At 39.9% G+C, this 57,671-nt stretch carries 59 protein-coding genes (2 of these 59 cut by a window edge); 23 read left to right on the plus strand and 36 right to left on the minus strand.

All coding sequences use genetic code 11. The annotated features are described in order from the left end of the window. Positions 1-282 carry the start of a GntR family transcriptional regulator gene (locus PBAT_RS08835; RefSeq protein ID WP_068648635.1) on the minus strand. Its footprint begins 342 nt before the window's first position, so 282 of the gene's 624 nt are visible here — the first part of the coding sequence; the start codon lies at positions 280-282; its stop codon lies off the left edge, out of view. A gap of 581 nt (positions 283-863) precedes the next feature. Here PBAT_RS08835 and PBAT_RS08840 point away from each other — a divergent pair. The 3 genes from PBAT_RS08840 to PBAT_RS08850 all read left to right on the plus strand — a co-directional run bounded on the left by PBAT_RS08840 (position 864) and on the right by PBAT_RS08850 (position 4,269). Continuing rightward, the gene (locus PBAT_RS08840; protein ID WP_068648637.1) at positions 864-2,210 is read left to right on the plus strand and encodes a lytic polysaccharide monooxygenase; all 1,347 of its coding nucleotides are present in this window, start codon (positions 864-866) and stop codon (positions 2,208-2,210) included. A gap of 386 nt (positions 2,211-2,596) precedes the next feature. After that, entirely contained in the window at positions 2,597-3,163 is a 567-nt protein-coding gene (locus PBAT_RS08845; protein WP_068648639.1) for a sigma-70 family RNA polymerase sigma factor, read from the plus strand. Then, on the plus strand, positions 3,160-4,269 hold the full coding sequence (locus PBAT_RS08850) for a DUF4179 domain-containing protein (protein ID WP_068648641.1): 1,110 nt from the start codon (positions 3,160-3,162) through the stop codon (positions 4,267-4,269). Before PBAT_RS08845 ends, PBAT_RS08850 begins: the two co-directional genes overlap by 4 nt. Before the next feature lie 48 nt (positions 4,270-4,317). On the opposite strand, the gene PBAT_RS08855 is transcribed toward PBAT_RS08850, so the two are convergent. The 10 genes from PBAT_RS08855 to lspA all read right to left on the minus strand — a co-directional run bounded on the left by PBAT_RS08855 (position 4,318) and on the right by lspA (position 10,429). Then, a complete protein-coding gene (locus tag PBAT_RS08855) occupies positions 4,318-4,764 on the minus strand; it encodes a DUF3888 domain-containing protein (protein WP_068648643.1) in 447 nt (148 codons plus the stop codon). Positions 4,765-4,850: 86 nt separating this feature from the next. Continuing rightward, positions 4,851-5,747, minus strand: a complete 897-nt coding sequence (locus PBAT_RS08860; protein ID WP_068648645.1) for a serine hydrolase domain-containing protein — start codon at positions 5,745-5,747, stop codon at positions 4,851-4,853. After that, complete coding sequence (locus PBAT_RS08865; RefSeq protein WP_157091309.1) at positions 5,728-5,934, minus strand: hypothetical protein; 207 nt, start codon at positions 5,932-5,934, stop codon at positions 5,728-5,730. Before PBAT_RS08865 ends, PBAT_RS08860 begins: the two co-directional genes overlap by 20 nt. A gap of 132 nt (positions 5,935-6,066) precedes the next feature. Next, the gene (locus tag PBAT_RS08870) at positions 6,067-6,834 is read right to left on the minus strand and encodes a hypothetical protein (protein WP_068648649.1); all 768 of its coding nucleotides are present in this window, start codon (positions 6,832-6,834) and stop codon (positions 6,067-6,069) included. Between the two features lie 133 nt (positions 6,835-6,967). Beyond that, complete coding sequence (locus PBAT_RS08875; protein WP_068648651.1) at positions 6,968-7,234, minus strand: hypothetical protein; 267 nt, start codon at positions 7,232-7,234, stop codon at positions 6,968-6,970. Between the two features lie 55 nt (positions 7,235-7,289). Continuing rightward, positions 7,290-7,703 carry a hypothetical protein gene (locus tag PBAT_RS08880; protein WP_068648653.1) on the minus strand — a complete coding sequence of 138 codons (414 nt, stop codon included), beginning with the start codon at positions 7,701-7,703 and terminating at the stop codon, positions 7,290-7,292. A gap of 286 nt (positions 7,704-7,989) precedes the next feature. Next, positions 7,990-8,154: a hypothetical protein gene (locus tag PBAT_RS25230; RefSeq protein WP_157091310.1), complete on the minus strand. Its 165-nt coding sequence runs from the start codon at positions 8,152-8,154 to the stop codon at positions 7,990-7,992. Between the two features lie 68 nt (positions 8,155-8,222). Next, positions 8,223-9,401 (minus strand): MFS transporter, encoded by a 1,179-nt coding sequence (locus PBAT_RS08885; RefSeq protein WP_068648656.1) that lies wholly within the window; start codon positions 9,399-9,401, stop codon positions 8,223-8,225. Positions 9,402-9,481: 80 nt separating this feature from the next. Next, entirely contained in the window at positions 9,482-9,793 is a 312-nt protein-coding gene (locus tag PBAT_RS08890) for an ArsR/SmtB family transcription factor (RefSeq protein ID WP_068649051.1), read from the minus strand. A gap of 147 nt (positions 9,794-9,940) precedes the next feature. After that, a complete protein-coding gene (gene lspA, locus PBAT_RS08895) occupies positions 9,941-10,429 on the minus strand; it encodes a signal peptidase II (protein ID WP_068648657.1) in 489 nt (162 codons plus the stop codon). A 300-nt stretch (positions 10,430-10,729) separates the two neighbouring features. Here lspA and PBAT_RS08900 point away from each other — a divergent pair, with 300 nt between their 5' ends. The 7 genes from PBAT_RS08900 to kwaB all read left to right on the plus strand — a co-directional run bounded on the left by PBAT_RS08900 (position 10,730) and on the right by kwaB (position 17,775). Continuing rightward, positions 10,730-11,038, plus strand: coding sequence for an ArsR/SmtB family transcription factor (locus PBAT_RS08900; RefSeq protein ID WP_068648659.1), 309 nt, complete (start codon positions 10,730-10,732; stop codon positions 11,036-11,038). Positions 11,039-11,050: 12 nt separating this feature from the next. After that, complete coding sequence (locus PBAT_RS08905) at positions 11,051-12,013, plus strand: cation diffusion facilitator family transporter (protein WP_068648661.1); 963 nt, start codon at positions 11,051-11,053, stop codon at positions 12,011-12,013. A gap of 691 nt (positions 12,014-12,704) precedes the next feature. Continuing rightward, positions 12,705-13,943 carry a saccharopine dehydrogenase family protein gene (locus PBAT_RS08910; protein ID WP_068648663.1) on the plus strand — a complete coding sequence of 413 codons (1,239 nt, stop codon included), beginning with the start codon at positions 12,705-12,707 and terminating at the stop codon, positions 13,941-13,943. Position 13,944: 1 nt separating this feature from the next. Continuing rightward, positions 13,945-15,072: a carboxynorspermidine decarboxylase gene (gene nspC, locus PBAT_RS08915; RefSeq protein ID WP_068648665.1), complete on the plus strand. Its 1,128-nt coding sequence runs from the start codon at positions 13,945-13,947 to the stop codon at positions 15,070-15,072. A gap of 809 nt (positions 15,073-15,881) precedes the next feature. Continuing rightward, positions 15,882-16,013, plus strand: coding sequence for a hypothetical protein (locus PBAT_RS08925; protein ID WP_246168263.1), 132 nt, complete (start codon positions 15,882-15,884; stop codon positions 16,011-16,013). 224 nt (positions 16,014-16,237) lie between these two features. Further along, positions 16,238-16,807: an anti-phage protein KwaA gene (kwaA, locus tag PBAT_RS08930; protein ID WP_068648672.1), complete on the plus strand. Its 570-nt coding sequence runs from the start codon at positions 16,238-16,240 to the stop codon at positions 16,805-16,807. Continuing rightward, positions 16,804-17,775, plus strand: a complete 972-nt coding sequence (gene kwaB, locus PBAT_RS08935; protein ID WP_068648674.1) for an anti-phage protein KwaB — start codon at positions 16,804-16,806, stop codon at positions 17,773-17,775. The genes kwaA and kwaB overlap by 4 nt, the downstream gene beginning before the upstream one ends. A gap of 612 nt (positions 17,776-18,387) precedes the next feature. Here kwaB and PBAT_RS08940 read toward each other — a convergent pair. Together PBAT_RS08940 and PBAT_RS08945 are read right to left on the minus strand one after the other, a co-directional pair. After that, entirely contained in the window at positions 18,388-19,785 is a 1,398-nt protein-coding gene (locus PBAT_RS08940; protein WP_084402934.1) for an AraC family transcriptional regulator, read from the minus strand. Further along, positions 19,786-20,469: a hypothetical protein gene (locus PBAT_RS08945; RefSeq protein WP_169810097.1), complete on the minus strand. Its 684-nt coding sequence runs from the start codon at positions 20,467-20,469 to the stop codon at positions 19,786-19,788. A 238-nt stretch (positions 20,470-20,707) separates the two neighbouring features. Between PBAT_RS08945 and PBAT_RS08950 the strand changes: the two genes are divergently transcribed. Next, positions 20,708-22,513: an LTA synthase family protein gene (locus PBAT_RS08950; protein WP_248912422.1), complete on the plus strand. Its 1,806-nt coding sequence runs from the start codon at positions 20,708-20,710 to the stop codon at positions 22,511-22,513. A 145-nt stretch (positions 22,514-22,658) separates the two neighbouring features. On the opposite strand, the gene fabF is transcribed toward PBAT_RS08950, so the two are convergent. Next, positions 22,659-23,894, minus strand: a complete 1,236-nt coding sequence (fabF, locus tag PBAT_RS08955; RefSeq protein ID WP_068648683.1) for a beta-ketoacyl-ACP synthase II — start codon at positions 23,892-23,894, stop codon at positions 22,659-22,661. Between the two features lie 94 nt (positions 23,895-23,988). Further along, complete coding sequence (locus PBAT_RS08960) at positions 23,989-25,002, minus strand: ketoacyl-ACP synthase III (RefSeq protein ID WP_068648685.1); 1,014 nt, start codon at positions 25,000-25,002, stop codon at positions 23,989-23,991. Positions 25,003-25,217: 215 nt separating this feature from the next. On the opposite strand from PBAT_RS08960, the gene PBAT_RS08965 reads away from it, so the two are divergent. From PBAT_RS08965 to PBAT_RS08975, 3 genes are read left to right on the plus strand one after another with little or no spacing between them, the layout of a single operon-like run. Then, the gene (locus PBAT_RS08965; protein ID WP_068648688.1) at positions 25,218-25,544 is read left to right on the plus strand and encodes a PadR family transcriptional regulator; all 327 of its coding nucleotides are present in this window, start codon (positions 25,218-25,220) and stop codon (positions 25,542-25,544) included. Further along, positions 25,545-25,955, plus strand: coding sequence for a permease prefix domain 1-containing protein (locus PBAT_RS08970; RefSeq protein ID WP_068648690.1), 411 nt, complete (start codon positions 25,545-25,547; stop codon positions 25,953-25,955). A gap of 15 nt (positions 25,956-25,970) precedes the next feature. Continuing rightward, positions 25,971-26,600 (plus strand): hypothetical protein, encoded by a 630-nt coding sequence (locus PBAT_RS08975; RefSeq protein ID WP_068648692.1) that lies wholly within the window; start codon positions 25,971-25,973, stop codon positions 26,598-26,600. Between the two features lie 182 nt (positions 26,601-26,782). On the opposite strand, the gene PBAT_RS08980 is transcribed toward PBAT_RS08975, so the two are convergent. Next, positions 26,783-27,340: a hypothetical protein gene (locus PBAT_RS08980; RefSeq protein ID WP_068648695.1), complete on the minus strand. Its 558-nt coding sequence runs from the start codon at positions 27,338-27,340 to the stop codon at positions 26,783-26,785. 193 nt (positions 27,341-27,533) lie between these two features. Further along, entirely contained in the window at positions 27,534-28,475 is a 942-nt protein-coding gene (locus tag PBAT_RS08985) for an ABC transporter substrate-binding protein (RefSeq protein ID WP_084402943.1), read from the minus strand. Between the two features lie 230 nt (positions 28,476-28,705). Here PBAT_RS08985 and PBAT_RS08990 point away from each other — a divergent pair, with 230 nt between their 5' ends. From PBAT_RS08990 to PBAT_RS09000, 3 genes are read left to right on the plus strand one after another with little or no spacing between them, the layout of a single operon-like run. Beyond that, on the plus strand, positions 28,706-29,692 hold the full coding sequence (locus PBAT_RS08990; RefSeq protein WP_068648699.1) for a FecCD family ABC transporter permease: 987 nt from the start codon (positions 28,706-28,708) through the stop codon (positions 29,690-29,692). Beyond that, positions 29,689-30,732, plus strand: a complete 1,044-nt coding sequence (locus tag PBAT_RS08995; RefSeq protein ID WP_068648701.1) for a FecCD family ABC transporter permease — start codon at positions 29,689-29,691, stop codon at positions 30,730-30,732. The genes PBAT_RS08990 and PBAT_RS08995 overlap by 4 nt, the downstream gene beginning before the upstream one ends. Before the next feature lie 20 nt (positions 30,733-30,752). Next, a complete protein-coding gene (locus tag PBAT_RS09000) occupies positions 30,753-31,544 on the plus strand; it encodes an ABC transporter ATP-binding protein (RefSeq protein WP_068648702.1) in 792 nt (263 codons plus the stop codon). A 61-nt stretch (positions 31,545-31,605) separates the two neighbouring features. On the opposite strand, the gene PBAT_RS09005 is transcribed toward PBAT_RS09000, so the two are convergent. Further along, a complete protein-coding gene (locus PBAT_RS09005; protein ID WP_068648704.1) occupies positions 31,606-31,836 on the minus strand; it encodes a hypothetical protein in 231 nt (76 codons plus the stop codon). A 55-nt stretch (positions 31,837-31,891) separates the two neighbouring features. Next, on the minus strand, positions 31,892-32,749 hold the full coding sequence (locus PBAT_RS09010; protein ID WP_068648706.1) for a prohibitin family protein: 858 nt from the start codon (positions 32,747-32,749) through the stop codon (positions 31,892-31,894). A 210-nt stretch (positions 32,750-32,959) separates the two neighbouring features. On the opposite strand from PBAT_RS09010, the gene PBAT_RS09015 reads away from it, so the two are divergent. Beyond that, entirely contained in the window at positions 32,960-34,057 is a 1,098-nt protein-coding gene (locus PBAT_RS09015; protein WP_068648708.1) for a WG repeat-containing protein, read from the plus strand. A gap of 74 nt (positions 34,058-34,131) precedes the next feature. Here the strand turns inward: PBAT_RS09015 and hpaB are convergent, their stop codons facing one another. Beyond that, complete coding sequence (gene hpaB, locus PBAT_RS09020) at positions 34,132-35,583, minus strand: 4-hydroxyphenylacetate 3-monooxygenase, oxygenase component (RefSeq protein ID WP_068648710.1); 1,452 nt, start codon at positions 35,581-35,583, stop codon at positions 34,132-34,134. Between the two features lie 189 nt (positions 35,584-35,772). On the opposite strand from hpaB, the gene PBAT_RS09025 reads away from it, so the two are divergent. The 4 genes from PBAT_RS09025 to PBAT_RS09040 all read left to right on the plus strand — a co-directional run bounded on the left by PBAT_RS09025 (position 35,773) and on the right by PBAT_RS09040 (position 39,421). Continuing rightward, a complete protein-coding gene (locus PBAT_RS09025; protein WP_068648712.1) occupies positions 35,773-36,624 on the plus strand; it encodes a GNAT family N-acetyltransferase in 852 nt (283 codons plus the stop codon). A 107-nt stretch (positions 36,625-36,731) separates the two neighbouring features. Then, on the plus strand, positions 36,732-37,595 hold the full coding sequence (locus PBAT_RS09030) for a class I SAM-dependent methyltransferase (RefSeq protein ID WP_068648714.1): 864 nt from the start codon (positions 36,732-36,734) through the stop codon (positions 37,593-37,595). Positions 37,596-37,599: 4 nt separating this feature from the next. Beyond that, positions 37,600-38,313, plus strand: a complete 714-nt coding sequence (locus PBAT_RS09035; protein ID WP_068648716.1) for an RluA family pseudouridine synthase — start codon at positions 37,600-37,602, stop codon at positions 38,311-38,313. A gap of 190 nt (positions 38,314-38,503) precedes the next feature. Then, positions 38,504-39,421 carry an aldo/keto reductase gene (locus PBAT_RS09040; protein WP_068649053.1) on the plus strand — a complete coding sequence of 306 codons (918 nt, stop codon included), beginning with the start codon at positions 38,504-38,506 and terminating at the stop codon, positions 39,419-39,421. Between the two features lie 96 nt (positions 39,422-39,517). Here PBAT_RS09040 and PBAT_RS09045 read toward each other — a convergent pair whose 3' ends face one another. The 3 genes from PBAT_RS09045 to PBAT_RS09055 form a co-directional block, all read right to left on the minus strand. Further along, complete coding sequence (locus tag PBAT_RS09045) at positions 39,518-40,339, minus strand: class I SAM-dependent methyltransferase (RefSeq protein WP_338045642.1); 822 nt, start codon at positions 40,337-40,339, stop codon at positions 39,518-39,520. 44 nt (positions 40,340-40,383) lie between these two features. Continuing rightward, positions 40,384-41,106: a hypothetical protein gene (locus PBAT_RS09050; RefSeq protein ID WP_068648718.1), complete on the minus strand. Its 723-nt coding sequence runs from the start codon at positions 41,104-41,106 to the stop codon at positions 40,384-40,386. A gap of 105 nt (positions 41,107-41,211) precedes the next feature. After that, positions 41,212-41,406 (minus strand): hypothetical protein, encoded by a 195-nt coding sequence (locus PBAT_RS09055; RefSeq protein WP_068648720.1) that lies wholly within the window; start codon positions 41,404-41,406, stop codon positions 41,212-41,214. Between the two features lie 356 nt (positions 41,407-41,762). On the opposite strand from PBAT_RS09055, the gene PBAT_RS09060 reads away from it, so the two are divergent. Then, positions 41,763-41,963: a hypothetical protein gene (locus PBAT_RS09060; protein WP_068648722.1), complete on the plus strand. Its 201-nt coding sequence runs from the start codon at positions 41,763-41,765 to the stop codon at positions 41,961-41,963. A 107-nt stretch (positions 41,964-42,070) separates the two neighbouring features. On the opposite strand, the gene PBAT_RS09065 is transcribed toward PBAT_RS09060, so the two are convergent. From PBAT_RS09065 to PBAT_RS09125, 13 genes are all read right to left on the minus strand, one after another. Continuing rightward, positions 42,071-43,291, minus strand: coding sequence for an MFS transporter (locus PBAT_RS09065; RefSeq protein WP_068648724.1), 1,221 nt, complete (start codon positions 43,289-43,291; stop codon positions 42,071-42,073). A gap of 72 nt (positions 43,292-43,363) precedes the next feature. After that, positions 43,364-43,783 carry a MarR family winged helix-turn-helix transcriptional regulator gene (locus PBAT_RS09070; protein WP_068648726.1) on the minus strand — a complete coding sequence of 140 codons (420 nt, stop codon included), beginning with the start codon at positions 43,781-43,783 and terminating at the stop codon, positions 43,364-43,366. 149 nt (positions 43,784-43,932) lie between these two features. Then, on the minus strand, positions 43,933-46,365 hold the full coding sequence (gene gyrA / locus PBAT_RS09075) for a DNA gyrase subunit A (RefSeq protein ID WP_068648728.1): 2,433 nt from the start codon (positions 46,363-46,365) through the stop codon (positions 43,933-43,935). An 11-nt stretch (positions 46,366-46,376) separates the two neighbouring features. Further along, the gene (gene parE, locus PBAT_RS09080; protein ID WP_068648730.1) at positions 46,377-48,359 is read right to left on the minus strand and encodes a DNA topoisomerase IV subunit B; all 1,983 of its coding nucleotides are present in this window, start codon (positions 48,357-48,359) and stop codon (positions 46,377-46,379) included. Positions 48,360-48,438: 79 nt separating this feature from the next. Next, a complete protein-coding gene (locus PBAT_RS09085; RefSeq protein WP_068648732.1) occupies positions 48,439-49,428 on the minus strand; it encodes an ABC transporter permease in 990 nt (329 codons plus the stop codon). Continuing rightward, entirely contained in the window at positions 49,421-50,392 is a 972-nt protein-coding gene (locus PBAT_RS09090) for an ABC transporter ATP-binding protein (RefSeq protein WP_246168265.1), read from the minus strand. Before PBAT_RS09090 ends, PBAT_RS09085 begins: the two co-directional genes overlap by 8 nt. 26 nt (positions 50,393-50,418) lie before the next feature. Beyond that, a complete protein-coding gene (locus PBAT_RS09095; protein ID WP_068648736.1) occupies positions 50,419-51,279 on the minus strand; it encodes a GDSL-type esterase/lipase family protein in 861 nt (286 codons plus the stop codon). 186 nt (positions 51,280-51,465) lie between these two features. Beyond that, positions 51,466-52,101, minus strand: a complete 636-nt coding sequence (locus PBAT_RS09100) for a CAP domain-containing protein (RefSeq protein ID WP_068648739.1) — start codon at positions 52,099-52,101, stop codon at positions 51,466-51,468. A gap of 265 nt (positions 52,102-52,366) precedes the next feature. Then, complete coding sequence (gene mglC / locus PBAT_RS09105) at positions 52,367-53,374, minus strand: galactose/methyl galactoside ABC transporter permease MglC (protein ID WP_068648741.1); 1,008 nt, start codon at positions 53,372-53,374, stop codon at positions 52,367-52,369. A 21-nt stretch (positions 53,375-53,395) separates the two neighbouring features. Next, on the minus strand, positions 53,396-54,907 hold the full coding sequence (locus PBAT_RS09110; RefSeq protein WP_068648743.1) for a sugar ABC transporter ATP-binding protein: 1,512 nt from the start codon (positions 54,905-54,907) through the stop codon (positions 53,396-53,398). Positions 54,908-55,035: 128 nt separating this feature from the next. Next, a complete protein-coding gene (locus PBAT_RS09115) occupies positions 55,036-56,052 on the minus strand; it encodes a galactose ABC transporter substrate-binding protein (RefSeq protein ID WP_068649058.1) in 1,017 nt (338 codons plus the stop codon). A 145-nt stretch (positions 56,053-56,197) separates the two neighbouring features. Beyond that, on the minus strand, positions 56,198-57,175 hold the full coding sequence (locus PBAT_RS09120) for a substrate-binding domain-containing protein (RefSeq protein ID WP_068648745.1): 978 nt from the start codon (positions 57,173-57,175) through the stop codon (positions 56,198-56,200). Next, positions 57,172-57,671, minus strand: the end of a protein-coding gene (locus tag PBAT_RS09125) for a sensor histidine kinase (protein ID WP_084402947.1). Its footprint extends 1,207 nt past the window's final position; the window shows 500 of its 1,707 coding nt (coding positions 1,208-1,707); the start codon falls outside the window, past its right edge — the gene reads right to left on this strand; its stop codon occupies positions 57,172-57,174. The genes PBAT_RS09120 and PBAT_RS09125 overlap by 4 nt, the downstream gene beginning before the upstream one ends.

A 57,671-nucleotide genomic window follows, 5' to 3' on the forward strand; every position in this document is an offset into this window, starting at 1 on the left:
ATCTTGCTTCAGTGAGTACACTGATTTCATATAATTATGTTTAGTGATATAGTCATGCGCGTGCACATCAGATGTAACGGTAATTCCTTTACCCTGAGATACAGATACAATATTCTCATCATTCAGAAGGGCTACGGCTTTCCTAATTGTCTCGGGCGACACATGATAATGACTCGCTAATAGAGAACGTCCTGAGATTGTAGTATTCACTGTAAACTCACCACTTACAATCCTATGAGCAATATCTAAAGCAATAGCTTTGTATCCAGCAATTTCTTGCATATATTCTCCTGCCTTTTATCTTTTCGTTTGCAATCTTCTGTATTATATCAATCTTCATAGATGTTTCAATACATAATAATTTTACAAGTATGTTGAATGATAAATAACATAGATCATTTCATCAAAAACGGCAAAGGAAGAGAGTTTTAACGAATAGTTCAAAAGTCATATTATGGGTATATTTTACTATTTTTATTAAATACTATTAAAAATGTCACACTTTTATCAATTCTTGTAGTATAATCACTCTTATATTACATTAGTTACCAAATATCAACATATTAGTTTATTAATATAATAAAATATTCTAATATTATATCACTTTCTTTCTTATTTTATCTACTCTTGTTGAAAGCGCTAACATCTTGTCTAATAGTGATCAAAAGTCATTTTGAACTACTGCACCATAACTTTCCATTTGTTATTTTCATCCTTTTTTTACAAATTAGTATATGACTCATATGAGTTTATATAAATGTCTTAAACCGAGAGGAGAAATCAGCTGAAACCTGTAGGCGATATTTAAAGAAGTGACGTTCTAATTCAGAAAGGTTTTCTCAAATTAAAGGAGGAATTATACAATGTCAACTATTCGTATTTCTAATTCAAGTATGACTAAGCTTCTATCTTATGCCGCTATCCTATTACTGGCTTCAATTTGTCTGATTCTCTTCCCAGGAAAATCTTCTGCACACGGCTATGTTGAAGGCCCTGCTAGCAGAGCAGCACTTTGTAAATCTGGGCTAAACACAGATTGTGGAGCGATTGTATACGAACCACAAAGTTTAGAAGCACCTAAAGGTTTCCCTGCTGCTGGACCTGCTGACGGAAAAATTGCAAGCGCTGCTGGAGCTTATCCTAAGCTTGATGAACAATCCGCTACGCGTTGGTCTAAAGTAAACATCTCTGCTGGAACTAATACATTCACTTGGAAATTGACTGCAAACCATGCTACTACAAGTTGGAAATACTACATTACCAAAGCGAACTGGAATCCTAACGCAGCTCTAACTCGTGACTCATTCGACCTTACTCCATTCTGTTCCGTTAATTATCCTGGAACACAACCACCATTCTCCTACTCTGACACATGTAATGTACCAGTACGTACTGGATATCAAGTGATCTTGGCTGTATGGGAAATAGCTGATACTCCAAATGCATTCTATAACGTTATTGATGTTAACTTCAGCGGTAGCACTTCTACGCCTGATACTCAAGCTCCATCCGTACCAGCGTCTCTTGCATCGACTGGTAAAACTAACACTACTGTTTCCTTAGCTTGGAATGCTTCCACGGACAACGTTGGTGTTACAGGTTACCAAGTATTTAACGGATCTTCCTTGGTTGCTACTGTACCAGGCACAAATTACGTGGTATCTGGTCTAACTGCAAATACTGCCTACACTTTTAGTGTCAAGGCAATTGATGCTGCAGGTAATGCGTCTAATGCTAGTAACGTTGTAAGCGTTACCACTAGTGCTCCTGTTGCTGACACACAAGCACCAACTGCACCTGGCACATTACATGTTATGGGAACACCTACATCCACTAGTCTTCAATTAATGTGGAATGCTTCAACTGACAATGTTGGTGTTACAGGTTACAAAATCTATAACGGAACGACGTTAGTTGCAACCGTATCTGGATCTACATTGGACTATATCGTAACAGGTCTTAGCGCAGGTACAGCATATACTTTCAACGTGTATGCAATCGATGCTGCGAACAACCAATCTACAGTTAGTACCGTCAATGCTACAACTGCAACAGCTTCTACTACAGCCCCAGCTTGGGCAGCAAATACAGCTTACACAACTGGAACATTAGTAACTTATAACGGTTCTGTGTATGAGTGTCGTCAACCTCATACATCCTTAGTCGGTTGGGAACCTACAAATGTAGCTGCTCTATGGTTGTTGAAGTAACATAAGTTACAGGGGAGTTACCGCTCCCCTGTTCATTTCAAATTTTCACTTTTGTAATAAGCCTCTGTTCTAATAATAAATACATATTCCTATAGTAAATCTCACCAGTTACCGGGTCATTCATAATCGATTGAAAATCTCCGTATCGCCTACCTCTCTCTCCTTAACAACTCTTAACTAAGATCGATTCCTTCAAGATAAGACCTTCTGAAATATGAAGCTAACAGAAATACCGTCGGAGTAATACTGGCGGTATTTTCCGTTGTTTGATTTAGTTAAAACATGTTATACCACAATATATTATTAAATTGTGAGAGAAAATCTAGTTCGATACGTTATATAAGGTGTAAAAGCGCTTTTACATAAAATATAAGGGGAATCCATACATGAAATGCAATGAATCAAATTTCATACGACGATTACAGCGACAAAAAGAAGATGCTTTGGAGTTTATCGTTGATACATACTTGCCCTTAATCAAATGTGTAACTTATAAAGTTCTCTCTCCCCTTAATAACCACGGTGTTATTGAGGAGTGTATTAATGATATCTTTCTTTCAATCTGGAACAATTCGAATAAGTTCAGTGGGGATATAACTGATTTCAGGAAATGGATTTGTGCCATTGCCAAATTCAAATCTATTGACTACTACAGAAAAGCTCGTAAAGAAATGGTGTTTCCTTCAGATTATATGGATATGAACGCGGTAAGATCAGCAGAAGATGAACTAATCATGCTTGAAGACAGAACGGAACTCATTGCGCTAATCAATCAACTAGAGCCTATGGATCGAGATATTTTCATCTTGAAGTATTTCCTAGGTTTAAATACGAATGAAATATCAACTAGGCTCGGTATCACCCCAGCCGCAATAGATAATCGCATTTATCGAGGAAAAAAGAAACTTAATAACAATGCTACTAACCTTATGTTGGGAGAGAGCGGAACATGAAAGATATATATGAATTATTAAATGATACAAACATAGACGACACTGAGTTTGAGGAAATCGAAGCTAATGAACTCGAAAAGGCTAACTTAAAAAGAACTTTAAAACAATCTATAAGTAAGAAGAAGTCTTTGAAGCGTTGGAAAAAAGATATTGCAGCCGCTTCAATTATAATCATTCTATCATTCACAACATTTGGAATAGCTTTCCCTACTTATGCTAGTAACCTTCCTGTCATAGGGGACATTTTCCGATATTTGAGTAAAGAAGATCCAGGTTCAAGTCTTTATGACAATTATCAGGAATACTCCAGCCAAATAAATATGACTGAAGAAAGTAATGGCATCAAGATCACAATTAAAGATGCGATTTATGATGGGAATACCGTATCGTTAACTTATTCGATTGAAAGCGAACGAGATCTAGGCTACAATTCCATGATTCGCAGTCCTTCGATTATAGGTTCTAATGGATCATCCGGAAGCTCTAAAATTTCAAGAGTAGATGCAAATCATTATGTAGGAATAGATCATACCACTGGCTACGACATGAAGGAACAAGAACAAGTAAAAATAAATTGGGATATAAACAGTATCCTTATTCAAGAAACGCTTGAAGAGGTCAAAGGGAATTGGAATTTTAATTTCACGTTAAAGGCCACAGAGAGCAAAGAACAATTAATCAACCATAGTACAGAACAAAATGGTGTAAAAGTAACTATAGTGAACATGTCCATTACCCCGATGTCCTTTGTCATTCATTATGACCAAGAAGTTTCCGAAATGGTAAGAACCAAATGGCATGCCGTTGATGTCTATTTAGATATCAAAGATGATTTAGGGAATAGTTACTCAGGTAAAGGTAATGGCGGAACAGGTACAGACGATTATAATATGAGCTGGAGTAAAACATTTCAGAAATTGGACTCGCAATCAACGAAACTTATAGTAACCCCACTCATCACTTTAAGAAGTTATACTTCTGAAAATCATGGGTCGGTACTAATGTCCAGAGATGGCGAATCAAAGAAAATTCCAATACCAAAGAAATCCGGTAAAGGGCAAGAAGGTTTTGCATTACCAGACATCATTATTGATTTGAAAAAATAACGTCATAAAATAAGAATGACTGCCTTTTTATTGGGGCAGTCATTCTTATTATTTTTTTAGAATATCCTTATAATTTGGTGGTAAATCCTTCTCCTGTGGACCTTTCAAATGCTTCCATCCTACGATCTTTACATTATCGGGATTCTTCAGTGATATATCTAATGTGAGGGTATCCTTTCCAACCACAATGTGTGGACCCGTTGTAGGAACGACTTCAAGCGTAATCAAGAAATGAAATCCTCTAAAGCCATTCACTCGCTCAACATGTGTTATATCAACATAATAAGGATACACTTCTGGTGAATACGCCAAGATATCTGAATATATTTCATCTATTTTGTTCTCAATATGTGGTAACAGAAAGAGCATCAGCATGTCTTGATACATGAGCTCTTTCGATTCCTCTGGTCTGGGTTTCATTTCAGCGCTACAAGGTAGTGACGATGGAACCATTAATATAATAACCAGAAATATAGAAACCCATCTTTTTGTCATATGTGAGAGACTCCTTTTGGAAATGGTATGTAGAGTATCCCTATTAAGTCCAAATTTATGTGACAAATAACGATATAGCTGTTTTCCTAATCGGTTTTTTTCTGAATTAACGAGTCTAGAACCGCATAGCATATCTTTTGAGAAGGTGTCTCGTCATGGTTCGATACCACAACTACACCTATTTTCTCAGATGGAACCATACAGACATAGGCATTAACACCAGGGAATTCTCCTCCATGCTCGAAAATGATGTGACCTTCATGCTGCCTTATTCCCCATCCTAAACCATATCCTTCTTTCTCATCAAAGCGCCACACAGGTTCGTACATACGATCAATGATCGCTTGAGACATAAAAGGATTATCCTTCATATATGATGCTAGATATGTACATAGATCATTTGCAGTAGAGTAAATGAACCCCATCGGAGCACCCAAAGCATTGATTGGAAAAGGCGACGCTGACACATTCGTCTCTAGATTATGCTCGCTTCCATTATGATGACTACAATAGTATTGTGCAGAGTCTTCATCTTCTTGTACTTTTTCAGCATGTAAGGTAGTTCTCTTCAGATTTAACTTCTTGGACAGTAAATCTTCCATGCATTCATCCCATTGATTCCCACTAACCTTCTCAAACAGATCCGCAGCGATCATATAAGCCTCAGTGCAATAACTCCAGTTCGTGCCCGGTGTATGAGACAACGTAATAGATCCGAAAGACTTAGTTACGTCTTCTCTATTGGATATACTTTGAAGAATAGAATCAGAAATCAAACATTGTTGTTTCATTTCATCATACATACTGAATTCCCTTATGTTAGGACACAGTAAATTCCCAATCCCTATATCTCCAGAAAATCCAGCGGTATGTGATAATAATTGTTCAACGGTTATCGTGTTACTGACTAGATTATCCGTGGTTCGAAAATACGGAAGATATTGTACAAGTGGAGCATCCAGTTCAAGCTTTCCTTCTTCCACTAGTTGTAATTTTAATACTCACGATTGTGTCTGATGTGAAATCTTGTTCATTCTCACCTAGACGAGATTTACCAAATCCTTTTCCATACACAATCTGATTATCTTTAACTACGGCAACAGCACCACCAACAAGAAAATCCTGCGGGCAAATAAGATTGTCCAACTGTGTTTCTAATGATAAAAACATCGATATATTCACCTCATAATATATTAAATACATGATATAGGAACTCCCGTTAGCTTATTGATTCGAATTCAGGAGTTTGCATTAACCATTCAAAGAATGTATTTTTAGCTTCACGATTATGTTACTGTAACTTTACAATCCTGCTGCAGCTTTAATCTGTTTCCTTTGAGTCATAATGATCTCATTCAATCTTTCTGTACCGAATGCTCCTGCTGTGAGGGCATTGGATTGTGGATAATAGACCAAACGAAAGGATGTACTATCCCGAAGATGAACACGCAGAAATATGCTATTTTCATGCTTTGTTTTCTCATAGACCTCATTGAAACTGACATGTGATAAAGGTAATAATTCTTGAATAAATTCAGATGAAGCATCCATGCTAAAGTCGCCGATCGGACTACCGTCCATACCGCTTTCTAGACTTACTTTCTCCACTCTTCCGTTAATATCCAATAATTCACCTATTGTTGCTGCATTTGGATTATCAGACACTTCATAAATCTTGTTGTCAGCTATAACACGGAACTCTGTCTTGTAACCCTTCATTGCGTATATTTCGGTACCCATTGGAAGGAATGCCGCATCCCCATTCTTCGCGACATGATCGGAACAGGCATGTTCACTCAGCATATAGGAGACTTTACCTATCTTATCTCCACGTTGGTTCGAAGTTACCTCCTTCGTTTCCCCAGAGTTCTGTTGATACTTAATACTATTGATCATTAAAAAATCGACCCACTCGATTTCCCCCATACATGATTGTGGTACTCCCTTAAATACTGATTTCAACGCATTAATCTGAGAATTTATTCTCATTCCTACCTCACCACAACTGGTTGCTGTCAGGATAATCAGAAGCACAAATAGCGTCTTACTCGTCCACTTAATTTTTCCCACTAATTCCCACCACCTCAACTCATAGACGATTTGACTGTCCTTAATGTTTCAGAAGATTTCAATCTCACTTAATTACTCATTAGGTAAAAAAATGGACTGCCAAAGAATCTAGCAGCCTGTTGCAATTTCGTTATTATTGATCTGTAGATTTAGCGGTATTCGACTCTCTAAATGAACCGAATAAGCCTGTTAATAGCCCAATTAACCCAATAGTAAATCCGAACCCACTAGAGTCAGCAAAAGCTAATAACACAACGACTCCAAACAATAATAATTGAACACCTAACAGTTGAATTTGAAGAACACTTGGTCGGATAAAGTCCAATAACATTCCTGCATGAAACATTATAGTAACTATTAAAATAAGAGCAGTTACAAACGTTAATCCTAAACTAGCCATCCTAACCACCCCTAACATTTAATTACTTTCAAAGTAGATTTAAACTCAATGACAATCAGGTTGGGTCCACCGTCTGTACTATCCGTGGTTTAACACGAACGACGGGGTCATTAATATTTACGCCTTGTACTACCCATTCCTTAGAGTTATTCAAACCATAATGAATGATAATTGTCTTTCTTTCCTCAGATATCCACAGCTTGTCGCCTACATTGCCCGTGATTTCCGCATCCAATGTTGCTTTACTTTCTGTAAACTTCACTTCCCAATCGTCAATAATAATGGGAGACAAGGGGAATTTCTCATCTTTTTCCGTTGCCTCACCTAATAATATGTTTGAGGACATCATTTCAACATCTCGTATTACCTCATTAGGTGTGGGTACTTCATCATATTTTTCATTACCACACGCTACCAATCCAAACATCAAGAAAAGAATAACACTAGTCGTGCACAATACTTTTTTCATATTTGCCCCCCCGTGTTAATAACCTGTTATCAGAAGTTGCTACACAATTATATTTGGTTGGTATATACTCATGAATTGTTGGTATCATAGATTCATCAAATCACTCTTCCCTAATTTGTTCTCTCTTCCAGCCATCAACTGAATCAATAAATCCTTACCGTCAATTCCTCCTGTAAATTCGACAGACGATGGATTGTTGGCGATATCCTGTTTGGCATAACATATTACTTATAAGGCTTTCTTTATAAGAAACGCTTCATTGATTGATAAAGTTCAACATTAAATTCTAAACTGATCTAATCGTTCGTTTAATCGAATCTATCAAATAACTAGTTATCTGCACTAATACCTCGGCCGTGACTATATCACTCATTCGCTTAGCAACTTTCAATATTACATAATTAACTCCCTTTATCGTCTTCTTAAAGCATCTATAATCACTTAATTTCATAGTGAAACCCTCCTATTTGACCTAGTAAATCTAGGTATTCATGAAATAGGAGGACTTATAGTGTTTCGTTAATTCAATGCTTTTCTTCCTCTCTCGCTAGATCTGGTAATTTTTAATTTTATCATGATCAATAAGAAAGCCAGCAGTGAAAACATAATTCCGCTCCAGATAAGTTGATGTATTCCCAAGTGAGAAATAAACCAGCCACCGATAGAAGCCCCTACGGTAATTCCAAGATTGGAAAATGAAACAAACAAACTATTACCGAATTCGGGAGCCTGTTTTGTCTCCGTTGTTAACCATGTTTGACTAACAATAAGCCCGCCAGAATGCACTGCCCCCCAAATAAATACGATAACAACCATCGGAATGAAATAAGAACCCAGATAATAAGCGAGTATGTAAATTACTGTAAATAGCAGAGGAAACATGCTGACAGTCTTTGTAATGCTTTTACTCAATAAGCTCCCAAATACAAAATTACCAACAATCATGATTATACCAAAGGCCATCAACATGATACTTATCCATGACCCGTTCATACGTGTTACTTGTCCAAGATATTCAGCAAAGTAGCTGTAAACAGAAAACATTGCTGCAAAGATAAAAATAACGATCACAATATTTAACCATAATTGAGGATTGCGTAATATACCAAGCTGCTTTCCATAAGACATTTTTTCCTTAACAGGCATAGAAGGAAGCCAAGCTAGTATCCCTGCAAATGCAATCATGCTTACAACAGCTCCAAACAAAAAAGCGGTTTCTAATGAAATATTTTCTCCGAGATAAGAAGTCAAAGGCACGCCAAAAGCAAAACCGACCGTTATTCCTGCGAAAACCTTTGTGACCGCTTTGTTACTTTGTTCCGGAGGGACAAGTTTAGCTGCAGTAACAAGGGCAACCGAAAAAAAGACGGGATGAAATATAGCCGGGATAATACGGAATACAAGCATCACATCGAACTGGCTTGTATAGGCATAGACAATATTTGAAATCGCAAAAATAAACACAGCGGTTAATAGAATAACTTTACGATTAATACCAGAAGCGAGTAAAGTCAGGAATGGCCCTGAAATGGCTACAACTAAAGAAAATATACTAACAAGCCATCCAGCCTGTGATGTCGATATATTAAATTTTTGAGTTACCTGGGGTAGAACACCTATAATACCCATTTCTGTTGTAATAATGCCGAATACGCCTAAAACCAGAATAATGATAAGCAACGGGTTGACCCTTTTCATTGTAATTGTAAGCCTCCATGAAGTTCATATACACATATATAGAATTGTAGATATATTGAAATAAAAAAACTCCTTTCCTTCTAAAGTTTCTCTTTCAGGAACTCGGCAAATTCCTGGATTGTCGTTTCGTTTCGACGATAGTACGTCCACTTCCCAATCCGCTCAGATTCCAACAACCCAGCTTTTTGCATAGTCAACAAATAACTCGAGATAACAGACTGTGCAAGTCCCGCTTTAGCTTGAATATCTCCTACACATACACCAATCTGAAAATTGAGACCTTGTTGTAAATAAGGTTTCTCATCAAAGAATTCCTCTGGATTCTTTAACCACTGCATAATTAGACTACGAGTCTCGTTAGACAAAGCTTTATAAATCAATAAAGGTTCCATAAATATCATTATATCTACTTTTACAGATTTGTAAATGCGTTAGCATAATGATTGAAATTTGGGATCACGATAGGCAAACCATAAAGCAATCCCATTGCACCTTTTACCATCCGTTTCAAATCTAATGGTTCAGCACATATAAAGTACTTATTGCACCTTTTGCTTCAATTCCTGCTTCTCCTTATGCCCTGTACGAAATGTATCGATAATGATTAGAATAGCACCACATACGATTGCCGAATCAGCGAGATTAAAAGTCGCAAAGGTATAATTAATTGCGCTGAAATGAAACTTCAAGAAATCGACCACTTCCCCATATAAAGCACGATCTAGGAAATTCCCAACAGCTCCCCCCAACACAAAACTCAGCGCGATTGGAAGAACTCGGTTTCTGGAAGACTTGATTTTTTGCAAAATATAGATGATTCCAACTACCACAATGACCGTTATGACAAGAAAAAACCAACGTTGACCTTCAAGAATGGAAAATGCTGCACCATTGTTCCTTTGCGATGTTATATGGAAAAAGTCCCCAATAATACTTTTCGATTCCCCGATGTCAAAGTTCTTTACTATAAGCCACTTGGTCATCTGATCGATGATAAATATAAGTAAGGCGATTAGATAATAGTACATGGTTTACCTCCATTGTTTGAGTGTTTCCATTTAATCTAATCACATTGTACAATAATTATTTTTTTCTAACAATTGGACTTATAAGGTGGACGTAGCCCCATAATCAATCGCTACGATTGCTTTGAATCGATGAATTGAGACAGGTAACATTCATGTCACATAACAAGAAGAATTGACAAAAATAGTGTTCAATAATATATTGTATATGAGCATATGCTCATATACTTAATGAAGCGGCAAACAAACACCCATTTAATTACATACAAGTTCATAAACCATACTAAAGGAGGTCCAATATCCATGAACCAGAACGCTCATTCCTTTTTATCGGCCGATACCGTAGATGAAGCTTCTCGAACGTTCAAAGCGTTAGCAGACCCTACACGGATAAAGATATTATATTTGCTGTCTCAAGAGGAATGCTCTGTTAATCACATTACTGAAGTATTGGAAATGACCCAATCGGCTGTTTCCCACCAACTAAGTATGTTAAGAAATCTACGCCTTGTTAAATATAGACGTGAAGGCAATACTTTTTATTACTCTTATGCCGATGATCATGTTATCACCATATTAAATCAAGTATTAACACATATTGAATGTAAATAAGGAGGATTTCTCATGGGACATCACCATCATCACGGACACAATCACGATCATCACCATCATAGTCATGGTCACCACGGTCATAGTCATGGTCATTTTGAAGAAGCAAGAGAGGGCAATAAAAAAGGGTTGCTTGTCGCACTAATCATTACTGCGGGGATTATGTTTCTTGAATTCTTTGGCGGTATAATCACCAATAGTCTGGCCTTATTATCTGATTCTGGACATATGCTTAGCGATACAAGTTCATTATTGTTAAGTTTAGTAGCGATATGGTTCGCATCAAGACCACCTTCTCCTAATAAGAGTTATGGCTATTATCGCTTTGAAATACTGGCTGCACTATTTAATGGTATTAGTTTATTTATCATCGCTGGATTTATCGTATGGGAAGCCCTCGGTCGTTTCTCAGAACCACCCACAGTGGCAAGTGGCGCAATGATGTTGATCGCATCCATAGGATTGTTGGCGAATCTCATTAGTGCTTGGTCATTAATGCGCAAAGGTGATGTGAAGAATAACGTTAACTTACGGAGTGCTTATCTACATATCCTTGGGGATGCATTAGGTTCTGTCGGGGCCATTGTAGCTGGAATACTAATGCTCTTATTCGATTGGTATATAGCAGACCCTATTATATCAGTTGTTGTCGCTTTACTGATTCTAAAAAGTGCTTGGGGCGTCATTAAGCATTCGGTTCATATCTTGATGGAAGGCACTCCACTCACCATTAATCAAACAGAAGTCAAAGCCTTTCTTGAAGAAATCGATGGTGTAATTGATGTGCATGACCTCCACATATGGACGATTACCTCTGGATTAGATTCTTTAAGCTGTCACATGTTAATTGAAGACAATAAAAACAGTCAGATCATATTACAGGAAGCGATCAATATCATTCGGGATAAATTAAAAATAGAACACACAACGATTCAAATTGAAAATTCGTTAATTACTCATAATGAGTTAAAAGTATAAACGAAGTTGTTTTATCTATAAAATCAAACGAGGCGTGTGGACATATGCGGATTCCAGCCGCTTCGGCGATTTTTTGATTATCATTTGCTATAACAAAAAGCCCCCTTAAAGTTTTATCAGTCTAAACGTAAGAACGTTTGTCCAATTTCAATGCCGCGAAAAAAACATTCGAAAATTTTTCTTGCCCAATAACCCCTATCCTGCTATTATAAAGAAGCATTAATTTGGAAAGCTAATGTTCAATATATTTAGGATCTTTCCAAGCAGATAAACTTTGACCACTTCCATTAAGAAGTTAAGGCCATACGGACAGCCGGGTTAAATGCCGATTGGCAACTTTCGTTGCCTTATTGATTGAGTTAAAAGCTCAAATTTTATAAGTTGGTTACTTTACAACCAGTGCATTTGCACACAACTTGTGAAACGGTCAATAAGAGTGGTAAAAGTGAATTATTTGCTATATAGACTCTGATCCTAACATGATATATTTGAATATGAAGGGCCTTTCCCCATGAAACTATGAATTTTATGACTGACGAGCACGCAAGAAGTTTGTCCAGTTATGCTTATTGGGACTTTCTTATTATTTAACTATATCGAAGCAAGTGTGATGCGCATGGTGCGTGTTTCGCTTGCTTTTTTGTTGCCGTTTTTACATTAAAAAAATTCACTTGGATTAGGAGATCAAACAATGGGAAAAGCACTTATCATTGGCGCCGGAGGCGTAGCATCAGTAGCAATTCATAAATGCGTTCAAAACAGCGAGGTTTTCGAAGAAATCTGCATCGCCAGCCGTACGAAATCTAAATGTGATGCATTGAAAGCTAAATTAGATGGCGGTAAAACTAAAATTACAACTGCACAGGTCGATGCAGATAACGTTGATGAGCTGATCGCTCTGATTAATGAGATCAAACCGGATATCGTTATGAACCTGGCTCTACCCTACCAGGATTTGACGATCATGGATGCTTGCCTAGCCACAAAAACGAACTATATGGATACGGCAAACTATGAGCCTGAAGATACAGCAAAATTTGAATACAAATGGCAATGGGATTACCGCGAACGCTTTGAAAAAGCCGGGATCACGGCTCTTTTGGGCAGCGGATTCGATCCAGGCGTAACCGGTGTATTCTCCGCTTATGCGTTGAAACACTATTTTGACGAAATCGAATATATCGACATTCTGGATTGCAACGGCGGGGATCATGGCTATCCTTTCGCAACCAACTTCAACCCGGAAATCAACATCCGTGAAGTGTCCGCTAACGGACGCTACTGGGAAAACGGGGAATGGATCGAAACAAAACCGATGGAAATTAAACGCGGTTATAACTTTTCTGAAGTCGGTGAAAAGGATATGTATCTACTGTACCATGAAGAGCTCGAATCCCTTGTGCAGAACATGCCTGGACTGAAACGTATCCGTTTCTTCATGACTTTCGGACCAAGCTACCTCATGCACCTAAAGGCGCTTGAAAACGTAGGAATGACTTCCATCGAACCGATTGAATACGAAGGAAAACAAATCATTCCGCTTCAATTCCTGAAGGCCATACTCCCGGACCCGGCTTCCTTGGGACCTCGTACGGTGGGCAAGACGAACATCGGCTGCATCTTCAAAGGGAAAAAAGACGGCCAAGACAAGACTTACTATATTTACAATGTTTGTGACCACCAAGAGTGCTATAAGGAAGTGGGTTCCCAGGCAGTCTCCTATACAACTGGCGTTCCTGCCATGATCGGTGCAGCAATGGTCATGACTGGCAAATGGAATAAACCAGGCGTATTCAATATCGAAGAATTCGATCCGGATCCATTCATGGAGGAGCTGAACAAATGGGGCCTTCCATGGGTAGAAGACTTTAATCCGGTACTTGTTGACGCATTGCCTGAGGAAGCTAATCAGCCGGAGCTCGTACGCTAATATGCGGTTCGAGGAATTACCGACACCCTGTTTCGTAGTCGATGAAGCACGCATTGAAAGAAACCTAAACATCTTGAACGGCGTCATGCAGCGTACAGGAGCCAAGATTCTACTGGCGCAAAAAGCTTTTTCCATGACCACTATGTATCCCCTCATCGGAAGATACTTAAGCGGGACGACTGCGAGCGGTTTGTTCGAAGCACAGCTGGGTCACGAGGAGATGGGCAAAGAAAATCACGTCTTTGCCCCTGCCTATCGTGAAGATGAAATCGACGGAATTATTTCCATTTGCGACCATATCATCTTCAATTCCTTCTCCCAGCTGGAAAAGTATAAATCGAAAGCTCTTGCAGCCGGCAGAAAAGTAGGCCTTCGCATCAATCCGGAATGCTCTACGCAAGAAGGACATGAAATCTATGACCCCTGTTCGCCAGGATCAAGATTCGGTGCGAAACGGGAGGATTTCCAGCCGGAACTGCTTGATGGCGTTTCGGGACTGCACTTCCATACCCTTTGCCAACAAAACTCGGATGATTTGGAGACCACGCTGAAAGCGGTCGAAGAAAAATTCGGACCATGGTTGCCGCATATGGAATGGATCAATTTCGGTGGCGGTCACCATATCACAAGAGACGACTATGATATTCCGAGACTCGAAGCTTGCATTTCACGAATGCAGGATAAATACGGCTTGGAAGTCTACCTTGAACCCGGAGAAGCCATCGCGCTCAATGCGGGCTATATGGTCACCTCCGTACTGGATATCCATAGGAACGGCATCGAGATTGCTATTGTGGACACGTCAGCTACATGTCATATGCCGGATGTTCTGGAAATGCCTTATCGTCCGCCGCTTGTCGGTTCGGGTGAAGCCGGTGAGAAGTCATACACCTATCGGCTTGGCGGTCCGACCTGCCTTACGGGCGATGTAATCGGAGACTACTCCTTCGATCAGCCCTTAAAGAACGGTGACAGACTCGTGTTTGAAGATATGGCGATCTACTCCATGGTCAAAACCAACACCTTCAACGGTATGCCGCTGCCGGCCATCGCCGTGCAGGAGAAAGACGGCAATTGTCGTGTCGTTCGTGAGTTCGGCTATCAGGATTTTAAGATGAGACTTGCTTAATGAATAACCAAAGCCTTAACCCTGTAAGAAGGGTTAAGGCTTTTTGGACTAACGTCTTCGATTCCCCGGAATCAACCAGCCAATTGCCCACCCCAAGATGGGAACGGAGACTTTTTCAAGCCATCCACTCCCTATCATATTTCACTTCTTCACTTTTTTCCTAACTTGTTACAGTTCAGAGAGTCATTGTTCGCTATATTTGATTTCTTCTTGTGGTTTGGGAACTTCTTTATCAGAATTAATCGGTTTCCCCAATTCTAACCATACATCACTTGGATAAAGCGGATGGTCATAATGTTTACATTGATAATTATCCCAGATATGATTCGGAGAGTCATCATTTACAAATGCAACTATATCCCTTCCCTTATCACCAGCCCGAGCCTGAGCGATACACAGTTGTATACTCTTTTTTCAAATATCCATCGACCCATTCGCAAATCATGTCCTCAAATTGATCTGCTGAAAATGTTCGCAATCTATCTATTGGGGGGATAGGCAACCCAAACAGAATATCGTAATTATCCGGCTTTTGCAGTATTTTGAATGGTTTTAAGTCACTAAGGGTAGTTTCCATATAATCACCTTTCAACAAAAAATGATACTTTATTAACATATTCTACATTTCCTAAGTATTCCCTTTCTATTTCACAAAAAACTAGTTACTAAGAACTATATCTAGCGCCACTTTTTCATAAGAATTACGAACTAGGTAATTGATATTTTTAGAAAGAATAGATTAGACGCTAAGAAAGCTGAATCAGGAAGAACTCGCTTTTCGCAGCAACCTTGATCGGACATACATATCCATGCTGGAACGTGGTATTCATCAGCCTACATTGAATTCATTACTTGCTATTGCCGCGGCGCTGGATATGAAGGCTGCTGAGTTGGTAGGACTAGTTGAAGATGAGATGGAAATTTGTAAAAATAATCATTAAAAAAAGCGATTATGCCTGATAGCATGATCGCTTTTTTTCGACATTCCCTTTCTCTAACTGCGTTACACCAAAAGATAGTCCTTTAGATATATTTTGTATGTATTTTCCTTGTAAGATGATATAAAATGAGAAAGATACTATGTTAGATTAGAGGAATATTAGGAAAAATCACCCTTTTATGACAGGAGGCGAGAACTATAAACGGCATCCGACAATTTAGCAGCATGGGGGACAAAATAGAACTATATATTATTTCGTTATGGCTTCTTTTTTTGCTGATCATTATAGCAACTATTAATATTCCTATTAGTTTCAATGAGAATGCGCAATTCATTGGAATGAAAAAATTATTGAGTATGAATTTTGTTCCACTATTATCATTGTCATTACTTCTTTTGGGAATGGCCTTTATCAGTCGATTTAAATATAAGCTTGAGGGTAGCATGAAAACGTTTACAGTTAAAGAAGTTCAAAATGGAAATTTTGAGCATCTTACTTTCTTGACAACTTATATAGTTCCGCTCATTAGTTTCAATTTAAGTGAAACAAGGAATATACTAATATTACTTTTACTCCTTATAGCAATAGGCGCGATCTGTATAAAAACACAAATGTTTTACGCTAATCCAACCTTAGCTCTTTTGGGTTTTCATATTTATATTATTTCAGGAACCTTTCGAACTGGAGAAAGACACGGAATTATTGTCATATCAAGAGACAGAATTAATGCTGGCAGCAGAGTTAAATATCGTAGACTTGATGAAAAAATATATTTTGCGAGGTTAATCCAATGATAAAAACTGAACTTATCACGTTGTTGCGCGAAACATTGTTAAATGAAGAATTAATCACTGCTGAACTTTACTTCATACTTAAACAAGATCAAGATACCCTACTTCGGTTCATAGACATAGAAGGAGAAACACAAGAAGAACTCACAAAACAATTTATTGAAAAAATCAAATCTGAATTAATAGAAGAAGAAGCTTTAGATTTAATTAGCATTTCAAATGCAGACGATAGAAACAAAGTACTTTATGAATACGACCTAGATGAAGTACCTGAAGAGATAAAGTTAATTAATACAATTATAGAGGATGAAGACATTCCTTCATTTGATTTTAAAAATGATGAATTAAATCAAATCAGAGGTATTGTCGTTTTAATTTCCAATAATAATCATAATCTTTTATTGTACAAAAAACATTATCCCGTAAGTTTAATAAAAAAAGATAATACTTTCACTTTTAAACGTATTGGAAACCAAAAACGTTTTGTAAGTGTCGAAGAAGATATAGTCAGAATAAACACTAATTTTGAATTTCTAATGATTGACGGTAGTTTGATTATTAAAGAACTTGCAACACTCGAAAAATTTTTTGGGTTTCACGAAATAATAAAGAAGAAAGCCCAAGAATGTATTGTTGCAATAGAACAATCAGGGTTACTTGAAGACCCTGATGTATTACAAGAGCTTATCGATGATATTTCGTATTCGCGTAAACTAACAAAAGTTTTAAGTTCTTCACCTGTGCTTAATAAAATACCGACTCCATCAATTATTGCCTTTACTGATATTTATCCTGCACTTAAAGGACAATTTCAATATAATGCTGATAAAAGCAAAATAATGTTGACTACTAAAAAAGCAAAACACTTATTTGCGAAATTATTAAATGATGATTTTTTGCAATCAGAATTAACAAAAATGTTTTATGATAGTTTGGCTAAAGATACTATTCTAGAAACTGCTACAAGTTGATTGACTTAATTAAATCAACAAGAGCCCATGCAATCATACGGGGCTCTTATTTTATTGATTCACACGAACATCTCATCAATGGCAGGTACGTATGTATCAATAATTAGCTGACTAAATAGATAGATAGAAATATAGGTTTGTTATCGCGTTTGGCGATAACAAACCTATATTCCGACCAAGGGAACCAATTCACCGAATAATGCGAATAGTTCTGAAACACCAGCCCTATCTCTCGCTGCTCATCTTTAATGAGGTTACTACTTTACCATCAAATCAGGTGGCACCTGTAGATTGTTCAAGTAGCCCTTCTACAGCAAGCAAAGTCGTACTTTTTCATCACAGGAAGGTAATATTATAAATATAATTACAATGTTCCGTGATAATCCAATAAGAGTTAAAAACTCCTGTACTACAGCAACTACGGGAGTCTTATATTTTCATCAATTTGTTCGGCGCAAGTAATTTCCTGAACTACATAAAATATCGGCAGTAATGAACACGTTGAATTGGAACTTTCTTGATAACGAAGTGCGGAACCGCTTCTTAAACCAAATTATCTATTTTAATAGCAATAAAAATCCAACCCATTACAAAGATCGCACACAGAATTGATCATTTAGCAGTCACAGCCAGTTTGGTGATTTTGTCGGCAATATCTTCCGCCTGTAAAAGGGATGAGAATGAATCCGCCGCAAAATATTTCTTCATTTCAATCTCAATCACATGATGATTTTTGACAGCATTCAATGATGTCCAGGTCACTGGCAGCTTGGGTGGTTCTTTACCATCAACTGTTAGCACAATGACGTAATCGCCTACATAATCATTTACTGTCTCCCAAGACACTTCAACACGATCCGTTTTTTTGTCAATGATATCACTTTTTACTTTTGGGGTAGGGTTCAGACCCAAAATATCGTAAGCAGCTCTACCTCCTCGTTCGCCTGAATTACCAATCACCATCAAAAATTTATCAACAGTAACATAATCCACAATAGAGATGGTTGCATCTTTTGGAATTACATTTTTGATTTTATTGCGGGCAGCTTCCATACGTTTTTCAAAATCTTCATTCCATTTTCTAGCTTCTTCCTGTCTGCCTAAGATATCGCCCATGGCCGTAATTTCTTCCGGGATTGTTGAGTATTGGCTTGTGTCAAACACGACAGTCGGCGCGATTTTGGAGTAATTTACATAGGCTTCCTTATTCCAGGTTATAATCACATCCGGTGACAAGTCCAATACCTTCTCGTATGAAATACTCCCATCCAGACCAATATCTTGAACCGTATCAGGTAAATAAGGCTTTAGAAAATCAGCAAAGTTCATTTGTGTACTCGACGCCCCAACTGGCGTTACCCCTACAGCTAATACCGGCCCTAAGTCCCAGTCAACAACACGCTTCGGATGTTCAGGAACACTAACTTCCCCCATGACCGTTGATATTTTCCGCATGCCCGTATTTTCTTTGGCCTCATTGGAAGACGTATTTTGAATAGACTCCGCACTGTGATTTGAGTTTCCACCTGCTGAGCCTTGATTACTATTTCGACTGGAGTTCCCATTCGTGCAAGCTGCAAGTAGCAGCGTAAAACATAACATCAGTGTTAACGCTATTTTCGATCTTGTTCCTTTCAACATATGTCTGTCTCCTTCTGTTTTTAATTGATAATGATTATCATCAACAAAATAACAAGAAGAATCATTTTTGCCCATGGAGGATACGAACCCCTGCCATGGACTATCTGAACCGCCTATGCTCTCCTTCACTTTCTTTTTGTATTGGCCTGGCGTCATCCCCACTTGCTTTTTGAACAGACGTGCAAAATAAAATCCATCACTATAACCTACGTTTAAAGCAATCTCCTGTGTAGTAGCATCCGTCCGAATCATTAATTCCTTCGCTTTAGCCATCCGCGCCTGGATCACATATTCGATAGGGCTTCGCCCCGTACGGTGTTTGAACTGCCTCGATAAATATTGAATGCTATAATTCCATCTCTCCGCCAATCACTCAAGAGAAATAGACTCATTGAAATGTTCGTGAATGTACCGAATGATCTCTTCTACCATATCCGTTTCCTTAGAAGCAACTCCCTGAAGCTTAAGCTGCTGAACAAGTGTATATACGAACTGATAAAACAAAATTTTCACATGAAAACGCTCCAAAATTTGTCTTCGGTTCCATTCCTCATACATTGAATCCACGTGACGATATAAAAGGACCGGAGCAAGTGGCCGGAAGGCATAATGTAGCTGAAAGGGGTTGTTTAAGTGATATACCTTCAGTATTTCCTTACTAGCTTTGGCGGACATACTACCTCTATATAATATGTAATAGTACGTGACATCACCTTGTCCAACCTCGATACTTATACTGCTTCCTTTTCCTGCATGCAATAGATAAAACCGTTCAAATATATGTATATCACCATCCAGCCAAATGCTGCCTTGTCCTTGCACTACATATATAAAACCATTCGCTGGAAGAAGATATTGCTGCTTCCCCCGACTACTTATCACAAGCTGGCGAATGTCCACCAGCTGTATCGATGCATTGTCCCACATTTGGATATACTCTTCCCAGTTCACAATTTCTTCTCCCCCGTTTGACAACATGCTGAGCCTATTATTCAGCAATAAATCCCTCTGCAGTTCACTATGATGATTTTCGATAACGATAATCATTCTCAATTATAATGGAGTATATTCATACCTTTAGCTCTTTCTTTTCCCATTTGATGGTATACAAAAAAAAGAGTAAATCTCTCCTATCCAGACCCACTCACAATCTATTGATCACTCTAGTTGATTTCCATCGATTCTAGTAATAAAATGAATGAATCTCAACGTAAAGGATGCGCGAAAAGCAATGACGTTTACTGTACCACGCAAGCTCAGTATAAGATCTCTACTTTTCTTCACTCTAATCATGCTAGCAAAGATTTATTTTGCTTGGTATTTTCTATTTGAGGACGGTCCCACCTGGACCACATCTCTTAAAGAAATCCCTTTTATACTCATTGTTTTTTGCTTAATTGAAAGATTTGCTACGAAACGGAAGATCGCGATCTATACATCTGTCAATCTTCTGTTTACCATTATGTTCTTTGCATTAATTGTATATCATAGTCATTTTGGTATGATTGCTAACTCACAGGTGTTTGGACAAGTCAAACAAGTTGGAGCAGTCAAGAAGAGTATATTTGCAGTCTATCAACCTCAATATATCCTTATTTTTTTGGACATCATTATTCTTAGTTTTGTTATGTTAAGACGTCAGAAAGCGCTCAAATGGAAGCAAGCCATGTCACGTCAAGCTAACCGTAAAGTGGTTGGCACTTTGTTTTGTATTTCTATTGTGTTATGTATGTTGAATATTTTCCCTAACCGAGCAAGTATGAATGAGACGGTTAAAGCCGAACAAATGGGTATTCTCAATTATGAAGCCTACTCTATGATAGCCCAGCATGAAGATGAGCCTATAGTTGCTTCAGAAATTACACAGCATGTTATTGATGGAACCAAGGGAATCCAAGCTACGGTTAATCCGATTCTTTATGGAGCTGCCAAAGGAAAGAACCTGATTATCATCCAGATGGAGTCATTTCAGAATTTCCTTATTAATCTTTCTATTGATGGGCATGAAATAACACCAAATATGAACAAACTTGCAGGTAGTAGTTACTATTTCCCACGTTTCTACCAACAGGTTGGACAAGGTAATACATCCGATGCTGAATTTATCGTGAACACTTCGTTCTATGTTCCACCAAATGGTGCAGCTACCCAGAAATACGTAGATAAGGAATTGCCTAGCTTACCGAAGTTGCTTCAAGAGCAAGGCTATGACACTGCTACGTTCCATACAAATGAAGTTGACTTCTGGAACCGTGGTGAGCTTTACGACGCAATAGGATTTAATCGCTACTATGATAAAGCCTACTTCGGTGAAGACGATACCGTATTCTATGGTGCCTCTGATGAAGTATTATATGAAAAGACCGCCGCAGAGCTAGCGAGAATGGATCAGAGTGATCAACCATTCTATTCACACGTGATCTCCATGTCATCTCATAATCCCTTTACGATTCCAGAAAGTAAATACAAGATGACACTTCCAGAACGATACGAGGGAACGTTCGTTGGTAATTATATTCGTGCACAGAATTACGCTGATTATGCACTAGGTCTATTTATCGATGAACTCAAGAAGAACGGTGTATGGGATAACAGCTTAATCGTACTGTACGGTGATCATCGTGGACTGCCTATCTTCTCTCTCGATGATGTTGATCGCGTATTAATGCAAGAGATTCTAGGTCATGAATATGCGGAACGTGATTTGATAAATATTCCGTTGATTATCTCATCCACTGGAGTTACAACTTCGACCGTGATGAATCAGTTAGGTGGGCAAGTTGATATCTTACCAACCGTATCTAATCTACTAGGTATATCACTTGATAACCATATCCATTTTGGACAGGATATATTGAATCAGACCACCTATAACCTGCTCCCTCAACGCTATTATCTACCTACAGGATCTTTCGTGAACAACGAAGAACTCTTCCTATCAGGTAGCGGATTTGAGGACGGGCAGCATAGCACGTTAGCTGGTGATGGTGTCCAAGCACTCTCTGCTACAGAAGATGAATTTGATCGTGCTCTTGAACTTCTTCATTTGTCTGACAGCTATGTTACGCAATTACCCGAAAGAGAAGTTGAGAAATAAGGAACAGTTATATCAATCAAACAATCCCACACCGCGGTTCTCTTTAAGACTTGAGAATCACGATGAGGGATTGTTTTTCGTTTCTTACTATTCCATTTTATAATCTTTCACACCATGTTCCGATCATGATGATATCTGTGTCTCCCTATACTTTTCGAAACACCACAACCGCATTATGTCCGCCGAATCCGAATCCATTGGACAACACCGTCTGAATATCACTGTTTCTTGCCTCATTCGGTACATAATCCAAATCACATTCCGGGTCTGGCGTTTCATAATTGATTGTAGGTGGAAGGACTCCCTCCATTAAGGATTTGACAGAGATTACTGCTTCCAATCCGCCAGCTGCCCCAAATAAATGTCCTGTGGCTGACTTGGTTGCACTCACCTTCAGTTTGTACGCATGACTTCCGAATACATTCTTAATGGCCTGCGTTTCCGACTTATCACCAAGTGGCGTACCTGTGGCATGTGCATTAATATAGTCCACTTCTTCTGGTGATATTCTTGCATCCTGTAGCGCAGCATTCATTGCCCGGACGGCTCCCATCCCATTGGGATCTGGTGCTGTCATATGATAGGCATCTGCTGATTGACCGTATCCAATGACCTCAGCTAATATTGTAGCTCCTCTACTTCGTGCATGCTCCCATTCCTCCAACACGAGTACACCCGCACCCTCCGACATAACAAACCCATCACGATTCATATCAAACGGACGACTCGCTTGGTGAGGATGATCATTACGTGTAGACATCGCCTTCATGTTACAGAATCCACCGAAAGCAAGCTCATTAAGTGGTGATTCCGCTCCACCAGCAATCATCACGTCGGCAAGCCCATTCCTAATCATATGAAATGAATCCCCAATCGCATTATTACCCGAAGCGCATGCGTTTACAGGCGTCGTGTTGGGTCCCTTTGCTCCAAGATGAATAGATAGTTGGGCGGAACCCATGTTGGCGATCATCATCGGAATAAGGAACGGACTAATCCGTTTGGGACTTCGTTCTAACATCACTTTGTGATTATCAAGTGTCGTCTGAATCCCCCCTATACCTGTTCCAATGCTAACCCCGACACGATGCTCATTCGACTCTGTTATGGTCAATTGTGCATTCTCCACTGCCATCTTACCTGCAGCAACAGCAAATTGAACGAACCGGTCCATATGCCTTAACTCTTTGCTATCAAAAAAAGATTCAGGATTAAAATCAGATGCCATTCCACCAATCTGAGTTGTAAAACCCGATGGATCAAAGCTATTAATTCGTGATATCCCGGATTGACCCCTTATTAGATTGTTCCAAAAGTTGTCAATCTGCGTGCCGAGTGGTGAAATAACACTAATCCCAGTAACAGCAACACGTTTATGCATTTTGAAAACCTCCTCTTTTATAACAAATTTATAATTCATATATATTCTCAATATTTATCTCAATAAGTTATTAACTTCGATCATAAGTCATTGCTCAGACGCTGCTAATTGACACTTCAGGATCCAAATTCCAGTTAAGTAACAAACCGGCGTGAGTGAGACCCGCTCCAAATCCATAGATCAAGATCCTCTCCCCATCCCTAAGCTTCCCTTCACGAATACCTAGATCCAGAGCAAGCGGAATCGTCGCTGCGGAAGTGTTACCGAAATTCACTAGGCTATACAATGTTCGTTCAAGAGGAATCCCCGTACGTTCACAGATCGGCTCAATGATTCGTAGATTAGCACTGTGTGGAATAAACCAATCCACATCATTGGTTGTGAAAGGACCTTTCGCAAGAATTGCTTTAACCCCTTCAGGAACATTTCGAACTGCCCAGCGGAATACCTCTCTTCCATTCTGAACCAGTGTTCCCGTGTTACTCAGATCCGTTCCCTTCATGTTCTCAGCAATACCCTTTAAATAGACGTGAGCTCCCCCAATACCTTCTGTTCCTTGATGATATGCTAGGAAGCTTGATTCCTCTGGGTCTGTTTCTACCAATACAACCCCTGCTCCATCACCGAACAGTATACAGGTTGAGCGATCTGTATAATCCGTAATTTTGGACATCGTATCCGCACCAAATACGAGTACTTTGCGATGTAATCCTGAAGCCACCATACCCTGCGCCACATGGAGTGCATACACAAATCCTGAACAAGCAGCGCTCAGATCAATAACGCCTACTGATCTGGAAATGCCGAGTTTGTCTTGAAGAATGGCTGCTACGCTTGGAAAAATAAAATCTGGCGTAGTTGTAGCCACGAGAATTAAATCTACATCAACTAGTGATTTATCATATCTCCGCATGAGATCCTGAGCGGCAGATACGCACAAGTCACTCGTGTACTGATCAGGTTCACTAATGCGGCGTTCTCGAATGCCCGTTCGTTGCACAATCCATTCATCATTGGTCTCAACCAACTTTTCCAAATCGAAATTCGTCATTTTTTTATCTGGTACATAGGAACCGATGGCTGTGATCCGTGCTATTGATTGCTCCATTTAATTCACGCTCCTAATTATCATCTGATATTAGTACCTGATACTATATTTAATATACCACATAAATATTCATTTTAACACCATAACCATATTATACCTATACACGAAATATTAAACAAAAAAATACCCAAAGAAAATTACTTTGACAGATAGAGCAATGTGTGATAATTTTACTCTATCAGCTAGAATACTTTTCTTGAACAAGGAGGATGCAAATGGTTCGTAGTGACATTATTCGTGGGCATTTAGATGCTATTATTCTGCGACTCATCTATGAGAAGGATCAATACGGTTATGAAATATCTAAAGAAATCAGTTTACGGACTAATGACCGTTTTCAAATTAAAGAAGCTACGTTATATGCCGTATTTCAAAGGTTAGAAAGAAGAGAATTAATTGAATCCTATTACGGAGACATTTCGCATGGCGGCAAACGTAGATATTACACCATCACAAAGCTTGGCAAAGCCTATTTCAAAGAAACGGTAGAAGAATGGCAAGAAATCAAGGAAATAATAAATATTTTTATGGAGGGTATGTGAATGCGTACAATTAAAGCTCATGTGAAGGAATTATTTAATGATGTCCCTTCAAGCGAACAAAAGGAACTCATGATGCAAGATATTATTCAGAATCTCGAAGAAAAAGTTAGTGATTTGATGTTTGATGGGAAAGATGAGGAAGATGCTATTAATAAGACCATCGTTGAGTTCGGTGATATTGAGGATATCAAGAAAGAGCTTGGTACGAACCCGAAGCCATTCTCACTTAAGAACCCCAAACGATTCTCTTTACATTTAGGCTTCTCTCTTTGGGGAAGTGGACTTATTACAGCATTGTTTGTATTCATTAATCTGTATTATTCCCCTGATGTGATCTGGTTCGTGTATCCCGTGTTCGCTGTTGCATGGTGGCCACTTGCGATGTTCTATCGATGGTTAGGAAAGAAATAAGGAGGATTACCTATAATGAATAAGCATCAAGCAAGTTTTGCTACTGTTGCAAGTGTGATAAGCATTCTGTTTTTTGCCTTTATAAATTACAATACCACGCCTCATGAGATATGGTTCATTTATCCTTCTTTTGCAATTCTACAGTGGCCCATCTCGATCTATTTTTTGACAAAAGGTAAGCTTCATCACTACTCAGCCATAACCTCCTTGATCCTCATTTCATTTCTAATCATTGAGAATATGTTAAATAGTCCGGATCATATATGGTTTGTATTTGCTATCTATCCCCTGCTCTGGTGGCCCATTCTCATGTATTTAGGAAAATATCGTTCATCATTTACCATCGCAATCATCGGAAGTCTATGTACGATTCTTTATTATGAAATGCTCAATTCATTCTATGCTCCTCAATATCCTTGGGTCATTTACCCTTCATTTCTCGTATTATGGTGGCCTTTAGCGATATACTTTGGGAAAAAGAAGAACCATTTCAATTTCTCCCTTGCAGCAAGTCTACTCACAGTTCTATTTTTTATCACTACGAATGTGATTTCAACTCCGAACAACATTTGGGCAGTCTATCCCATCTTCGCCATTCTTTGGTGGCCTCTAAGTATGTATTATTACGGAATAAAGAAGTATTAAATTTCTCTAATCCTTACATACAACGACAGCCCAATCAAATAACATTACAACTCTTCTTCCTCAAAACTGTCGGCAAAAATATCCTCCTATAGCCTAGCACCTTGTATAACTAGCCTCCTCAGTTCGGGAAGGCTAGTATATTTTCAAGTGTTATTTCATTGTAGAAGTAGTCTCTTTACATTTTACGTTTCCAACACCTTATACAGAAGTAACGTAGCAGCTACAAAAATAATATCAACGAATATAATCGAAAGTGTAGGATAGTCCATCGTTACCATCACACCAAACATGGCCCCCATCATACCTCCCATGATACCTGAAAGCATCCCGTCCATGGATGCAAGAAGACTTAATGGGAATCCCGCTATACCGCCGACGATGATACCGAACACAACGCCAATGACGGCCGATAAGAATAATTGCTCTATCCATAGACCTGCGACTGTTCCAACCACCAGACTTGAAGTCATACTTAAGGTCATCGTTACCATCATACCTGACATTTGCGAAATCGTTGGTCCCTGCTTATGCACACGAACCATAAGAAGTATGATTAGAATGACGACGATACATAGAGAGATGACACTCGTATTAATTGTTAATAAAGATGGCCCTTTCATGTTCGCGGCAACATCACCTCCATGTTCATGAGCTAATACAGGTATTGCAGGAGTAATACAGCACAACAACGTTAAGAACCCAATGATTCTGACCCACATCAGCATGTAACGATCTTTCATCCCAGTACCTCCTTTATCTTCATTAGGGGATATATCACTTTATAAAGTTCGTACGCAATCCCTATGATGTATTAATAATCACTAATGGGGTGCCTCATAAAATATATGGTTAATCAAATGGGTTATGCTCGCACGTTTTATAATACAAAAATAACCGACCCAATCCATGGGTCGGCTATTCCAATTCAGTTATTTATTTCACTTCATAAATGGTGTAAAGCTCATCCAAGAGTAAGTTGGCAGCTTTGATACCGCCTGCCGTATTCCAGATCGCATCATCTACACGATATACGCGTCCTTCTTTAACCGCACTTAGACCTTTCCACAACGGATCATTGATCCACTCTTGTTCCGTATCATTCCCTTTACCATCACCTGTGTCGTAAGTGAAGTAGAATAAGCGGTGAGCATCGGCTTCAGGTAAACGTTCTTTCGTAATTTCGTCAACAAATGTTTCTTTACTGTTTAACGTCATATCATTACGAGTAATACCAATTTGGTCGAAAATAATGCCTGAGAAGGTGTCCGCATGATATACACGCGTCTTACCACCCATGAAACGAACAACAGATACGGTATCTTTCAGTTTATCGCCAGCTTTGGTTTTGAAATCTTCAATTCGAGTATCGAATGCAGCAAGCTGCTTGTCTGCTTCTTCTGATTTGCCCAATGCTTCAGCATACAGTTTGAAGTTGATTTTCCAATCACCACGTAGTGTTTCCGATTCAACAGTTGGTGCGATCGCCTTCAACTGTTCATAAATTTCTTCATGACGCATTTTGTTAGCAATAATTAGATCCGGCGCAAGTCCTGCAATTAACTCCAGGTTAGGTTGTCCTTCTTCGCCTAACTCTTGAACGCCTTCCATATCGGCTTTAATATGCTCATACCATGGACTTCCTGTCCACGATTTAACGGCTCCGACCGGTTTAACTCCAAGCGCAAGTACCGCTTCAGTTCCTTCATTTGTAAGAACGACCACGCGTTGCGGAGTACCTTTAATTTCTGTTTCACCCATCGCATGTTTCACAGTACGAATTTCATTTGAAGACTGATCCGTTGCTACAGTATCTTCACTCGTTTTATTTGAAGTATTTGCCGCATTATTGTTTGAGCCACAGCCCGTTACGATCATGACAAGTACTAGTGCACTTAATGCCCACCATGTTTTTGCCCTATTCTTGTTTGCCTTGTTTAACACGTTGTCTTCCCCCTATGTATTAGAAATTATTCTCAATGAACAATATAAAATAATATTTAGTCCACTGTCAATGAAAATGATTATCATTTGCGTTGACACATTATAATCAATCTACTAAAATTCTAAAGTAGACACTCGCAAAATGAAGCAGAAAGTAGGCATATATGAGATTACTTGGGCTCGCTTGTTCATTGTTCGTCCTTATTGTTGCGGTAATATGTAGCGTTATTTACGGCGTTACAGATATTCCGCTATCCTCCATATGGGAATCCTTCGTTCATTATGATTATTCATCACAGGAACATCTAATCATTCAAACGGTGCGAGTACCACGCGCACTTATAGCTGTTGCTGCTGGAGGTAGTCTGGCTGTCGCTGGCGCATTAATGCAAGTGATTACACGTAACCCAATCGCATCACCAAGCTTATTCGGGATCAATTCAGGTGCTGCATTCATGGTCGTTATCGCTTCTGGATGGCTTGGTATTAGCGGTATGCAATCGCTCACCTTATTCGCTCTATTAGGCGCTGCAATTAGTGGTTCTATCGTATTTTATCTTGGAAGTATTGGAAGAGATGGAATGACACCGATTAAAATCACGTTGGCTGGTGCCTCAATCGCTGCCTTTTTCCACTCCATGACGCAAGGTTATATGCTCACTAACGGTAAAATGTTCGATCAAGTTCTCGTATGGTTAGTTGGTTCAGTAGCCGGAAGAGACATGAGTATGCTCATCAATGTGTTACCTTATCTGTTTATCGGATTCATTATAGCCATATCACTCTCACGGCACCTCAATGTATTGTTAATGGGAGATGATGTAGCTCAGACTCTGGGTCAACGAACTGCACTAATAAAAAGTCTGGCTTCCGTTGCCGTTATTCTTCTCGCTGGGGGATCTGTTGCTGTGGCTGGACCCATCGCATTTGTAGGTATTATTATCCCGCATATTGTTCGATATCTCGTCGGTAACGATTATCGTTGGGTCATTCCATACTCTGCTGTACTAGGCGGTATATTACTTGTGACCGCAGATATTGGTGCCCGATACATAGCCATGCCCAAAGAAATACCTGTAGGTGTCATGACTGCGATTCTTGGCGTGCCATTTTTCGTCTATATCGCTAGGAAAGGAAAACGAGTGCAATGAGCAAATACACACCATTACGATGGAACAAGACCAAGTTATCTTTTCTAATTGAGAAAAGAACCTTGTGGATTATAGCTGCTTTACTTGTTCTTTGCGCTACTTTTGTTGTCATTAGTACGGGAATTGGTAGTAAGTACGTATCGCCACTTGAAGTGATCCAATCGATTGCCGGTAAGGGAAGTAGCATGAATGAAGTCATCATCATGAAGCTCCGGCTTCCACGCATCCTTATCGCAGTACTTGTTGGTGCCTCATTAGCCGTTTCAGGCGCTATTCTCCAAGGTATCATTCGCAACCCGCTTGCATCACCCGATGTAACGGGTATTACAGAAGGAGCATCGCTTGGAACTGTCCTTTTTGTTTTCTTTTTATCTGAGAAAGTCTCGATCCAATGGGCTCCCCTAGCAGCGATCGGTGGGGCATTTCTTGTAACAGCTCTTCTATATCTACTTTCATGGAAGAACGGAGCCTCCCCCTTACGGATGATATTAATTGGGACAGGTCTGTCAGCTGCCTTCAAGTCCATTTCGTATATGTTTATTATTTCAGGATCCTTTATATTGGCAAACAAATCGATGATATTTATGACGGGTAGTATCTATGGATCATCTTGGGAAAAGGATGTTTCGACCCTACTACCTTGGGTTCTCATATTACTCCCTCTCACATGGATTCAATCTCGTCATGTCAACGTTCAAGCACTCGGAGATGATGTAGCCGCAAGTGCAGGCGCGAACGTACAACTTCATCGACTGATATTGCTACTTCTTAGCGTTGCTCTAGCCGGAGCAGCTGTGGCTATAGGAGGAGCGATCACATTCATCGGTTTGATGGCGCCTCATATCGCTCGTAAGCTTGTTGGCTCATCATTTGGTGGACTGCTACCTGTAAGTGCATTATTGGGGGCACTTATATTACTCATCTCTGACCTCGTTGCCCGAACGCTCTTCGCACCGCTCGATATACCTGCAGGTGTATTCACGGCAGCCATCGGTGTACCGTTCTTCTTATATTTACTATACCGTAACCGAAATGCATAACTCTAGGAGGAATGACTTTAATGAGCATACTTGAAGCCAAAGATTTGGCTGTGTCCTACGGTGGAGTCTTCATCTTTGATCATTTGAATTTAGAAATACCTGAAGGGAAAATCACTGTGTTTATCGGCAGCAATGGGTGTGGTAAATCGACGCTGTTACGATCATTAGCTCGTCTACTAAAACCCGTGCAAGGCGAAATACATTTGGATGGATCGAATATTTCCAGTATGCCATCCAAAACGTTAGCGAAGCAGCTTTCCCTTCTGCCGCAAGGTCCCGTCACTCCGGAAGGGTTGACCGTCCTACAACTAGTGAAGCAAGGGCGATATCCTTATCAATCTTGGCTCCAGCAATGGTCGAAGGAAGATGAACAAGCTGTACACGCTGCGATTCATGCAACAGGTATGGATGCTTTAACGGAGCGTTCTGTCGATTCATTATCTGGAGGTCAACGCCAGCGTGCGTGGATTGCGATGACACTAGCCCAGCAGACCGACATTATATTGTTAGATGAACCCACCACCTATCTCGATCTAACACATCAGATTGATGTGTTAGATTTATTACACGAGCTAAATGAACGAGACGGTCGTACGATCGTCATGGTACTACATGATATTAATCTAGCCTGTCGTTATGCGGACCATATCGTAGCCATTCAAGACGGGGCTGTATATACACAAGGCCGCCCTTCAGATGTTATTCATCCAGAAACCATTGAGTCCGTATTTCGATTGAAATGCCAAGTGATTTCAGATCCGATCTACGGTACTCCGATGATTGTGCCACAAGGCAAGTTACGAAAGAAATAGTGACCTAACATTAATGGTATCCGAGCTAGGATTAACGGATAGATACTACAAATACAATTATCTAGTCTGAACAGAACAAAGAGCGCCCCATCGGGCGCTCTTTGTTCTGTTCCCATACAACTTTACCACTCGAAGAATACACACTTACCGAAATTATGATTTCCCTTTTCCGATCACGAGCTCCATAATCATAATCATCAGCACGAGCAGTTGAATGAGTTGTTCTACGGTCATATTCGTCCGCCTCCATCTTTAAAGGATGGCTCTTTCGGACGATTTCCCTCTCCTGCATACCGGACGTTCCCCATACTATAAATATGCAAGTCGACACTTGATTATGTCATTTATTAGGGTTGAATCGACTGTTGGGTCGACTGTTGATTAAAGGAATCTACATCGATGAACGGTGTAGCCCCACCCGTTACACTAGGCAATTGTCCATTCCATTTCTCAACGGCTTTTTCTTGGACTTCAATTTGTTTAAGTTGTACAAGTTCCGGTGTAACTTCAAGCTTCTTCAGCTTTAAAGATTCTGCTTCAGCCTGAGCTTGAACGATTTTTTGTTTCCCTTCAATCTGAATACGTTTAAGATCATTTTCGGCTTTAAGTGCTTGTTGTTGTGCTACTTGTTTCGCTTCAATGGATTGATTAAACGCATCTGAGAATTTGAAATTCACAATATTGATGTCATTTACGATAAGGTCATATTTAGCTAATCTTTTCGTTAAATTTTCACTAATTTCTCCTGCTACAACATCCCGCTTCGCAATTAAATCTTCCGCAGGATACTTCGCTGTCACTTCTTTTACAATCTCCTGAATCGCTGGATTGATGATAATCACATCGAATGAGCTTCCTATGTTGTTCATTAAATGATATACAGCTTCCTTATTGACCGAATAATTGACTGCGACATGAGTAGATACGGGCTGAAGATCTTTCGATGAAGCTGTTGTGTCTGTCTCAGCTTTAGTAACTTGCGTATTCACTTGAATAATAGACTGGACAAAAGGAAGCCTCATATGAATTCCTGGTTCAAGCGTATTATTATTTAATTTCCCGAACGTCTTGTACAGTCCAATATGGCCATATTGAACCGTGGAGAAGCCATTAAGTACCAATACTAATACAATTAAGATAATAACAACCAGACCCGACATCCATTTCACATTCTTTTTCACATTCGGATTAATCTCAGTATTCAATTGTATACCTCCTATAATGATGTAGTCTTATTCAGCTTACCACTGAAACCCATGTGGCAGAACATAAATATTGGTAATTGTTACGTATCCCAATTGGGAAAAGTTTCAAGAGTTCAATGGAATAACCCAATAATAAATGTAACTTATATCAAAAAAATACGTTAATAGTTATAGCATACATACAACCATTTCCGACAAGGAGCTGTTAGCATGATTAGAAAATTGAGATTCGTTTTATTGCTGTTATGTACAACGCTTACTCTTTCAGCTACAAATTTTGCATCCGCAGACACGACACAAATCCATGCCTCCATAACACCTTTGAACTATAGTCCTGTTCGACCTCAAAGTGATGGGACCTTCCATGATGGTTTATTATTCGCTGAACAATCGAATGGTGCTCTTGTTTACTATAATACCAAAGGCAAACTAGCCTTTACCCTTCCAGCGAATGTTAAACCTCTGGGCGATTTCTTGGGGCAACGGGCCCTTGTGAGAAATATAGATACGAACCGTTATGGCTACATCAACACCACTGGTAAGCTAGTAATTCCCTGCACATATTTAGAAGCTGGTTATTTCTCTGAAGGTGTAGCTCATGTAACCATGGCCAATTCCAATGAGGCTTTTATAGATCGGAGTGGGAAGGTCGTCACAACTTTACAGCAAAAATATAGTTCAGAATATATTTTCTCCGAAGGACTGGCATTAGCATATGCACCCAGAGGAAATAAAATTGGCTTTATCAATACATCAGGGGAATTAGCTATCTCTTATAAATACACTTATGCCCGTGGATTTTCTGAAGGATTAGCCGTAGTTCAGAACAGCGAAGGATTGTATGGATATATCGATACTAGGGGCAAACAAGTCATTCCCTTTCAATATAAATCAGCTGGAGATTATTCCGAAAGATGGGCCCCAGTTCAGAGTACCAAAGGTAAATGGGGATTTATTGATAAGCAGGGCAAGGTCGTTATTCCTTATAAATATAATAACGCTCATGGTTTCTCAGAAGGTTTAGCTACTGTGTATAACGCTAGTGGGCACGTTGGGTTTATCAATCCAAAAGGAACATTAGTCATAGGTTATCAGAAATATAATAGAGCCTTCCCATTCAAAGAGGGTTTTGCTTTAGTAGGGGTTGTGACGAAGTCTGATCCTTCAGGCAAATTTGGGTATATTGATCGCCAAGGCAAACTACTGACAAAGCTAGCTTACCAATCTGCATCATCCTCGTTTAATAATGGCTATGCGGTAGCATTGAAAGATCGAGGCACCGGGTATATCCTGACCAAACGTCCGTAGTCACTATCTTATAATTCGCCCCAAATATAAGAGCAAGCCAAAGGGATTATTCATCCCTTTGCTTGCCTTTGATGTCATTTCAAGAAATCATTCACTCGATTCATGTATTTATCTTTATGAGAATAACCATGGAATAATCGCCTATTTACTGTATTCGAATCTCCGAAGAAGAATCGTTCATACAGTGCCTGCCGACCTCCAAAACCACTTGAGCTAAGTTCCCATGCAAGTCGAAATAACTGAATCTTATTCTTCGCTTCTGTGTTATTCCCTGTTAAATAAGTACTTAAATACGGTTCTATTTCTGTGTTGAAATCCGATTCCGATGGAATCATGATCAATCCACTTGCTCCGATAAGTTGGATGATTTCCAACATACGCGGATATATTTTCGGAAATAAGACATTAGCAGTCCATAGTGAGTTACGATCTGGGAGCATACTTCCCCATCGGTCAACCGATGCATTGATTTCCGAGGAAATTAACAATGATTTTAACGTCTCAACATGAACAATCATTTCAGATACCTTTTCTACAATATGTGGATGATTTGCGATATCAAGAGACTCAACCATATTGAGAACGACACCTAACAGAAACTCAGATTTTGTAATATACCTACATATCACTTGATGAGCTGAATGCGTATGAAAGGCACTTTCACTGAATAATTTTTGTGATAAATGGTCGTTACCATCTACAAACACTCGGTGCCATGGAACAAGTACATGATCAAATACAATCAAGGTATCCATTTCTTCGAAACGTGAACTTAGGGGATAATCAAAGCTTGAATCTCCTCCGACCATACTCTCTCGAGCGATCCATTTCATCCCTGGTAAATTATTTGGAACAGCAAATACAAATGTATTCGGGTTATTCGTTTCCTGGAGATAGGTTGTAACCGGTGGATGAACCCATATCTCATCAGATGTAACCCCTTGTGTAGCCAATAAAAAAGCACCATTGACCACAATCCCGTCCTTATTCTTATCAATGATCTTCGCCGCTTTTGTATCAAATGATCCATCATCCATCATATTGACCCCCCGACTTGAAGGAGGCTGAACAAAAACATGGGATAAAGTCACGTCATTCTCGCGGCAATACTCGTAATAATTCCGTAAATTATTTGCGAACTCTGGTGATCCTTCTGATAACAAGTCTGCTGCGGTATGAAATGCCATTAGCGCTGTGTTCATATAATCTGGAGAGCGTCCCATCAGACCATGATGTCGCTCGCCCCATAATGACATCATCATTCGACGTCTAGCCAAGTCATCCTTTGTTCTGGGTTGTAAATATGACAATCCCACTGGATTACCTGTTGTAGGAGAGTTATAGGTCATTCTATTCTTATATTCCAAATTATTTTGCATATCATACAAGGAAGCTTGTGTGAACATTAACCCACGGAATGCCTTGTGATTTGATATCCTCCCTAAGACTCTCTGACCGCGCAACCAGACTTCGGGCTTAGAATGATCGATTTGTTGTATATATTGTGTCCCGTTCTTGATCCCCATGTGTCAGACCACCTTCTAAGCTTAATAATACCTCAGCATATTCTCCTACCCCTTTGTGAGAACGTAACAAGTGCCCATGTTTGTTCAATACTTTTAAAGTTCAGAGCAATCAATGGTTTACAAGTGTATAATGCTATTGAAATATATAATTCTTTTTTCTTAGGAGAGTAATCTAGGGGGAATCTACCAGTGCTTAGCAATAAACAGCTTCAAGATATTCAATCGCTTCAACAATACTGTGAGGACACTGACCATTTATCCCTCAAGCTTAACTGGGAAACATTACGGTCTAGAAAACCACATGATCAATATGATTACTTTCATTATTCAAAGAACATGCTTATAGGGTTCCTAGGCGTGTACAAGTTCGGCAGTAAATTTGAGATATGTGGCATGGTTCATCCTGCTTATCGTCGACAAGGGATTTTCACTTCCCTTTTTCAGAGAGCCATCCAAGATACAGGCGTTATCGGCTACGCTTCATTATTACTAAATTCACCTGCTAATTCAGTCTCTGGAGAACGGTTTCTACATACTATTCCGTGTCAATATGAATGTTCAGAATATCAAATGCGTTGGAATGCCACATATGAATGTGAAGCAGCATACTTAAATGAGAATACACTTGTGACTGAGGTCTCTCTTCGAACTGCCACACCTGATGACATCGAAGATATGATTCGTCTTGATAAAGATGGATTTGGGATGAGTGATGAGGATGGATACGAAATGCATAAGACGCTAACGGATGATGGGCTTGAGTATATGTATGTTGTGGAATTCAATGACGTAACTACGGGTAAGATTAACGTTGTCTCGATAGATTCTCAGATTTGGATTTACGGCTTTACTGTAGATCAAGCTATGCGTGGACAAGGCATTGGACGAAGAACACTCCACCATATTATCCAACAGGAATTACCCCATAATAAAGAAATATGGCTTGAAGTGGCTGTGCATAATCCCAAGGCTTTGAAACTTTATGAATCTTGTGGTTTCGTGACCCAAGAGAAGCAAGATTATTATCAATTTACAGGTTAGGAGACAATTTCATAGTTAATATGACGTTATAAGATGCATTATGAGGGACAAATGATGTACAATATAAGCTAAATGACTTTTAGACTGAAATGAAGGATGGATTAATGATGTATGTAGCACATGATTGGAAAGATTACAAATTGTTGGATACTGGTGATGGAGACAAGCTTGAACAATGGGGCGATGTCCTCTTACGTAGACCCGATCCACAGATTATTTGGCCTTTAAAGAATGAAACAGAGCAATGGAAGAAGGTTCATGGCCATTACACACGCAGTTCTGCTGGTGGTGGTCAATGGGATATGAAGAAACCCATTCCCGAGCGCTGGACCGTTTCTTACGATAAGTTAAAGTTCCATATAAAACCAACCAATTTCAAACATACTGGACTATTTCCAGAACAAGCTGTCAATTGGCGCTGGATGATGGATAAAATTTCAGGTGCTGGCCGTCCTATCAAAGTATTGAACCTATTCGCTTACACTGGCGGTGCTACCGTTGCTTCGGCTTATGCAGGAGCAGATGTTGTACATGTTGATGCAGCTAAAGGTATGGTACAGTGGGCAAAAGAAAACATTCAACTTTCCGGTCTTCAAGACCGTCCTGTACGCTTCATCACAGATGATGTGTTTAAATTTGTTCAACGTGAACAACGTCGTGGCAATAAATACGACGCTATCATTATGGATCCTCCTTCCTATGGTCGTGGACCTGGTGGTGAGATGTGGAAGCTAGAAACAAGTTTGTATCCGTTTCTTGAGAGCTGCATGGAAATTATGTCAGACAAGCCGCTCTTCATGCTTATTAATTCATATACGACGGGTATTTCTCCAACAGTACTGAGTAATATGCTGTCTATGACCGTATCACAGAAATATGGTGGAACGATATCTTCAGGTGAAATCGGCTTACCTATTGCCGCTTCTGGATTGACACTTCCTTGTGGTATTCTTGGTCGCTGGGAGGCTTAAGTCTATGAATCAAGGGGATACATCTGGTGCTAATATTCCTATCCTCTACGAGGATAATCATCTTCTTGGGATCGTCAAACCAGTGAACGTTCCCACACAAGAAGATTCATCGGGAGATCCCGATCTCGTTAATATTCTCAAGCATGATATTAAAGAACGTTATAATAAACCCGGCAACGTATTTGTAGGTCTTGTTCATAGATTAGACCGCCCTGTAGGTGGGGCTATGATCTTCGCTAAGACCTCCAAAGCGGCTTCTCGCCTATCTGACTATGTGCGTAGTCGAAGTTTCCGTAAAGTCTATTTGGCGGTAGTTCATGGTACTCTTTCCTCACCACAAGGAAGAGTAACAGATATGTTATTGAAGGATCCGAAGACGAATATCGTATCTGTTGTTCCCAAGGGAACAGCCGGCGCGAAAGAAGCGATCCTCGATTATAAAGTGATCGGAACTTCGAATTCACTTAGTTTAGTTCAAATCGAACTACTTACCGGTCGATCGCATCAAATCCGTGTGCAGTTCAGTCATGCTGGGTACCCCTTATATGGTGACCAGAAGTATGGTCGTGATGTGAATAAGGTTGGACAGCAAATCGCCCTTTGGTCAGTATTTGTTGGCTTCCCTCACCCTGTCACGAAAGAAGAAGTTACACTAGTATCTACCCCACCCTCCCAATACCCTTGGGATTTGTGGCCACAGGATAGCATTCAATTGTAACAATCTATAGTACACCCCTCAGACCATTCGTTGGACAACCCTCTTTAAGGGTTAATCCGATCCGTCTCTAAGGGGTGTATTTTAAATTAGCGCGAATATTCTCTTTTATACAACGTAAGCGTTATAATAATAAAGGGAAGATTTCTAATTATGTATGTTCGATTATAATCTCTTTGAAAGTGGTGTTGTTATGAATAATATAAACATTGGAAAAAGTAAGTTAAGTGCTTCAGAGATTACCCTTGGATGTATGAGAATTGCAGAACTATCCACAACGGATGCCGCAAAACTTATCCATACGGCGATGGATGAAGGGATCAATTTCTTTGATCATGCTGATATTTATGGTGCTGGGAAATCCGAGGAAATTTTTGCTCAAGCGATTGAAATGAACCCTAATGTACGTGAACAAATGATTATTCAGACCAAATGTGGCATTCGTCCAGGATACTTTGATTTTTCTAAGGAACATATCTTGAATTCTGTTGATCTTAGTCTAAAACGTTTACAAACGGATTATATTGACGTACTACTGTTACATCGTCCAGATACACTTGTAGAACCTGAAGAGGTCGATGAAGCATTCACTATTTTGCATAACAGCGGTAAGGTCAGACATTTCGGAGTGAGCAATCAGAATCCTTTGCAGATAGAATTACTTAACAAGCACTTACATCATAAACTTATCATCAATCAACTGCAGCTAAGCATTACGAATACCGGAATGATTGACTCTGGCATCAACGTTAATATGCATATTGACCGCTCTATCGATCGGGACGGGAGTATATTAGACTACTGCCGTCTGAAGGATATCACCATCCAAGCATGGTCACCTTTTCAGTATGGATTCTTTGAGGGTGTATTCTTAAATAATGATAAATTCCCAGAACTCAATAACACAATCGATAGAATAGCAGAAGAAAAGGGTGTATCCAATTCTGCCATTGCTATTGCTTGGATTCTTAGACACCCAGCCAAAATTCAACCTGTCGTTGGGACAACCAATACAGATCGCTTGAAAGATATTTGTAAGGCTTCGAATATCACTCTTACAAGACAAGAATGGTACGAGATATACCGAGCAGCAGGGAATCAGCTTCCATAAAGGGTAGTAACGTTAGCTGGCATCACAAATATCCCCTCCAAGTATGCTTGGAGGGGATATTTGTGATATATTATTATGCTATTTATTCCATAATCGTTACACTTTCCGCCCAATATACAAAAGATGAGAGGAAATGCCTAATAACGATGGGTCTTCTGCTCTTCTTATAAGAAAATCAATAAGCTGAGCATACTCCTCTGGCCCCTTTTCTTTCCAATACGATAATTGGTCTTCACTAAGTAATGTCCCTATATTCGTAGAACCAATAAGATTAATGGATTCGAATCCGTTACTCTCCATAAAAGGATTAATTTCTTCTACGTTGAAAAAATAGGCCCCAGTATACCTTCCTTCATCCGTATGATTAAAAATACCATCGTTCATAAAATCCTGAATCGCTTGCATGTGATCATTAGGTTTCCATTGAATCGGAGATCGCAAAGACGCAAGCGCATGATTCGTACGAGAGCGGAATGCTACAAATACATAGCCCTCTTTCTTCGTCACACGATGAAGTTCCTCAACAGCAGTCCGACGATCAGTCTCATTCTGTAGATGATATAAGGGCCCAAGCATCAGGGATGCATCAAAAGAGTCATTGGCCAATTCCGATAAATGCGTAGCATCCGCTTCATGGAACCCATCAAAGAGTCTCTCTACACCATGCTCCTGTGCTTTCTCTTTAGCTATTTGAACAAGCTTCGGTGTGATATCTGTTAACGTCATTCTGTAGCCCTCTTGAGCGAGTGCAATCGCATACTTACCTGGACCTGCTCCATTGTCCAGAATACGACCGGAGAGTGGCAAATACCTTTTAATGTAATGCCAGTTCACCGTAAATTCAAGTGGTTCTCGATCTAAACGGCTCCACTCTCGCTCCCCAAAGCTATGATAATATTCAATGACTGGATTTATCATTTAGAAATTCCCCCCTCTATTTAAAGACACCTCTCTCTAATAAATCATTCCCATCTACGCATATTGACGCCATCCGTTAATCTAATAATCAAACCAGGGCCTACTCCCCCTGAAATATTCTCAAGCCTATCCATTGCAATACTAAACCTATCAGTGTAGATCCGTTCTTCTCCTCCTGGAGCAATTAAAAGAGGTGTTAGCCGAATCACAGGCAATTTAGATTCTGAATTCCCCCAATACTTAGGGAATTCTATAATTGGCAATATTTCAAGTAGATCTCCACTATAATTTGTAATAGGCACTTGGCAAGTTCCTGTAAGAAGCCCATCCTTAAGCACGTAGTTACAACTAACTAGTGATTGATTCACTTCCACTGCGTATACCCCTGATGCGAATACACGTTGATAGCTCCTCGCAAGCCAATCCGGTGCACTATTTACCAACATCATTATAACGATAAATACGATAAACTTACTCCTGTTAAGACCTCTGTCCATAAAGAACAATACCACCCCAATGAGAAACAACGTAAAAATGTTTGTATAGTGTAATCCCATGCCATTCTCACCTGAATGTAGCGGTAGACCCACCCACTGAAAGAGACTTTCAACCCACATGAGTGGTCCCGGATAACGGATACATAATAAGATAACAACTACCAATAGCGTGATTGAGATTGCAAGAGAACGCCAATCGCGAACTAACGAAGGGCTCTCTTCTTCCTTACGATGTTCTAACCGAGATGTATTATTCTTTTTTAGGAACATATGAAATCTCCTTCACCTGATCGTTATAGTCATATTGTATATAACGTCAAGCCGCGACCAAAGTTACATTAATTTACAATAAATAAAACATAATATGTTCCTTACTTACTGGACTTCCGCTGTAAAGACTCTTCCATCCACGGTTTCAATCTCTACACGATCACCCTTTTGCAACACAAAATTCAGAAATTTACGAGATATTTCTAGTCCATTCAGCTTCATGATCTTCAGATGTTCTAAATCCCAACCCAACTCATCATATAAATCCATGTCAAAAATGACGTCATTTAACGTTTGCATCGTATCACCTTTCTCAACCTATCTTCTTTAACTCTAGAAGATATATTTTAACATAATCGTCTATTAATAGGGGAACCCATACATAATACCGTCCAAGATGATCGTGCGATAATGAGAGACAGGATGAAGAAACAGCAAATCTAAAACTAAATTTCATAACAATATAGAGATTCGTTCTATAAAACTCCAAGATGCGACTAGTAGAGTCTGAGATTTGATAGATAATAGCAATATATGATCGGAAAATGACGGAAAATTATTGTTCTCTGTCTGCATGAAGTGACAATCTTTTTTCAAGAGAGATGATATATTTGATCTACACTTAGAGAACTAAGTGCATAAACGGAGGGATTAATATGGGAGAATTAGAAAACGCTATCGTATTGGAAGAAGAAGTAAATGTAGAAGACGCTGAAATATCTGAATCATCCGATCCCAGCGAAGATGTGACTGACGAAATCCTTAATGAAGAAGAAGCAGACGAAGCTGAGGATGCTGAAGATGCTGATGAAGTTGAAGTTTCCGATGAAGTTGAAACTGAAGAAGATCTCATCTAAATTATAATTGTAATCCAACTCCCTTCTCCTTGAAAAACATAAGACACAACATCAACCTGTTCATTTATGAACAGGTTTTCATTGTGTCTATCTTACTATAAGTTTACCTAGTCATCCGCTAGTTCCATGCCCTTTGTTTCTTTCCCCAGGAACAGTACCGCAGAAGCTCCGATGAGAATAACCACAAAAAACATCATAAAGATAACATTGATTCCTGTTCCATTAGACACTAGCACCCCAACAAGCAATGGGGCTATAACGCCACCAACACGCCCCATAGCCGTTGCAAGTCCAACACCTGTTGTACGAACTTTTGTAGGATATAACTCTGGGCTGTACGCGTACAATCCACCCCAAGCACCCAAGTTAAAGAAGGATAAGAAAATACCCGCTGTTATTAACATACCTACCGATGTTGCATATCCGAACCACGCCGCACTCACAGCCGTCATCACTAAATACGTCACAAGGACAAATTTACGACCAAATTTCTCAATGAAATAGGCCGCCGTGAAGTAACCAGGTAATTGAGCTAACGTCATGATCAGTACATATTCAAAACTCTTCACCAAGCTGAACCCTTTCAGGGTCATAACCGTCGGTAACCATAGAAACATGCCATAATATGAGAACACGACAGTGAACCACAGAATCCACAGCATGATCGTGGAACGGCGATACTTTTTCGACCATACTTGCACTACTTTCTCACGAAAAGAAGGTTTGCGAATGCCAATTTGTTTAACAAAACGCGGTGGATCCTCAATCGCACGTCGTAGATAAAGTGCGTATAACGCAGGCATTGCTCCAATGACGAAAGCCGCTTGCCAACCATATTTCGGTATAATAAAGTACGCAATCAACGCAGCACAGATCCAACCAACTGCCCAGAAGCTCTCTAATAACACTACAGCTCGCCCACGATCTTTCGCAGGCATAGATTCAGATACAAGTGTGGACGCGACAGGTAACTCTCCACCGAGTCCAATACCAGATATAAACCGTAGTATACACAACATCCCAAAGCCTGTAGCTAAGGCAGACAATCCACTAGCTATAGAGAAAATTAATAAAGTCCACAATAATATAGATTTACGTCCATGTCGATCTGCCATAGCTCCTGCCAACACAGCCCCTAGAACCATTCCCATAGAACTAATGCTGGTAAGAAAACCAACCTGACCAGCAGTTAGAGCCCATTCCTCTCTTAGAGCAGCAACGATAAATGAGATAATTCCAACATCCATTGCGTCGAATAGCCAGCTCAGCCCAACGCCGAATAGCAACTTCCGTTGTTTAGGATTACGCAGTATTTCCAAGTTGTTCATGATATATTTGACTCCCTCAGTTGTCTCAACCCTGTTAACCTAAGCTAGTAGACAAAGACTATGCATTAATACTTAGACTACTTTTGTATTTGCTGTTATCTTTCCTAGTAGATAAACAAGTAATTGTTGGTTATGTGATGATATTCGATTTAACACCGTAGACAGGAAAGCGTCACGGATTTGTATACCTCGTTCCGCTTCTTGCTTGCCCTTCTCAGAGATCGATACCCAAACAATACGTCGATCATGACTGTCACGTTCTCTCCCCAACAGCCCATTCTTCTCCATCCGGTCCAACAGCATCGTAACTGCAGCGGGACTTGTAGCCAAAAAAGGTATGAAATCTGATGGTTTCATCGTGCCACGTTCCATGATGACCTCAAGTACTGTTAATTGGGATTCTGTTAGTATAGGTGCAAGCTCACTTTCCATATGCAGTTTATAATCTTTGCTAAGCTGGGACCATAATTTCGCGAATTCGGAAGTCTGCAACTGTATACCTACCTTTCTTATATACACTTCGTTTATAACATTAACTTTCGCGAAGTTTGTTCCATTTCCTTCCTGTCACGCAAAATATAAATTCTACAAAGAAAGCACTCTTACTACAAATGTAGCAGAATGCCCTCCCTATTCGTTATTTATTTCTCGAACAGATCAATAATCTGATCATTTTTATCCAGATGAATCAATTGTTTACCTGTTGATTTACGATCTGTTATTGGAGATTGCTCAGAAGTCATACTGTTCGTAGTCCCTGCTTGGCTTACAGCAACTAAGTGTACGGGATTCTTACAATAGAACGCCCCTACTAATTCGCTACCGTTGGGTTTCACACGTTTACCTTCCTTAAATTCAAACGTCGGCAACCCTTTACCACCACGGCTTTGTGAAAGATAGTCTGCCAAAAGTGAACGTTTGGCGTAGCCAATATCACTTACCGTCAGAATTTCACCCTCATCTTCTTCCACCCATAGAGCAGAAACAATCTCGTCACCATCTCGTAATTGCATACCTCTGACACCCGTTGATACTCGTCCCATTGGGTTAACCTCTTGTTCTTTGAAGCGGATACTCATCCCAAGCTTACTTACAAGAAGAATATCCTTGCTGTTATCACTCATCGTAACGGAGATGATCTCATCCCCTTCTGCTACTTTACATGCAGCGATAGCACTCGAACGATTTGTCATATATTCTTTCAATTCAGTACGCTTGACTTGGCCTTTTCTTGTCACAAAGACAAGACTCTTACCAGGATCATCAAGTGTAGATACAGATATAAATCCTATAATGTCATCCTCTTTGGCAAGGTTTATCACATTCACTATGGCTGTTCCAGCATCCTTCCACTTAAACTCTGGAATTAGATGAACTGGTAGAATGAAATATTGTCCTTTTTGTGTGAAGACCAACAAATTATCAAGTGTGTTAAGTTCAAGCACTTTTTTGAGATAATCGCCATCCTTCACGCCAGACCCTTCCCGATCACCACCCGACCTTGTAAAGGACTGCATACTGGTACGCTTGATATATCCTTCTTTAGACAATGTCACAATGACATCCTCCGCATTGACCAACACTTCAAGATTAACCTTGATTTCCTCGACTTCACCTTGAATGACGGATCTACGATCTATGCCAAATTTATCTCTGATTTCCATTAATTCTTTGCGGATTAAGGCCACCAGTTTCTTATCACTTTCAAGAATAGCACGTAACGTTTCAACCTTCTTATGAATTTCGTCCATTTCTTTCTGCAATGTCGTGATCTCTAAGTTCGTGATCCGATAAAGTTGCAACGTCAGAATGGAGTCGGCTTGGCGCTCACTAAAGCCAAACATCCATTGTAAGTTGTTCTGAGCGTCCTGGCGATTCTTAGAAGCTTTAATGGCTGCTATGACTTCATCTAAGATGTTAAGCGCCTTCACTAGCCCTTCTAGCACATGTAAGCGATCCTCTACTTTATTGAGATCAAATCTCGTTCTGCGAGTTACGACTTCACGTTGATGTTCGATGTATGCGCTTAGAATCGGTTTAAGCCCTAATTGTTGCGGGGCTTTATTCACGATCGCAACCATATTGAAGTTATATGTGATTTGCAAGTCTGTTTTTTTCAGCAGGTAGGCCAAAATCCCCTGTGCATCTGCTTCTTTCTTCAGTTCCACAACAATTCGAAGTCCTTCACGACCACTTTCATCACGGACCTCAGCGATTCCCTCCACTTTTTTCTCTAGGCGGATATTCTCCATAGCTGTAACAAGACGTGATTTAACGACCTGAAAGGGAATTTCCGTAATAACAATTTGTTGTTTGCCACCACGCATGAATTCAATGTCAGTCTTGGATCTTAAGTAAATACGACCTTTACCGGTACGATAAGCATCCATGATGCCTTCTCCACCCATAATTGTTCCACCAAGAGGGAAGTCTGGCCCTTTGATGAATGTCATCAATTCTTCAAGTTCAATCTCTGGCTTCTGCATGACGGCTATACATGCATCGATTACTTCACGTAAATTATGAGGGGGAATTTCTGTCGCGAAACCTGCAGAAATACCACTCGCACCATTCACCAGTAGATTAGGATATCTTGACGGTAACACAGCTGGTTCTTGTGTTGTGTTATCGAAGTTGTCCTTAAATAACACTGTACCCTTCTCGATATCACGCAACAATTCTAATGCAATCGGAGATAACCTTGCTTCCGTATAACGCATAGCTGCCGCTGGATCATCATCAATAGATCCCCAGTTACCATGTCCATCAATTAGCGTATGTCCCATTTTCCAAGGTTGTGCCATACGCACCATACCATCATAAATCGATGAATCTCCATGGGGATGGTAATTCCCCATGACATCACCGACCGCCTTAGCCGATTTGCGGTAAGGTTTGTCAGGCATATTGCCCGAATCATACATCGAATATAGAATCCGTCGTTGAACAGGCTTCAGCCCATCACGTACATCGGGAATCGCACGATCTTGAATAATATATTTAGAGTACCGCCCGAAACGGTCACCGACGACTTCCTCTAGGTAGGCCGGCAGATATTCTTCTGATAAGCTCATCTATTCACCTTCTATTCCTCAACATCAGTAAAGTCAACATTATCAACAATCCAACGTTTGCGTGGTTCAACTTTATCGCCCATTAGCGTGGATACACGTTTCTCTGCTTTAGCTGCATCTACAATCTGTACTTTAAGTAACGTTCTCATTTCTGGATTCATCGTTGTCTCCCATAATTGCTCAGGGTTCATTTCTCCGAGTCCTTTATAACGTTGTAATTCATATTTGTCGCCGAATTCTTTCAAATAGTTCGCAAGCTCTTCATCGCTCCATGCGTAACGCATCGTTTCAAGTTTACCCGATTTACGTGTGATCTTGTACAATGGCGGCTGGGCAATAAATACTTTTCCCGCATCAATAAGTGGCTTCATATAACGGTAAAAGAACGTCAGAAGCAATACTTGAATATGAGCTCCATCCGTATCCGCATCGGTCATAATAATAATTTTAGAATAATTGCTGTCTTCGAGTTCGAAATCAGTTCCAATTCCTGCACCGATGGCCGATACAATCGCACGATATTCCTCATTCTTCAGGACATCTGCCAATTTAGCCTTCTCAGGGTTCAATGGTTTCCCCTTCAATGGAAGGATCGCCTGGATCTTAGAGTCCCGCCCCTGCTTAGCAGAGCCGCCTGCGGAATCTCCTTCCACAATGAACAATTCTGTGCGTGTCACATCTTTAGACTGTGCAGGCGTCAGTTTACCATTCAGATTAGAACTTTCGCTACGTTTCTTACCAGTACGCATATCATCGCGCGCTTTCCGCGCTGCTTCACGTGCTCTCGATGCCTGCACAGCTTTCTTGATCAGTGTCTGAGCAACCTGAGGATTCTCTTCTAGAAAGATCTGCATGTTCTCTGAGACAATCGCATCTACCATACTTCGAGCGGATGCACTACCTAGTTGATCTTTGGTCTGACCCACAAATTCTACATCAGACATTTTGACACTAATAACTGTCATCATGCCTTCACGTAAATCTGATCCTTCTAGATTCTTGTCCTTCTCTTTGAGTAAGCTTGTTTTTCTAGCGTAATCATTCATGACACGTGTATAAGCTGTTTTGAACCCTGTTTCATGTGTTCCCCCACCACGTGTTGGAATGGAGTTAACGAATGATGCAAGTGTCTCCGTATACCCAGCATTATACTGAAGTGCTACTTCAACTTCGACATCATCCTTCTCAGCATTGAAATGAATGACATCATGTAACACATCCTTGCCTTCATTAAGGAATTCAACGAACTGACTAGCTCCACCTTCATAGTGAAACTCATCTTGCTTATCAGAACGATGATCCTTTAACACAATTCGAAGCCCTGAATTTAGGAAAGCAAGTTCCTGTACCCGTTCTGCTAAAGTATCATAATTAAAGTTAATTCCATTTGCAAAGACACGTATATCTGGTTTAAAAGTCACTTTCGTACCCGTCTTATTCGTATTTCCCAATATTTCAAGACCTGTAGAAGGTTCCCCTACGTGTTCTATACCTTTCTTATCTACCCAATATTCGAAACGTTGGCGATGTATCTTACCATCACGGAATATATCGACTTCAAGCCATTCTGAAAGAGCATTCGTTACAGAAGCACCAACGCCATGCAGACCACCTGATTTCTTATATCCTGAACCTCCGAATTTACCTCCGGCATGCAGAATCGTAAATACAACTTGAGGTGTAGGTATTCCTGTTTTATGAATTCCTGTAGGAATTCCGCGCCCATTATCAAGAACAGTCACGGATCCGTCTTTGTGTAAAGTTATTTCAATTCTTGTGCAGTATTTGGCAAGATGTTCGTCCACTGCATTATCCACGATTTCCCATACTAGATGATGAAGTCCCGATGCACTCGTACTACCAATATACATTCCTGGTCTTTTGCGAACCGCAACTAGACCTTCGAGCACTTGAATGTCGTCTACATCGTACCCGGCATGGCCTTTATCGCCGCCTTTGGATGACTCTGCAAGCAAATCGATCTGCTCGACCATTCATGCTCCCCCTTAGTAAATCTTTATCAAAGATGATGTTCATCCGATGCAAACAGATGTTTTGTTATCCTTGTCTATTTTAATTCAAGATATCCCTTTTCGTAAAGACTGTGAATGAAACAACAACCGAAACAAGTGCCCATATTCCCAATACAATCAACGAAAAATTAAGATTCATTCCTTCGATGGGAGCTGGTGTTCCGGCCAAATAATTCGTAAGTTGCAAGTTTACCATAAATAAATATTTAGCGCTTGTCCATGCGGATGCCATATTTGTTAAAATAGTCCCCGCTATGAGTGCAGCCATCATGACGACAATACTTGCTGCGGTACTTTTCACTAACACCGATACCATAAAAGCAAGTAATGCAACCGTGACCGCTACAAACCATATTAATCCGCATTGCATCAACAGATATTCCCACTGTGGTACCGCATGTACAGCAGACATATCCACATTAGAACCACTAATCTGGAACCCCGTAAAGACGGGTATATTAAAACCAACATATCCAAAAAACGCGCCTGAGATCAAATAACTTATAGCAAAAGTAGAAAAAATAATCAATGACACAAACATGATCATTGTAATCATCTTACTCAGCAGTACTTTCCACCTTTTTACCGGTCTTGTCAATAACATTTTGATCGTACCTGTCGTTCTTTCACCAGATACAATGTCTGAGGCGATAGCCATAATAAGTAACGGAATGAATAAATTGATGGAATTGTCCATGAATTCACGAGTAAAAGTAACCCCGTTTGGTTCTTTAGGATTCACATTATGATCTAGATAATACTGAAGTTGTTGTACAAAAATAAGTCGATACTTCTTCCACTCCTCAGGAATACGATCGCTACCAAGGGAATTCTGATTATCCGTTATTTGTTGTTGTAATTCAAGGCGCCAATCCCCATTGAACTTATCTCGGCTAAGTTCTGATGACCTCATTTGGGCATACGTGAAAATGGGCACCAGAACGAGCAAAACAAGCAGAACGACGTAAAAGCGTTTCTTTTTAATAATCTTGATACATTCATTTTGTATTAAGGGTAGGATGTTACTCAATGTTTTCACCTTCAGTCATTTGTAGGAATAGTTGTTCTAGTGTTGGATTGATCTTATTGACACCCTTCACTGCAATACCTGCCTTGACTAGTCTCAAAAGAATAGCTGGAATAATTCCCTCTTCATTCTGCGTCACAACGGAATTCACGGACATCCCTGCAATAAGAGAATCATCGAGTACGGATTCGGCGGATTCAACCAAGTGAACGCCCTCGAACTGAGACAGTATTATTTCCCCTTCCGACAAAGGTTCCATTTCCCAAATGACATAATCAGCATTCTGAGATACTAACTCATTAACTTCACCTACAGCAAGTATACTGCCTTGACTAATGATCGCTACTCGATCGCATAACAATTGAATTTCACTTAATAAATGACTTGATACCAATACAGCCAATCCTTCTTCTGCCAACTTCCTAATGAACAGACGGAGCTCCTTAATTCCCTTTGGATCCAGACCATTCGTAGGTTCATCGAGTATAAGTAACTTGGGACGACCTAATAGCGCTTGAGCGATTCCGAGTCTCTGACGCATTCCGAGTGAGTATGTACGTACTTTATCGTGGATTCGTTGATCTAACCGCACGATATCTACCACTTCTTGAATTCGCGCTTCTTCCACTCCAGACTGCATACGAGCAAAATGTTCTAAGTTCTCCCAACCCGTGAGATACGTGTATACTTCAGGATTCTCAACAATTGAACCTACGTATTGCAACGCATTTTCCTGATCTCGATTGACATCATAACCATACACTTTTATCGTACCACTACTCGGTTTAATCAGGTCAACCAACATTCGAATCGTCGTCGTTTTCCCTGCTCCATTTGGTCCTAGGAAACCGAATATTTCGCCTTCTCGCACATCAAAAGTTACATCCTTAATAATCATTTTTTTACCTATTTTTTTATGTACATGCTCAACAGATAGAACAATGTTATCCACTCTCTTCACACTCAAAGTATGTCGCCCCTTCCTTACGAATGTTATTCTATTCCTTGCACAATTCGATTGGCAATTTGTTGGTACCCTTCAGCATTCGGATGAAAATGATCTGTTGATAAGTAACGTTTCAAATTATGTGTAAACAAATCAAATGTAGGTACAAGTGTCATGTTCTCATATTTATTTATAGTCGTTAGTGCTACGTTGTTCCATTTCGTGACGGCTTCATTGCCCACGACCTTCAATTCTTTCATATCTCCAAAAGGGTTATACAATCCTACGTAAATAATATAGGAATCAGGATTAATGGTTCTTATTTTCTCTAAAGCAACTTTTAATTGTGCTGATGCTTTAGGCAATGCACTTGTGATCTTCTCCGCTGTTACGTCTTGTACTGTACTCGTCGACGTTGTGTTTGTAGTCTCTCCTGACTTACCCTTAGCTGAAGATAATAGCTGCGCTCCCTGAAATAGATCATTACCCCCAATGGAAAGGATAATAATATCCGATTGTTTCAGAACGTACTGTACACCTTCCTCATCTAACTTCTTCACCAATCCATCCGTCGTTAGTCCGTTAATGCCTAGGTTATTTAGTAATGTCGTTTTCTTACTACTACTCTTCGCGAGACCTTCTACGCTTCTTTTCACGAACCCGCTTCCGGTTTGGTCCCCTGTACCTTTAGCTAAAGAGTCTCCAATGGCGGCAATCTTATATTCCTTTTTCTTATCCATGCTATCCGCTACACCCTCCCCTATTGGTTGAGATGGACGTTCATTCTCTACTCCAACCTGTGGAGCATTAACGTCTTTAATAGCGTATATAAATCCAACTAACAGTACCAATGTCGTCGCTATCGAGGCTACACTTACAATGCGCCAGATCCATTTCGATGAATTCACACTCAATACCTCCTTTAATCTTCCTTTTAACATTAAAACTTCTATTTCAAATTTGCAAATTAAACCATCTCATTACAGTTTGTAGTTTCGAGAAAAACCTTATTTCACCAGAATATAACGCAAAAAAACGGTTAAGCTATTCTAGATTGAATAGCCAAACCGTCCATTTCATTGCATTGATATTTTTTATTTGCTAATAAACTCTTGTACCCAATGACCGTTATAATATCCTACGCCAATGATAGTATAATTTGCATTCAAAATGTTGGCACGATGTCCTTCACTATTCATCCAAGCTGTCATAACATCAGCTGGTGTTTTTTGACCCTTAGCGATATTCTCACCTGCATAGCTATAAGTGATGCCATATTGTTTCATCATATCAAATGGAGATCCATAAGTTGGTGAGTTATGAGCAAAATAATTGTTATTATTCATATCTTTTGCTTTATCTAGTGCCATATTGGCTAATTTAGTATCTGATGTTAATGGTTTTAGACCTGCTTTGCTACGTTCTTGATTCACTAGAGCTACAACCTGTGCAGTAACCGATTGATCTGCATTCGTATCTGGTTTCACTTCAGGTTTCACTTCTGGCTTAGTAATTGGTGTAGAAGGTTTAATCGTTGTCTGTAACTTATCTACAATGACTTTCCATTCCCCGTCATGATTCTTGATCCAATCTTGAAGAATAACCTTCACATCAGTAAATTTATAAGTTTCAGCAGAAGTAGCTGACGCCGAGCCTGGTAGTACCATTCCAACAGCTAATATAGAAGCAAATGTTCCAGCCATCACCGTTTTAATCATTGATTTTTTCATATATTACATATCCCCTTCATTCGTATCGTATTTTTGAATCTCACAGTTACAAAAAGGTTACAAAATTGTCATCAGCAACAAAATCATTGTAACATGCTAGATTTCGTTTTTAACCCCGCAAATACTGGTAAACGTCTTTTGACAACGATAAGCAAATAATAAACAACAGAAAAAACCTTATATACTCACACATTTTAATCGGTGTGAGTACATAAGGTAGGCTATTATTAATCTAGTAACTTAATTCGATGATCGTCCTTCTCACCTATTTCTTCGCTGCGTATTTACGCATATCGAAGGCAACAGCAGCAACAATAATCAGTCCCTTAATAATAAGTTGCCAGTATGGACTGATCCCGATAAATGTCAGCCCATAGTTAATAATTGTAAAGATTAATACTCCAACGACAACCCCTGGCACAGTTCCTATTCCGCCTGTCGTTGACACACCACCCACTACGCAAGCAGCAATCGCATCAAGCTCGTACATATTCCCATAGTTATTCGTTGCTCCACCCGTTCTAGCGGACTCAAGCACACCGGCAAGACCATAAAGAGATCCAGCAATAGCATAAATATACATCAAATATTTGGCTACATTAATACCAGATACTTTGGCAGCTTGAATGTTACCACCAATGGCATACATATTTTTACCAAGCTTCGTTTTATTAAAGATGACCCATACAATGAATGCTACAAAGATTGCGATAAGCACAATATACGGTAAGGAATACTTTCCTTCCCCAATGGAACCCGTTCCGATAATCTTAAAATCATCTCGAAGGCCAGCTATAGGTTGAGAATTGTTCGGTTCCATATCGACATATAAAGAGTTAATCCCATACACGGCAACCATTGTCCCTAATGTAGCGATAAAGGGTGGTACATTAAGCTTCGCTACTACAAATCCGTTCACAAGTCCACAAATCAGACCTATTAATATGGCAATCACGATCGGGATGATAATCTGCAGCTGTGGAAGATCTGGAAAGAAACGAGCCGCATACTCAGCCTTTTGTAACATCGAAGCGGCTACGACTGCCGTTAGTCCAACAATGCGACCTGCAGATAGGTCAGTTCCGGCTGTAATTAGAATAAATGCGACACCTAGAGCAATAATAGTACGTGTGGATGATTGAATTAATACATCTCTTAATGAATTAATAGATAAAAATGCTGGATTGTACGCTGTAATCCCAATAATGAGTACAACTAAAACGATATAAATAGCATATTGTGATGCAAATCCTTGTAATCTTTTCGTATTCATAAATAATCTCCCTTCGATGCCTTAATGCTGAGCGGCCAGTGTCATAATTTGTTCTTGAGTGGCAACATTTCCCTCAACGATTCCGGTTAGTCGTCCTTCGGACATCACCATGATCCGGTCAGACATCCCAAGCAGTTCAGGCATCTCAGAAGAAATCATAATGATGCTTTTCCCTTGTTTCGCCAAATCAGCAATGATGGTATATATCTCGTATTTTGCTCCAACATCAATACCTCGTGTCGGTTCATCTAACAAAAGGATTTCCGGCTCTGTTAATAACCATCTAGCCAATAAAACCTTTTGCTGATTGCCACCCGAAAGATTCATCATTAGCGTACGCATCGTTGGTGTCTTCGTACGTAACTTCTCGACCATATGATCGACTTCTTTTTTCTTACGTTTCTCATCAAGCAACAGATACGGCTTCTGATACCGATCCATATTTGCTATGGCCCCATTCTCATGTACAGATAAGACGGAGAAAATACCGGTAGCACGCCGTTCCTCCGTAAGTAGTGCCATCCCCATTCGTTTGGCATCTTCCGCCGATTTGATTTTGACTTTCTTACCATTCAAAGAAATGGTCCCTGAAGCGATTTCCCTAAGCCCGAATAATGCTTCAATAAGTTCCGTCCGTTGAGCTCCAACTAAGCCGCCAATCCCCAGAATTTCACCTTTACGAAGATCAAACGATATATCTCTAAAAGATTTAGAATGCGTAGAGGTTAAGTCTTGTACTTTCAGAATAACGTCACCTGGCACATTATATCTTTCTGGAAACCGATTCGTAAGGTCACGCCCAACCATCTTAGATATAATGCTATCCGTCGTTAATTCCTTAGCTGGCCATGTACCAATTTTCTTCCCGTCTCGCATAATGGTAACCTCGTCAGAGATTTTTAGAATCTCCTCCATTTTGTGCGATATATAAATAATGGCTACTCCTCGCTTCTGCAGGTCACGGATAATGCGGAATAAGTGCTCTACTTCAACGCTAGTCAGCGAAGACGTTGGTTCATCCATCACAATAACCCTTGAATGGAAAGAGACAGCTTTCGCGATTTCAATAGATTGGATTTTGGATACGGATAAGTTGCCAACAATCATGTCTGGCTTCAAGTCAATATCAAGCTCCTTAAATAAATCTTCCGTGTCCTTATACATCTTCTTATGATCGATAAACTGGATTGGACCTATTCCCCTCGTCGGAAATCGACCTAACCAAATATTCTCCATCACATTGCGAAAAGGTACCGGGTGAAGTTCTTGATGAATCATCGAAACACCCAGATTTAGTGCATCCTTGGAGGTGTGTATTTCAACTTGTTTGCCATCCAACACAATAAGACCAGCATCTGGCTCATAAATACCGTAAAGACATTTCATTAACGTTGATTTCCCCGCCCCATTCTCACCCATGAGAGCGTGTACCGTTCCGGGACGCACTTGTAAAGTAACACTATCCAGTGCCTTTACACCAGGAAAATCCTTAGTAATTTCTATCATTTCTAGCAAAAACTCATGTTCAGCCATGGTTTCCGCCTCCTCCTACGTGACATGTGTGTTGCCCTTAGAGGCACATCGCTCTATAAACTTATAATCTATAAAGGGAGCAGGATTCTCGTGACCATCCTGCTCCTCCGATAGATATCCACTTATTCTTATTTCGCTTCGTCGATATTGTCCTTCGTAATCTTCTTATATTTAATCCATACATATTGATTGTCTGAGATTTCAAAACCAACATTATCATTCGTCGGTTTCTCTCCATTAGCCAACAATGTAGCTAGAACTACAGAAGCCTTACCTTGGTTATTGGCATCGTTAAGTACAGTTCCTAATAAAGTTCCATCTTGCAAAGCTTCTATGGCAGGAGCTGTTGCATCTACACCTACAACGGGCATAAACTTATCACCTTTGAAGTAGCCAGCAGCTTTTAAAGCCTCAATTGCACCTAGTGCCATATCGTCGTTATTAGCTAGAACCGCTTCAATTTTATCTCCATTAGCACCAAGGAATGCAGCCATCTTCTCTTGGCCTTTAACGCGATCCCACATCGCTGTGTCTTCGGCAACTTTTTCTACCTTGATCCCTGCAGCTTCGATCGCTTCGATAGAGAATTTTGTTCTTAATTCTGCATCTTGATGTCCTGGTTCACCTTTTAACATGACATATTGTAAGACTCCATCTTTGTTCTTATCCGCTTCAGGATGTGCCTTCCAGTAATCAACAATGATATCGCCTGACATTGTGCCAGATTCTTCTGCTTTGGCACCGACATAATATACTTTATCCCATTTCTTCATATCATCGGGAAGTGGCTCCCTATTAAGGAATACGACAGGAATATCAGCAGTCTTTGCTTTATCGATAATAACGCCAGCGGCTGTACGGTCTACTGGATTAATTAATAGTGCATTTGTTTTCTTTGTAATGAACAAATCTACTTTGTCATTCTGCGTAGGTTGAGAATTCTGGCTATCTACAATCTCTACGTTTGCTTTCCCTTCAGCATTTGTTTTAATAGAGTTACGAACACCCGTCATAAAGGTATCATCGAATTTGTAAATGGCTACCCCAATTTGAGGTTCCTTACCTCCGTCAGCTGAGTTTGAGCAACCTGCTACAACAGACCCGAGTAGTGCACCCGCAAGCAGAACTGGTGTAATTTTCTTCATTCTTTTTTTCATCAAATAAACCTCCCCATTAACTTTTCTTTGAAATATAATTTCCAATTGGTTACATTTTCATTATCGTTGAAATAGAGAATAAACCAAATATAAAATACTCCTGTTTTATATAAAAATTCTCATGGCTTATGCTTTACCTTACAAACGGAAACAGCTGCTTCTGGTTCTCTGGCCACAACATATTATCAAGATCGATCAATTTGGAGCCAGTATCTACTCTTTCGGGAACATGCATCCCTTCAATCGCTTCTACGGCATGCTGCACGGCTAAATAGCCGTTACTGTAAGGATTCTGAATAACCGTTGCCTGAACAATACCCTCTTGTAGCATTTCAATTACCTCAGGTGGACTATCGAAGGTAATAATTTTCACTTTCCCTCCAAGTCCTAATTTCAGTACTTCTTCCGAAACACCGATACCCGCTACTTCATTCAAAGCAATTATTCCTCTTATATGAGGGTATTCGGCAAGCATTTCATTCGTTAACTCCGCCGCGAGCTGAACGTCGGATCCACAATACACGGTATCCACTACTTCCACGTTAGGAAAACGTGCAAAATAATCCAACATCCCGGCTGCTCTCTCATCCGCATTCCGCGCTCCCTCTACAAAACTAACCAACCCAATCTGACCTCTCCCATCAATCAATGCAATCAGTCTCTCCGCTGCTTTCTGACCTGCTTCATAATTATTTGTACCTACATAGGTCTTCACACGAGCCGAAGCTACCTCCGTATCAACGGAAATGACCGGTATTTTGTGATAGGCTGCTCGGTCCGTCACCTGTGCTAATTTCATATAATCACTGGCTGATAGAATAATGGCATCTGCTTTGTTCGTTATTGAATCATCAACTAATTTGATTTGCCCCTCTATGTCATTCTCGCTATCCGGACCAAGAAAGGTTAGCTCTACATTATATTCTTTCGCAGCCACCTCAGCGCCCATTTTAACTGTGTTCCAAAAAGAACCACTATTCATCTTGACAATCATACTTACCTTTCGAACGGTATCTGTCATCCGTAAACTGGAAGGAGAATCTGAACAAGAAACCAACATTAGTGAAATGAAGGAAATTAATACCATCATCTTTTTCTTGGCTCTAGTCATAGCAATCCATCTCCTTCCACATTTTCAGGTTCATTTATCACCATAGGTAGGGTGATCGTGACCGTGGTTCCTACTTCCACTTCACTCATGAATGTCAATCCATAGGCCTTGCCGTAGTACAATTGGATACGTTCATGAACATTCTTCACACCCACGCCTGATCCTCCGGTGCTTTTCACACCACCTGTTAACAGTTGGCCCATGACTTGAGGCGTCATTCCGAGACCATTATCCGTAACTGAGATGATGACCCTCTCTCCTTCAACCTTAACTGAGATCTGAATACAGCCTTCATCTGGCATAAGCTCGATTCCATGATAGATGGCATTCTCTACAATCGGTTGAATGATAAGCTTCAGTGTTGTACAAGTTAAGGCCTCATCCTGTATAACCATTGTGTAATTAAATTTGCTCTTATATCGTATCTTCTGAATGATTAGATAATGACGAACATGCTCTAATTCCTCGGCTAATGGAATCATATTCATTCCTTTGC

The organism is Paenibacillus antarcticus (genome assembly GCF_001637225.1).
Lineage (GTDB): Bacteria > Bacillota > Bacilli > Paenibacillales > Paenibacillaceae > Paenibacillus_AQ > Paenibacillus_AQ antarcticus.

Coding starts and splice junctions, on each gene's coding strand:
- PBAT_RS08840 (WP_068648637.1), top strand. CDS start 864: ATGTCAACTATTCGTATTTCTAATTCAAGTATGACTAAGCTTCTATCT.
- PBAT_RS08845 (WP_068648639.1), top strand. CDS start 2,597: ATGAAATGCAATGAATCAAATTTCATACGACGATTACAGCGACAAAAA.
- PBAT_RS08850 (WP_068648641.1), top strand. CDS start 3,160: ATGAAAGATATATATGAATTATTAAATGATACAAACATAGACGACACT.
- PBAT_RS08855 (WP_068648643.1), bottom strand. CDS start 4,764: ATGACAAAAAGATGGGTTTCTATATTTCTGGTTATTATATTAATGGTT.
- PBAT_RS08865 (WP_157091309.1), bottom strand. CDS start 5,934: ATGTTTTTATCATTAGAAACACAGTTGGACAATCTTATTTGCCCGCAG.
- PBAT_RS08875 (WP_068648651.1), bottom strand. CDS start 7,234: ATGGCTAGTTTAGGATTAACGTTTGTAACTGCTCTTATTTTAATAGTT.
- PBAT_RS08880 (WP_068648653.1), bottom strand. CDS start 7,703: ATGAAAAAAGTATTGTGCACGACTAGTGTTATTCTTTTCTTGATGTTT.
- PBAT_RS25230 (WP_157091310.1), bottom strand. CDS start 8,154: ATGAAATTAAGTGATTATAGATGCTTTAAGAAGACGATAAAGGGAGTT.
- PBAT_RS08885 (WP_068648656.1), bottom strand. CDS start 9,401: ATGAAAAGGGTCAACCCGTTGCTTATCATTATTCTGGTTTTAGGCGTA.
- PBAT_RS08890 (WP_068649051.1), bottom strand. CDS start 9,793: ATGGAACCTTTATTGATTTATAAAGCTTTGTCTAACGAGACTCGTAGT.
- lspA (WP_068648657.1), bottom strand. CDS start 10,429: ATGTACTATTATCTAATCGCCTTACTTATATTTATCATCGATCAGATG.
- PBAT_RS08900 (WP_068648659.1), top strand. CDS start 10,730: ATGAACCAGAACGCTCATTCCTTTTTATCGGCCGATACCGTAGATGAA.
- PBAT_RS08905 (WP_068648661.1), top strand. CDS start 11,051: ATGGGACATCACCATCATCACGGACACAATCACGATCATCACCATCAT.
- PBAT_RS08910 (WP_068648663.1), top strand. CDS start 12,705: ATGGGAAAAGCACTTATCATTGGCGCCGGAGGCGTAGCATCAGTAGCA.
- nspC (WP_068648665.1), top strand. CDS start 13,945: ATGCGGTTCGAGGAATTACCGACACCCTGTTTCGTAGTCGATGAAGCA.
- PBAT_RS08925 (WP_246168263.1), top strand. CDS start 15,882: ATGCTGGAACGTGGTATTCATCAGCCTACATTGAATTCATTACTTGCT.
- kwaA (WP_068648672.1), top strand. CDS start 16,238: ATGGGGGACAAAATAGAACTATATATTATTTCGTTATGGCTTCTTTTT.
- kwaB (WP_068648674.1), top strand. CDS start 16,804: ATGATAAAAACTGAACTTATCACGTTGTTGCGCGAAACATTGTTAAAT.
- PBAT_RS08950 (WP_248912422.1), top strand. CDS start 20,708: ATGCTAGCAAAGATTTATTTTGCTTGGTATTTTCTATTTGAGGACGGT.
- fabF (WP_068648683.1), bottom strand. CDS start 23,894: ATGCATAAACGTGTTGCTGTTACTGGGATTAGTGTTATTTCACCACTC.
- PBAT_RS08960 (WP_068648685.1), bottom strand. CDS start 25,002: ATGGAGCAATCAATAGCACGGATCACAGCCATCGGTTCCTATGTACCA.
- PBAT_RS08965 (WP_068648688.1), top strand. CDS start 25,218: ATGGTTCGTAGTGACATTATTCGTGGGCATTTAGATGCTATTATTCTG.
- PBAT_RS08970 (WP_068648690.1), top strand. CDS start 25,545: ATGCGTACAATTAAAGCTCATGTGAAGGAATTATTTAATGATGTCCCT.
- PBAT_RS08975 (WP_068648692.1), top strand. CDS start 25,971: ATGAATAAGCATCAAGCAAGTTTTGCTACTGTTGCAAGTGTGATAAGC.
- PBAT_RS08980 (WP_068648695.1), bottom strand. CDS start 27,340: ATGAAAGATCGTTACATGCTGATGTGGGTCAGAATCATTGGGTTCTTA.
- PBAT_RS08985 (WP_084402943.1), bottom strand. CDS start 28,475: ATGATCGTAACGGGCTGTGGCTCAAACAATAATGCGGCAAATACTTCA.
- PBAT_RS08990 (WP_068648699.1), top strand. CDS start 28,706: ATGAGATTACTTGGGCTCGCTTGTTCATTGTTCGTCCTTATTGTTGCG.
- PBAT_RS08995 (WP_068648701.1), top strand. CDS start 29,689: ATGAGCAAATACACACCATTACGATGGAACAAGACCAAGTTATCTTTT.
- PBAT_RS09000 (WP_068648702.1), top strand. CDS start 30,753: ATGAGCATACTTGAAGCCAAAGATTTGGCTGTGTCCTACGGTGGAGTC.
- PBAT_RS09005 (WP_068648704.1), bottom strand. CDS start 31,836: ATGCAGGAGAGGGAAATCGTCCGAAAGAGCCATCCTTTAAAGATGGAG.
- PBAT_RS09015 (WP_068648708.1), top strand. CDS start 32,960: ATGATTAGAAAATTGAGATTCGTTTTATTGCTGTTATGTACAACGCTT.
- hpaB (WP_068648710.1), bottom strand. CDS start 35,583: ATGGGGATCAAGAACGGGACACAATATATACAACAAATCGATCATTCT.
- PBAT_RS09030 (WP_068648714.1), top strand. CDS start 36,732: ATGTATGTAGCACATGATTGGAAAGATTACAAATTGTTGGATACTGGT.
- PBAT_RS09035 (WP_068648716.1), top strand. CDS start 37,600: ATGAATCAAGGGGATACATCTGGTGCTAATATTCCTATCCTCTACGAG.
- PBAT_RS09040 (WP_068649053.1), top strand. CDS start 38,504: ATGAATAATATAAACATTGGAAAAAGTAAGTTAAGTGCTTCAGAGATT.
- PBAT_RS09045 (WP_338045642.1), bottom strand. CDS start 40,339: ATGATAAATCCAGTCATTGAATATTATCATAGCTTTGGGGAGCGAGAG.
- PBAT_RS09050 (WP_068648718.1), bottom strand. CDS start 41,106: ATGTTCCTAAAAAAGAATAATACATCTCGGTTAGAACATCGTAAGGAA.
- PBAT_RS09055 (WP_068648720.1), bottom strand. CDS start 41,406: ATGCAAACGTTAAATGACGTCATTTTTGACATGGATTTATATGATGAG.
- PBAT_RS09060 (WP_068648722.1), top strand. CDS start 41,763: ATGGGAGAATTAGAAAACGCTATCGTATTGGAAGAAGAAGTAAATGTA.
- PBAT_RS09065 (WP_068648724.1), bottom strand. CDS start 43,291: ATGAACAACTTGGAAATACTGCGTAATCCTAAACAACGGAAGTTGCTA.
- gyrA (WP_068648728.1), bottom strand. CDS start 46,365: ATGAGCTTATCAGAAGAATATCTGCCGGCCTACCTAGAGGAAGTCGTC.
- parE (WP_068648730.1), bottom strand. CDS start 48,359: ATGGTCGAGCAGATCGATTTGCTTGCAGAGTCATCCAAAGGCGGCGAT.
- PBAT_RS09100 (WP_068648739.1), bottom strand. CDS start 52,101: ATGAAAAAATCAATGATTAAAACGGTGATGGCTGGAACATTTGCTTCT.
- mglC (WP_068648741.1), bottom strand. CDS start 53,374: ATGAATACGAAAAGATTACAAGGATTTGCATCACAATATGCTATTTAT.
- PBAT_RS09110 (WP_068648743.1), bottom strand. CDS start 54,907: ATGGCTGAACATGAGTTTTTGCTAGAAATGATAGAAATTACTAAGGAT.
- PBAT_RS09115 (WP_068649058.1), bottom strand. CDS start 56,052: ATGAAGAAAATTACACCAGTTCTGCTTGCGGGTGCACTACTCGGGTCT.
- PBAT_RS09120 (WP_068648745.1), bottom strand. CDS start 57,175: ATGACTAGAGCCAAGAAAAAGATGATGGTATTAATTTCCTTCATTTCA.